Below are 57,671 nucleotides of genomic sequence, written 5' to 3'. Positions count from 1 at the left end.
TCGAGCTCGTGCTGCGCGACACCATGCCCTGGATGATCGCTTTCGGTGCGGCCGGCCTCGGTTGGCTGATCTACTACGCGACGCCGCCCTTCGTGGCGACCTATCTGGCCGTGATCAGCGAGACCCGGGCGAGCGTTTTCAGGCTGAGCCAGCGCAGGCTGGCGGAGCTCTGGGGCGAGGAGGTTGCCGAAGGCCACGAGCCGGCCGAGGACACCGAGCCCCGCCGAGGTTAGCGCCGCTCGGCCGCCACGCAGATCGCCCGGTTGTCCATCACCACCCGGCCGTCGCCGTCCCGGAACGGCAGGATCGCCGCCCTGACTGCCTCGTGGGCCTCGGCCAACCGCGCTTCCGGGACGTCGTCCAGGCGCGGGTCCGGCGCACTCAGGTCCTCGCGGAACCGGAGATACTCCTCGATCGAGGCATAGCTGTTGCGGACCGTGATCTCGGCGCTTTCGAAGCCCTCGAAGCCGGCTCCTTCCAGGATCACCTTCAAGCCCTCGAGGTCCGCCAGATCGAAAGGGGAGCGCGCGCCGACCACCGCCGGCGGCAGGTCGAGCTCCCGGGCCAGGACCCGGCCGACCAGGCTGATGCTGGGAACCTCCTCGGGCCGGCCCCAGACCGCCATCGCGAAGCGTCCGCCCGGGCCGAGCAGACCGAAGACCCGCTCGAGGGTCGCCTCCAGTTCCGGCACGAACATCAGACCCCAGCGGGACAGGACAACGTCGAAGCTGGCCGCCGGAAAATCTGGCGCGGCCGCGTCCATCTCGAGGAAGGCGATGTCCGCGACACCAGCCTCGCGGGCGCGCGTCCGGCCGATCTCCAGCATGGTCGGTGCCAGGTCGACGGCGGTGACGCTGCCCTCGGCGCCGACCCGTTCGGCCGCGCTCAAGGCCGGCTCGCCGATCCCGCAGGCCAGATCGAGCACCCGATCGCCCGGCGCGACCCGGGCGAGGTCGAGCAGGCACCGGCTGACCGGCCGGGCGCCGACCTCGATCAGCGGCCACCACTTGGCCCAGGACTTCGCCACGCGGTCCCAGTGGGCGCGCTGCTCGGCCGAAACGTCGGGGGCTGCAGTCGGGTCTTGCGGCATGGCTTCGATCCGGTTCCCGGGAGCGGTCACCCTGGGGCTTAGCGCGTTGGACGGGGCGCCGCTCGCAGGGCGCAGAAAAAGGTCTGGAGCCCTTGATCACGGTCATCCTTCGACATGCTCAGGATGAGGGTAAGTGCTGGAATCCATATCGCCCTCACCCGCGCGTAGCGCAAGTGCTCCGCACTCTTGTCGAAGGGTGATGGTGCCAGCTACGCACTCACTTAGCAGTTTGCTAAAGCGAAACGCATTCCACCGGGATCACTTGCTAATCCCGGTGGAATGCGTGTGGTGCCGGAGCGGCGGCCTCAGACCGTGGCCAGCCGCTCCTTGATCGCCGCGTTGCGGATCGCCTTCTGCAGCTTCTCGAAGGCCCGCACCTCGATCTGGCGCACGCGCTCGCGGCTGATGCCGTACTCCTGGCTCAGCTCCTCGAGCGTGGTCGGGTTCTCCTTCAGGCGGCGCTCCTGCAGGATGTGCCGCTCGCGCTCGTTCAGCGCCTTCATGGCATCGACCAGGAGCGCCCGGCGCTTGGACAGCTCCTCGCTGTCGGCGAGGCGAGTCTCCTGGTTCTCGGTCTCGTCGACCAGCCAGTCCTGCCACTCGCCGTCGCCGTCGACGCGGAGCGGCGCGTTCAGCGAGTGGTCCGGCGCGGCGAGGCGCCGGTTCATCTGGACGACGTCGTCCTCGGGCACGTTGAGCGCCTCGGCGATGTGGCTGACCTGCTCGGGCGAGAGGTCGCCCTCCTCGATCGCCTTCATCTGGCCCTTCAGCTTGCGCAGGTTGAAGAACAGCTTCTTCTGCGCCGCCGTGGTGCCCATCTTGACCAGCGACCAGGAGTGCAGGATGTACTCCTGGATCGCCGCGCGGATCCACCACATGGCGTAGGTCGCCAGGCGAAAGCCCCGCTCGGGGTCGAAGCGCTTGACCGCCTGCATCATCCCGACGTTGCCCTCGGAGATCAGCTCCGAGAGCGGTAGCCCGTAGCCGCGGTAGCCCATGGCGATCTTAGCGACCAGGCGGAGGTGGCTGGTGACCAGCTTGTGGGCAGCCTCGGTGTCTTCATGTTCGCGCCAGCTCTTGGCCAGCATGTATTCCTCGTCGACCTCCAGCATGGGAAAGGTGCGGATTTCCTGGAGGTAACGCGAGAGGTTGCCCTCCGAAACCAGGACCGGGACCTTGGGGGATGAAGGCATGTCAGTTCAGTCTCCAATCTTCGGTCGGTCCGCGCCCGGGTTGCTGCCGGGGATGAAGGCCGACGATTGCCGGAATTCCGCGAACCGGAACGTAAACAACAGCACACGCGGCACCGCAGCAGATCTCGGTGACGCCGAATAAACCACTCTCAGCGCCTCGACCCCGGGTACCGCGCAATTTGAGCTGATGCACGTGGATTGACCCAATATTAGAACGACTCTAGGGTGGAGATCAAGTTCTTTATTTGTTCGGGAAATTCCCGCTCGAATAGTAGCTGCTCGTGATTTTTCGGATGGACGAAGCCCAGCGTCCGCGCGTGCAGCGCCTGGCCCGGCAGGTCGCCGATACGCTCGCGGGTCGCTTCCGGCAGGGCGCGCGCCCGCTGAGCCGCCCGGCGTCCGTAGATCGGGTCGCCCAGCAGCGGGTGGCCCTTCTCGCTCAGGTGCACGCGGATCTGGTGGGTGCGTCCGGTCCCGAGGCGGCAGTCGAGCAGGCTGACCTGGCCCCGGGCGAAGCTCCGCCGCACCCGGTAGCGGGTCACGGCGGGCCGCCCGCCGCGCGTCACCACCGCCATTTTCTTGCGGTTCCTGGGGCTGCGCCCGATGTTGCCGGTGATCTCGCCCTCGACCGGCTGGGGTACGCCCCAGACCAGGGCGCCGTAGACCCGCCGGACGCTTCGCGCGGCGAACTGGGCGACCAGGGTTTGGTGCGCCGCGTCGTTCTTGGCCACGACCATGAGGCCGCTGGTGTCCTTGTCGAGCCGGTGCACGATCCCGGGCCGGCGCACGCCGCCGACGCCGGTCAAGCTCGGGCCGCAGTGGGCGATCAGCGCGTTGACCAGGGTTCGATCAGGATTGCCGGGCGCGGGATGGACCACCATGCCGGCGGGCTTGTCGACCACGATGATGTCGTTGTCCTCAAAAACGATATCCAGAGCAATGACTTGCCCTATCGGTACGGCGGGCTCAGCCTCGGGGATCACTATGGCGAAAGTTTGGCCGGGTTTGACCCGCCTGGAGGGCTCGCCTATCGTCTCGCCGTCCAGGCTGACGAGGCCGGCCTCGATCAGAGACTTGAGACGGGAACGCGTCAGGCCGTCCAGGCGGCCGGCGAGTACGCGGTCGAGCCGCTCGCCGGCTTCCTCGTCGGCGACGGTGATCCGCTGCTCTTGTTGGAGAGCCATGATGCGCCCTGGTGTTAGGGGAGGTTGACGGCCCGTGCAAGGCCTGAAGGTGCTGGTCGTCGTTATGGGTTTCGCGATCTTCGCGATCCTCGGCGTGATCATTTTCACCGTGGCGGGCCGCATCAGCGAGCCCGACGAGGCTGAGGCCGGGTTCGGCGAGGTCCTGCTGACGCTGCCCGAGGACTGCGTGTTCGCCGGGGCCGAGCCGGCCGGCGACGAGCGTCTGGCGCTGATCCTCGAGGGGGAGGCGGGCTGCAGCATGATCGTGGTGTTCGACCTGGAGCGGGGCGAGGAGGTCGGGCGTATCGTTCTCGACGCCCCGTGACGGCGGCGCGCCGGAGTCTGTGAAGCGAGGGGAAGAGCCATGACCAACTTCTGTTCCGACAACACGGCGGGCGCCAGCCCTGAGATCCTGGAGGCCCTGACCCGGGCCTCGGAGGGCGCGGTCATGCCCTACGGAGCCGACCCGGTGACACAGGCGGTGGAAGCCCGCTTTCAGGAGTTATTCGAGACCGACTGCGAGGTCTTCCCCGTGGCCACCGGAACGGCCGCAAATGTCCTCGGTCTGGCGGTCATGACCCCGCCCTACGGCGCGATCTACTGCCACGAGAGCGCCCACATCAACGTGGACGAGTGCGGCGCGCCTGAGCTCTATACCGGCGGCGCCAAGCTGGTGCTGCTGGAGGGCGCCCACGGCAAGTTCTCGCCCGAGGGCCTGGAACAGGCGATCGGCGGCGCCGGCAACGTCCACAGCGTCCAGCCCGCGGCGGTCAGCCTGACCCAGGGCACCGAGGCCGGCACGGTCTACCGGCCCGACGAGGTCGGTGCGATCGCCGAGGTCGCCCGGGCCCACGGCCTCGGCGTCCACATGGACGGCGCGCGCTTCGCCAACGCCGTGGCCGCGCTGGGGGTCTCGCCGGCGGAGATCACCTGGAAGGCCGGGGTCGACGCGCTCGCCTTCGGCGCGACCAAGAACGGCGCCCTGGCCGCCGAGGCGGTGGTCCTGTTCAAGCCCGAGCTGGCGGAGACCGCGGGCTTCCGGCGCAAGCGCGGCGGCCACCTCTTCTCCAAGATGCGCTTCCTCTCGGCCCAGCTCGAGGCCTATCTCACCGACGACCACTGGCTCGCGAACGCGCGCCACGCCAATGCCATGGCCCGGCGCCTCGCCGAGGGCCTGGCCGCCGTGCCCGGTGTGGAGATCCTCCACCCGGTGGAGATCAACGAGATCTTCCCGCGCTTTACCAAGGCCATGGCCGAGGGCCTCAAGGCCGAGGGCTTCCTGTTCTACACCTGGGGCGGCGACGAAGACCGGGTCGAGGCCCGCCTGGTGACCGCCTTCAACACGAGGCCGGAAGACGTCGAGGCCATGATCGCCGCCGCTGGCCGCCTCTCGGGCGGCGGAGAGGTGCGCAAGTCGGCGTGACAAGGGCAGTCGGCTTCGCCAACGCGCACTTAAAAATCTGATTCGCTTGACAAATCGTCGCTAGCGGGCCATTTCTCCGCCAGTACATTGTCTCGCGATAGCGCGAAGCGCCGTTTTCTCGCGGCGCCACGTCCCGGGAACAATCAGCCAACAATCGATCCCCGCCGGCCGCGCCCGGTCGAGGGTGAAACGCCGGGACCGGAGCGCGCCGAGAGGGCCGCCTGGCCGGCCGTGTAAGGAATTCTCAGTGAAAGTACCCAGTTTTGCGGACTTCGGCCTGGCCGATCCGATCCAGCGCGCCCTGAAGGCGCGCAAGTACCAGAGCCCGACGCCGATCCAGGTGCGGGCCATCCCCGAGCTTCTCGCCGGCCGGGACCTCTTGGGCATCGCCCAGACCGGCACCGGCAAGACGGCGGCCTTCGCGCTGCCGATCCTTCAGCGGCTCTCCGAGAACCGCCGCAACACACCCCGAAACTGCCCGCGCGCGCTGGTTCTGGCGCCGACCCGCGAGCTGGCGATCCAGATCGGCGAGGCTTTCCAGGCCTACGGCCGGGACCTGCCGCTGCGCCAGGCGGTGATCTTCGGCGGGGTCAACCAGAAGCCCCAGGTCCAGGCCCTGTCGCAGGGCGTCGATATCGTGATCGCCACCCCGGGCCGCCTGCTCGACCTCCTGGGCCAGGGCCGGCTCGGGCTGGCGGCGGTCGAGTGCTTCGTGCTCGACGAGGCCGACCGGATGCTCGACATGGGCTTCGTCCGCGACGTCCGGAAGATCGTCGCGGTGCTGCCCGAGGCGCGCCAGTCCCTGCTGTTCTCGGCCACCATGCCGGGCGAGATCGGGCGCCTCGCGGGCGAGATGCTGCGCCGGCCGGTCCGCGTCGAGGTGGCGCCCCAGGCGACGCCGATCGAGCGCATCGCCCAGAGCGTCTATCACGTCGCGGCCGGCGACAAGACGGCCCTGCTGGCCGACCTCCTGGCCGACCGGGCGCTCCGGCGGGTGATCGTCTTCGCCCGCACCAAGCACCGCGCCAACCGGGTCGCCCAGAAGCTGGAGCGGCTCGCCATCGCCGCCGAGGCGATCCACGGCAACAAGTCGCAGAACGCCCGCCAGCGAGCGCTCGAGCGGTTTCGAGCGGGCCGTGTTCGAGTCCTGGTGGCGACCGACATCGCGGCCCGGGGGATCGACGTCGAGGGCATCACCCACGTGATCAACTACGAGCTGCCGAACGAGCCCGAGAGCTACGTCCACCGCATCGGCCGGACCGCCAGGGCCGGGGCCGGCGGCGCGGCCCTCTCGTTCTGCGACCCGGCGGAGCGCGGCTATCTGCGGGACATCGAGCGTCTGATCCGCATGCGCTTGGCGGTGGTCGGCGAAGAGCCCGCCCGGGTCGCCGGCGGGCAGGGCGCGCAGGAGAGCCGAGGCCAGGGCGGCAAGCCCGGCGGCGCCGGCAGGCCGAACGGGCGTTTTCGCGGCGGCGCCGGTAAGGGACGGCCGAGGGCGAGGCCCGGCGATACGCCGAACGGCAATCCGGCCGGCAAGACGGAGGCGAAGCCGGGCAACAAGCCGAAGGTCAAGGCCAAGCGCTCCAGCGCCGGCGGGGCCACGGCCAGGGACGCGCAAGCACCGCGACGGCGCAGACGGGCCGCCTGAGCGGCCCAGAGCAGATCCGGGTTTGACGGAATCGCCAGGGGCGATCCGACAAGCCCGGCGAATCTGCTCGAACAAGCAACATCGAGCAGATCCGGGTTTGACGGAATCGCCAGGGGCGATCCGACAAGCCCGGTGAATCTGCTCGAACAAACAATAGCGAGCAGATCCGGGGTTTGCCGGAAACGGGAAGCGGTTCCGTCAGGTCATGGTCCGATCCGGCGGCGCTGCGCCCGCCCGGGACCCGCGTGCCGCTAACGCTCTCTTGATGGGTTCCATGGGAGTCTGGACGTCCATCCTTTGGCACAAGGGGGCGGCCCCGCGGTGTCTTCCGCCGAGATCTACGTCGACAAGGCCCTCGCGCAGCTGCGGCGCTTCGATCTGCTGCGCGTGCCGGGCGCGGTGCCGGCCGCCATGCGGGACCCCTCGATCGAGCCGCGGGACGTCTGGAGCGGCTGGAAGGCGGTGCCCAGCACGGTCACCGACGGCGACCTGGACCGCCTGGAACGGGAGACCGGCCTCGCCTATCCGCCGCTCTACCGCGACTTCCTCAAGTACCGCCACTTCCTCTGGCTGACCGAGGTCGGCCTGCGCTTCGAGTCGCATCCCTGCAACGATTGGCGCGAGCGCCTGCGCGCGCTCTATTTCGAGGAGTGGGACCCGGCGCGGGTCCTCGGGCGCGGTCTCCTTCCCTTCGGCCACGAGAGCCTGATGGACGCCGGCCCGGCCTGCTTCGACACGCGGCGGCGCCGCGAGGACGGCGATTGCCCGGTGGTTTTCTGGGATCACGACCTGACCGACACCGAGGAGGAGATCCGGCCGCTGTTCTCCTCCTGCGCCGGCATGTTCGCCTGCCTGGCCCTGGCGGCGGACAGCGACCTCCCCTTCATCTACCACGACGCGGCCGACGACCCGCCCGACGCGCTGCCCGAGAAGCGGGAGAAACTGCGTGCCTTCCTGGCGGCCGATCCGGCGGGCGCCGGCGCGGCCGCGCGGCCCTACTGGACCGCCTGGGGCGTCGAGGCCTGACCGCACGCGTTTCCCGGCGTCAGCCGGTTCCCTTCAGGGTCTGGTCGGTCACCTCGCTGGCCAGGATGTAGCCGACGTTGCGGATCGTCTTGATCAGAGTCGGGTTGCCCGGGTCGCTCTCCAGCTTCTTGCGCAGGCGGCTGATCGAGACGTCGATGCTGCGGTCGTGGGGCTCCCAATCCCGCGACTGGGCGGCGTTGAGCAACTGGTTGCGGCTGATCGGCTGCTGGGCGTTCTCGACCAGTTCCCTCAGCAGCTCGAACTCGGCCCCGGTCAACTCGACCTCGGCGCCCTCCGGCGAGAAGAGGCGCCGGCGCACCGGATCCAGCGCCCAGCCGGAGAACACCCGCACCCTGATCTCCTCGTGACCGGGGCCGGAGCCGGGCGCCGCCTGGGCGGCCGAGCCCAGGGTGCGCCGCAGCACGCTCCGGATCCGGGCCAGCAGCTCGCGCAACTCGAAGGGCTTCGCCAGGTAGTCGTCGGCGCCGAGCTCGAGCCCGACGATCCGGTCGACCGGCGCGGCCTTGCCGGTCAGCAGGATGACCGGTGTGTCGCGGGTGCGCCTTAACTCGCGGACCAGGTCGAAGCCGTCCTCGTCGGGCAGGCGCACGTCGAGCACGATCAGGTCGACGCTGTTCTCGGCCAGGGTGCTCCGCATCGAGGTGCCGTCGGGCGCGGCCAGCACGGCGAAGCCCTCTTGCTCCAGGTAGGTCGCGACCAGCTCTCTGATCGCCTCCTCGTCCTCGACGACCAGCACGACGGTCCTGTCGGTCATGAAAACTCCGCGCCGAAACTCGAAAAAAACGTGTCTTTGGCGGCCCAGACGCTACCTTCAGTTACATATTGTAACATTCCGTAAGCGAAGACAACTATTCTGGAAGTGCTACGCGCCAAACGCGATTGGAAACATTTCGTTCTATAGGACAGATTGGAGGTGCGCGCCAGGGTTGAGTGTGCCGCTGCGTAAGCGGCCCGCGGTCCGGCGGCGACGGCGGGGCGCGCCCCGCTTCCACCTGCACCTGCACCCTTGTATCCGCCCCTCTCTTTGGCTATTTGATAAGACTTGCCGACCAACGGCCGCTCGCGTCCCCTTCGTCTAGTGGCCTAGGACATCGCCCTCTCACGGCGAAAACAGGGGTTCGACTCCCCTAGGGGACGCCAACACTTACCTAAGTGTTTGCTGCGCCGAAACTTTCAATGAAATCTGGGGCTTAGTCTTCCAACTGGTGCCCGCGACCGGTACGCTTGGAGGACGGAAGACGTGCCGCGAGGGTATCGCGTGCTCTTCCACGCGCTGAGCAGGCTGGAGAGCGAGCAGAGCCTGGGAACCGCCGCGCGCCCGGGTTTCCTTCGTCGACGACATTGGACAGGCGCTTAACCGAGCGCGTTAAATTGTTTCCAACAGTTTGACGATAGACAGTGGCTACCTTGGCTATGTTCCTGAAAACGCTTTGTCGACGAGCCGGCCTCTGGGTCTTGGCCATGCACGTGGCGGTGTGGCTCGTCATCGTTTTCGGATCGGTGGTCACTGGATCCGGCAGCTCCAACCTGGTGCATCTGCCAAGAGCCTATTTCTTGGAGGACAGCTGGATTGAATACGGCGCCGTGACGGGCGGATTGTTCCTGCTCCTGTCCGCCGTTTTTGTCTGGTCGGTCAGATCGAATTTCAGAACGGTCTGGAGGCTCACGCCTGAAAGGGATCGTCGCCTGTTCTGGGGAGAGCTCAAGTTCAACGCCATCGGTGTCGCCATGCTTCTCACGGCCTCTCTTGCGAGTGTCTCGGCGCACCATTGGATAGTGAGTGATCTGGGCAGTCTGCCCGAAGTAAAGTTTGTGAGAGTCGTGTTTTCAGAACCCAAAGTAGAAGTATCTCCCAGGACCGTCTTGGCTTGGACTTGGATCCTGCATTCCAAAGACATAGGAGTCGGTGACTCTTCCGCAGATGAAAAACCTGCACCGGACAGAGACCTGACAACGACAATGAAACAGAAGGTGGGAGAAGTTAATCGGAAAGTGGGACAGTGGTGGCGATCCGTGAAGAGACCAATCTGGTCAAGCATGGTGTTTCATGCGGTCCTCCCGTTTCACCTGGCCTTCATGACCCTCTTGTACGTCGCGCTCTGCCGAGGCCTGACGATACGACATCGCGTCATGGCCGGTTAAGAAGTCGGCGCCATGCAAGCACGGAAGCAGGGCTCCAGGTCCTCCTGCCGATCCAGTTAGATTGGCCCTGTCTCCGGGCCTCGACGAGACGCCTTCGGCTTTTGGCAGCGCTATTCTTTCCTTGCCCGCCTTCGAGCGCCGCGCCCGCGCGCGCCCGGGGCATTTGATCCGACGTTCGCCGCGTCGCGTAAATCTGTCCTGCGCTCGCAAGACAGGAGAAGCTGATGCTGCACCACTATGGAATAAGGACCCGGCGCTTACTCGTTCACGGCGCCCTCGGGACCATCATCGGTAGCCTCGCGGTGATCGTGGTTCTGACTCTGAACGTCTTCGGACTCGGAACGATGGTCAGCCAGATGGAGCACGCGACCTTCCACCTCTCCATCATGCTGTTCAAACCTTCGATGCTCTTCGGGGTGGCCGCCGTTGGTCTGTCCATGCTGCTGCAGCTCCAGGCGTCCGCCGGCCGTCCGGAACGCCGCGTCGCCGCTGTTCACTCGCGCGGATGACCCCGAAGGACCGGGCAGTGACTCTAGCTGGATAGGCAGTGTCGCGGTGCCGGCGCACCCGTGTCGCGCCGGTCTCCGGGCCCCGCTCCACGAGATCCGGCCCGGGCAACACCCCATAGGCGCGTTGATGGCAATCGGCACGACATCCGAATTCGCTTCCGCCGAATCCGCGGCGCCGGAAACCGCCGCCAGGGTTCTTCAGAGGAGCGGCGCAGACCAGCTACACTTGCCCGGGCCAACCGGCAGGGCGTCGAGGGGTCGTGTTGGGCGGAGCGAAGGCGGGACCGGCTCGGCCCTCGCGTCAGATCCGCTCCTCCACTGGACGATGCTGATCGCTCTCGTGGTCATGTGGGGCAGCTCCTTCGCACTGACCAAGGTCGCGGTTTCGGCGATCGCTCCCGAGAGCGTCGTGGCGGGGCGGCTGGTGATCGCAGGCGGCGTGCTTTTCGGCCTGCTCCTGATCACGGGAAGGCGCGTGCCGACGGAGGGGCGTCTCTGGGTGTTCTTTGTGGCGATGGCCGTGCTTGGCAATTGCCTTCCCTACTGGCTCATCTCCTGGGGACAGCGGTCGGTGGATAGCGGCGTGGCCGGAATTCTGATGGCCGTGATGCCGCTGGTCACGATCGTCCTGGCGCATTTCTTCGTTAAGGGCGACCGCATGACGTGGCGCAAAGGCGCCGGATTTCTGGTCGGCTTCCTCGGCGTCGTCGTTCTTATGGGGCCCGATGCTCTGCTTCAGGTTCAGGGGCAAGGTTCGCAGATCGTCGCCCAGCTCGCCATCGTCGCCGGTGCGGTCTGTTACGCGGTGAACACGATCATCGCGCGGCTGTGTCCCGCGAACGACAGCATCGTCGCGGCCACAAGCACCACGATCGGCGCAAACCTGCTGTTCTTGCCGACGACCGTGGGCGACTTCATGCCGGTGGTGTGGGACCTGGATTTGTCTTCGCTGCTGGTGATCGTCGTCCTCGGCGTCGTCTCGACCGCTCTTGCTCCTCTCGTCTATTTCGATCTCGTCCGCCGGGCCGGGCCCAGCTTTCTTTCGCAAATCAACTACCTGATCCCACTGTGGGCCGTTCTCACCGGCATGATATTTCTCGGGGAGACGCCGGACTGGAGTGCGGTGGCCGGCATGGGGCTGATCTTGGCCGGCATTGCCGTGGCTCAGATCGTTCTTCCCCGCCAGCGGCGCGACCGAAAGGCAGCCGCCTAGAACGGATCATGTTTAGATGGGACCACTTGGTGGTCTCCAACTAAACATCTGAATCCGCTCTACATTCTAGGTTTAGAGCAGATTCACCGGGTTTGATGGATCGCCTCCGGCGATTAAGTAACCCGGATCTGCTCTAGGGTCATGGATCGGCGTGCCACGGCTCCGACCGATTGTCCGCGGCGACGAGGATCGGGTCATCCACTTCTCGGCGTTGCTCGTAAATCCTTCGGTACTCACAGAGGCGGCAGGGCAATGACGGATACACCCGAGCAGATCGTAATCGACGCGGACGACAGCGATGTCTGCCGCCTGGACATCATGTTCGTCGCCAGGCAGCTCGGCAGTGCGGATGATTCCGACGGGGAAGCCGCCGCCAGCGAACGGGGCTGGATCGATGCCGTCGGAGAGGTGACTCCCGCGGGGCGCGAGGTTGTGGAAGCGCTCAAGGGGCAGGCGCATACCCGCTCCGTGTTTCGCTCCTTCGGCTAACGGGCGATCGCGAACACCGCAAAGGCCGAACGAAAGGGTGCTGGCGACCCCGGCGCCTACGCAGCATCCCTGGCCGCGGGACGAACAGCGTAGGCGACGTCGCGAGGTGTCGCGTCGGCGCCATTGACCGGAAAGATGTCGTGGGGGCAGGCCGAGAGCGCGACGATGACGTCCATCTCGGCGCGCAACACGACATGATCGTCAGGGGCCGAGACCGGCGGGGCGATCTCGAGCCGTCCGGTGGGGCCAACCGGGACATTCATGAAAAGGTTGAGCGGCGCCGGTGGCAACGGCGGAGCGATGCCGAGCTTCCGCAGGCCATCGGCCATGTTGTCGGCGCAGTTGGCGTGGTCCTCGCAACCTAGTTCCTTGTAGCGGGCGGCATCGCAGCAGGGGATCAGCGTGTCGTGGACGCCGGGCGAGGTGTCTTCGGCGAGCGTGAGGATCGGCCGCCTGAGGTTGGTGACGAAACTCTCGCCGACGGCCGGCGTGAGCCTTCGGCAGGCGTTGCGTGTGTGGGGCATCGACATCCATTCGTCGAGGTCTTCGGCGTTGAATGCCCAACAATCGACCACCTGGGAGCCATAGAGGTTGACGATCCTGAGCGCCTCTCCCCTGGCGACCCGCATCGCCGTGCCGGTGCGCGCGGCGAGCCTCGTAAGCTCTGGTTCGGTCACCGGTTCATCCTCCCTGTGGAGCGGACGAGCGCTTAGCCTATTTCATACGCTCCCCATTGCGAAGCGCGGACAAAGTCCATGACCGATACCCGCTCGTCAGCGGGCGCTCTCGGGTGGCTTGCGCGCCGACCGGATTCCGGTCAGGCTCGATGGGATCGCGGGCCTTCGCCTAGAGCAGATCCGGGTTTGATTGAATCGCCGGAGGCGATCCATCAAACCCGGTCAATCTGCTCTAAACCTAGGATGTAGAGCGGCTTCACATGTTTAGTTGGCAACCACGAAGTGGTTCCATCTAAACATGATCCGCTTTAGGGCCTGTTGACACTCACGTCGCGCTCCTGGTCCGAGTGAAATCGGCCTGCTGTTAGGCGCGAGGAGGAAGGACATGCCGAGCATATTCAACGACGAGCAACGCGGCAGCGGGCCGATTTCGCCGGATCCCTTCGGGACGGGGCGCATTTGCGCCGGGGAGGCGTCGCGGAAGGCCTTGTGGGGCCCCACCCCACGGCGCCTCCCGCTCCTAGCCCCGGCGCAAATGCGCTCCCGCCAGGAGCGCGCCGTGAGTGTCAACGGGCCCTAGGGAAACGCCGGTTGAAATGACTTTGATGCCCTCGGCAGCAAGGCTGCCGCGCTCGTGACGCTCGCGACGTCCCCGGCTAACGCGATCGAATCGCTGATCGCCGTTTCCCTGCTGGCCCTGGTCCATCTCTTCGTGAAGCTGCTGGATCGTCTCGGCAGCGCCGCGCGCAACGCGCTGCTGTCCGCGGGCGCGGGGGCATCGCTCGCCTATTGCCTGATGCGCATACTGCCCAAGCTGGCGGAGAAGCAAGACAGCTTCATAGCGAGCGCCGATACCGGGCTGCGCGGATTTCTGGAGCACCACGCCTACCTCGCGGCCATGGTGGGCCTGGTCGCCTACTACGGCGTTTCGCGCGTCGCCACCTACGGCGCTCAGGGGCCAAACCTCACGTCGCCGCTACGCTATCACGCGGCCGCCGCCGCGACCGTGATCGGCTATTGCGCCTACAGCGTGCTGATCGGCTATCTGATCGTCAATCGCCTCCACCTCGGCCTCCTGTCCATGGGCCTGATCGTGTTCGGCATGGGGGCCCTGTTCCTGGTCACCGACTACGGTCTGCGCAAGCAGCGTCCGGAGGTCTACGAGCGCCGGAGCAAATGGCTCCTGGCCGTCTCCCTTCTGCTCGGCTGGGTCCTCGGCGTGCTGATCGAAGTCTCCACCAACGTCGTCGCCCTGTGGTTCGCGTTCCTGGCCGGCGTCATGCTGATCTCGACCATCGGCGAGAAGATGTCGATGGAGCAGCGCGGTTCGTTCTGGCCGTTCCTGGCCGGCGTGACCGTCTTCACCGCCCTGATCCTGTTGCTCGAGCACTTGCCGCAGGCCGACTTCTGATCGTCGGCGCCCGAACGGAGCGGGCGGCGAGCCGGCAGGTAGGCTGCCCGACTACTTCGGCGCCGCGACGCGGAAGAACAGGCTGTAGATCACCGGCACGACGCCCAGGGTGAGGACGGTACCGAGCGCGAGCCCGAAGGAGATCACGATCGCCATGCCGTAGAACAGCGGGTCCTGCCAGACGATCAGCGGCATGAGGCCCAAGAGCGTGGTGATCGTGGTCATCAGGATCGGCCGGAAGCGCGAGACCGCCGCGTTCACGATCGCGTCGTAGGGTTCGGCGCCGGCCTTGCGCTCGGCCTCGATGCTGTCGATCAGGATGATGCCATTGTTGATGATGATGCCGGCCAGGCTCAGGAGGCCGAGCAGCGTCATGAAGCCGAAGGGCGCGCCGGTCACCAGCAGCCCCACGATCGAGCCGACGACGGCCATGGGAATGGTCAGCAGGATGATGCCGGCGCGGCGCACCGAGTTGAACTGCCAGACCAGCAGGATGACGATCAGCATGCCGGCCAGGGGGAAGCTCGCGAAGAGATGTCCCTGTGCTATCTCCGCGTCCTCCAGTTCGCCGCCCATCTCCCAGCGATAACCGGGCGGCAGGTCGAGGGTCTCGATGGCCGGCATCATGGCCTCGACCAGCTGACCCGCCTTGAGATGGACGTGGTTGGCGCTCACCGTGATGGTGCGCTCCAGGTTGCGCCGGTTGACGAAGTAGGGGTCCCAGACGGTCTGGATGTCGGCGATCTGCGTGAGCGGCACGTTGGTGCCCCTGGCGCTGGAATAGACGTTCATGGCCGAGAGGCTCGACAGCTGATCGCGCTCGCCCTCGACGCCGCGCAGCATGACCGGGATCACTGCGTCGCCCTCGCGGTAGTCCGTGATCGTGCCGCCGCTGACGAAGGCGCCCAGCGTGCTGGCGATGTCCGCCGAGGTCACGCCCGCGCGTCGCGCCCGGTTCTGGTCGACCACGACCTCGACCTTGAGGACCCGGTTCTCCCAGTCCTGCTTGGCGTGGATGGTGCCGGGGATGGCGCGGAGCCCGTTCAGCAGGTGCTCCGCCCGCGACATGAGGACGGTCTCGTCGGCGCCGCTGATGCGGAACTCGACCAGGCCGGTCTCCGACGCCCCCAGCCACATGGCCTTCACCTGGCCCTGCGCCTCGGGGTAGGTGACCTCGATATGGCGGCGGGTCCGCGCCAGCATCTCGGGGACCTGGGTGTTGGACTCAGTCTCCACCAGGAGGAAGGCGACGTGGGGGTCGGGATTGATCGGCGTGAGGGAGAGGAAGAAGCGCGGCCCGCCGCTGCCAGCGTAGGCGACGGTACTTGTGACTTCGGGATTGATCGACCCGTCCTTCAGCCAGTCGCTCAGGCCCCGGACCACCCGGGTCGTCTCGTCGATATGCGCTCCCGCCTCGAGGTCGATGTAGACCAGGTACTGGTTGCGGTCGTTGGCCGGAAAGAACTCCTGAACCACGAAGCGCGACAGAAGAACCACGGCGAGCACGATGGTGGCGACCACCGCGATGCAGATCGTGCGCTGCCGCAGGAGCGTCTCGAGAAAGACCCGATAGCGCCGGTAGAAGGGGGAGTCGTAGAGATCCGTCTTCTCGGTCGCCTGCCCGGTCTGCGGCGGGGCCTTGAGGAACCAGTAGCACATGGTCGGGGTCATGAACATCGACATGAACCAAGCCCCCATGAGGACCAGGGTCACGACCTGTCCGATCGACCGCGTGTACTCGCCGACGCTGCCGACGGCGAGCGCGATCGGCATGAAGGCGAGGATCGTGGTCACCGTGGAGGTCAGGAGCGGCAGCCCCAGGTTCCGGCCCGCGTCGATCGCAGCCTGCTTGCGGTCCTCGCCCTGCTCGATCCGGTTGCGGATGTTCTCGGCGACGACGATCGCGGCATCGACCATCAGGCCCAGGGCGATGATCATGGTCGCGATCGACATGCGCTGCAGTTCGACGTCGAGCACCGACATGCCGATCAGGCCGAGCAGGATGGTCAGCGGTACGAAAGACCCGACGATGAGGCCGGTCCGCACGCCCAGGAAAAGCACGACCACGATGAGCACGATGACCAGCGTTTGGGCCAGGTTCACCAGAGCGCCGTTGACCGCCCGCTCGACCAGGACCGGCTGGAAGGTGGCGTACTCGAGGAAGTAGCCGAACGGCAGGGTCTGCTTGATCTCCTCGATCCGCTGGGTCAGGCGGTCGCCGAACTCGACCGAGTTGACGCCGTCCAGGATCGTGACGCTGAGCACGATCGCCGGACTGCCGTTGAAGAAGACCGGCCGGTCGGCGGGGTCGGCGTAGTCTCGCCTGACCTCGACGATGTCCTTGAGCGGGATCGTCTGGTCGCTGTCGGGCAGGGGAATGAGGACCTCGGCGATCTCCTCGACGCTGTCGAAGGTCCCGGTCGCCTCGATGGAGACGTTCTGGCCGTAGGCGTCTATCACGCCCCCGGGCAGCAGGATGTTCTGGTCCCGCAGCGTCTCGACGATCATGCCCGGCCGTATCCCGAGCCGCGCCAGCCGCGTGTTCGAGACCTCCAGGAACACCCTTTCCTGTTGGACACCGAAGGTCTCGACCCGTTCCACCCCGGCCAGGGCGTCGAGCCGTCGCCGGGCCTCGCGCGCCACGCGGCGCATCTCCTCGAGCGAAAAGCCGTCGCTCCACAGGGCGATGGTCGCCACCGCCGTCAGGCCGACGTCGTCGTTGACGACGGGGCCGATGGTCCCGTCCGGCAGGGTCGGCCTGAGGTCGTCCATCTTGTTGCGCAGGTCCTTCCAGACCAGGTCGATGTCCTCGCCCTGCACCCAGTCGTCCAGCTCCAGGTGGACGATGGAGGTTCCGGCCTTGGAGTAGGACCAGATGTCGTCGACCTCGCCGATCTCGCGGACCTTTTCCTCCACCTCGAAGGTGATCAGGTCCTCGATCTCGTAGACGTCCATCCCCGGGAACGAGGTCACGACGATGGCCTCGCGGATCTCGATCGAGGGGTCTTCCTGGCGCGGATAGTCGAGAAAGATCAGAAACCCGACCAGGGGGATGGCGAGCAGGAAAATGACCGTGATTCGGTTGGTCTCGATCGCGAACTCGGTGATCTTTCCGAACATGCTCCGGGCCCTAACCCGGGGCCCCGCCGCCGGCCGGCGGCGCCATGAGTTCGACAGCCTGACCGTCGACCAGGAAGTTCGCCCCAGCCGTGGCCACGATGTCCCCGGCCGCGACGCCGGTCACGGCGACCATGTTGCTTGCCAGCGTGACCGTGGGCTTGACCGGCGTACGGCGCACGGTTCCGCTCCCGGGTTCGTAGACGAAGACGAAGCCCTGCTCCGGCCCTTCGCCGGGGGTGACGGCCGAGAGCGGGACCAGGTAGCCGGTCTCACCGGCCTCGTCCGCCAGGGTCACCGTCACTTCGGCCGACATGCCGGGGCGCATCCCGGCCGGCGGCTCGATCAATGCCGCGTTGACCGGGAAGGTGTTGCCGGCGCCCGCGGCGCTGCCGACCTCGGTGACCAGGGCCTCCACCGCCTCTGCGAACTGGGGAAGCTTGACCGAGGCCGGCATGCCCAGAATGATCTGCGCGATGGTCGTTTCGGGCACCCCGAAGGCGGCGTCCAAACCGCCCTCGGCATCGATCCTGAACAGTTCCTGGCCGGCGCGGACCTCGACGAAGGCATCGACCGTTCGGAGCGAGATGAACCCGTCGAAGGGGGCGGTCAGCGTCGTGTTTCTGAGGTCTCTCTCGGCCAGGCTGAGCCTGGCGACCGCGTAGTCGACGCGGCTCAGGGTGGCGCGATAGTCGCGCTCCGCGTTGTCGAAACGGGCGCGCGCGACCCATCCCTGCTCGTAGAGGGTCTTCTGCCTCTCGTACTCCGCCTTCGCCTGCGCCAGGTTCGCCCGAGTCGTCTGGAGATCCGCCTGGGCCGCCTGCACGCTCAATTTGAAGGGCTCCTGGTCGAGCACCGCCAGGACCTGTCCCGCGGTCACCTGATCGCCCTGATTGACCGCGACCTTCTGCACGTTGCCGGTGATCTGGAAGCTCAGGCTGGAAGAGTCGCTGGCCTCGATGACGGCGGAGAACCGCCGGACCTGGCCGCTGGCCACTTCGGTAACGGTAAAGGTCCTGATCGGCCGTGCGGGCTGCTCGATCGGCGGCGGCTGCTCGTCGCAGGCCGCCGTGAAAGCCAAGAGCACCGTGCACAAGCCGAGCCGAATCGCAGTCGAGCGCATCCCATCCCCCCTCTCTCTCCCGCGTCGCTGGGCCAGCCCGCCGCGCGGCGTTGGCGGGCCGAGCCTCGTTCACCCTACACCGTGGGCGTCCCGCACAAACTTGCTCTGGGTCACAGTGGCGGCAGACGAGCCGTGACTCTAGAGCAGATCGCGATCGAATGGAATCGCCTGGGGCAATCCCTTAATTCCGTGAACCTTGTTTGTACCTCTGACCCAGAGCTGTGCCGCGCCGGCCAGCCGGGAGCCCCCGTGGCAGCCCCGATCGATAACAGCGTCTTTACGATTTTCCTTCAAAGTGGCGGGTCAACCGTGGCGGAGGGTTCGATGACGTTCAGGAAGCCGGCAATCGGCCTGTCCATCGTGTTCGCGGCGCTGCTCGCCGCGTTCCCGGCGCAGGCCTACATCGGCCCCGGCGCAGGGCTCAGCGCCATCGGCACGGCCGTTGCCGTGGTCGGCGCGTTCCTCCTCCTGATCGTCGGCTTCGTCTGGTATCCGGTGAAGCGCTTCCTCAGGAACCGGAAGGGTGCGGAGCCGAAGGTCGAGGAACAGCAGCTGGACCAGCAGCAGAGCTAAGCTCTCGTCAATCTTACCGGGACGTTAAATGCTCGTCCTTTCCATCATCGCGGCGGCGTCGATCGGCCTCTTCCTGGTCGTCTTCTGGCTCGCCGGGATCATGCAGGTCGCCAGAGAGGCGATCACGATCGCCCGCGGTGCCGCGGCGACGGTGCGCGCGCCCGATCTCGACGACCTGGCCCGCGAGCAAGCGGTCCAGGCGGCGGCGCTGAGGCTGCTGACGCTCTCGGCGATCCTGATCCTGCGCAGCCTGCTGGCGCTGGCGGCGGCCTTCGTGCCGATCGCGCTGTGCGACTGGATCGGGCTGTCGCCCATGACGGCGACCCTGGATTTCATGGAGCGTTGGGACGTGATCGCCGTCGCCACCGTGGCGATCTGCGCCGGGTACTGGGCGAGCCTCCGCTTATGGCCGCGCTGAGCGACTACTCCAGGCTCGACCGGCTGGTCCATCAGATCGCCTTCTCGTTCCCCAACGTTCAGCTCTCGGCCTCCGAGATCGAAGACAGCCTTTTCGGGAAGGATCTCGGCCGGGTCGACATGGGGCCGCCGATCTTCATCACCTCGCTGCCGCGCGCGGGCACGACCATCCTGCTCACCGCGCTCAACGCGGCGCCCGAGCTGGCGACCCATCTCTACCGCGACATGCCCTTCGTGCTCGCCCCGCTCCTGTGGTCGCGGCTCAGCGGCGGGTTCCGCAAGCAGGCGGCACCGCGCGAGCGGGCCCACAAGGACGGCATCGAGATCGGCTACGACAGCCCGGAAGCCTTCGAGGAGGTCATCTGGCGGACCTTCTGGCCCGAGAAGTACGGTCCCGAGGGGATCGCGCTCTGGTCGAGCGGCGATGCCAAGGCCGAGGGCCGGGACTTCATGCTCCGCCATTTCCGGAAGATCGTGTCGCTGCGCTGTGGCGGCGCGCGGCGGATTGGGCGCTACCTGTCGAAGAACAACGGCAACATCGCGCGGCTCGACCTCATTCCCGGCCTGTTTCCCGATTCGGATATCCTCGTTCCCCTGCGCAAGCCCCTGGCCCACGCCGCCTCCCTGCACCGGCAGCACCTCGCCTTCCTGCAGCGGCACCGAGAGGACCCCTTCGCGCGGCGCTACATGGAGGACATCGGGCACTACGAGTTCGGCGCCCTGCATCGCCCCTTCCGGTTCGAGGGCCTCGACGGCCTGACGCGGGGGCTCGAGCCGACGGATCTCGACTACTGGCTGGCCTACTGGGTCGCCGCCTTCGAGCACGTGGCGGGCCGCCTCGACCGCGTCCGCCTGCTGGGCTACGAGGACATCTGCCGGCGCGGCGAGGCCGTCGGCGGCGAGCTCTGCGAGCTGCTCGGTCTGGACCGGGCCAGCGCGCCTGAGATCGGCCGGGCCTTCCGGCCGGCGCCGGAGGTCCCGCCCGAGGTCGCGGCGCACCGCAGCAAGACCAGGGACCGGGCCGAGGCGCTCTACGCGCGGCTGGTCCCCGCGATGCTCTGAGTCACGAGTTGATCACCATCCGCTCTAGGGGCAGCGCCAGTCCTGCACCGTGAAGAAGGAGGCCGGGTAGACCCGGGCCTCGGTGACCTCGAGAACCTCGTCCTCGTCGTAGCGGTTGATGTATTCCCAGACGATCCTGCGCTCGGCGTCGACCTCGAACACGCGCCCCGCTTCGAACTCGGTGATCAGGAAGCCGCCGCCCGGCAGGGTTTCGTGCTTGCCGCGGATGACCGTCAGGAATTCCTCGCCGGGCCGCTGGCCGTAGGCCACCTCCGACACGCCGGTCGCGGGGTCGACCCTCACGATATTGCTGTCCCTGGGGACGTCCAGCCGGGCCAGGTCTTGCGGGCCCAGGGCGTTCCGATAGACGTTGTTGTTGAAAACCGTGATCGTGCCGTCCGGGTTGAACTCCGGGTCGTGCTGCCGACGCCAGGGCCCGACGCTGTTCCACTTGATCTTCCAATCGTCGGGATCGACGACGAAGACAAGGTTGAAGGCCCGAAGCGAGACCACCAGGTCGCCCGCGTCGAAGTCCGGGAAGGCGTCGGCGATCGCCTGGGGCAGCTCCCCGATCTTGTTGGCGTGGACGAGCTCCTTGCCCCACGCAAGGCCGGTGCGAAAATTGATGCCGGACGCGGTCAAGACCGTCTCGAGGCCGTTCTCGTAGAGGATCTCGGGGATCGACTTCTGCAGCAGGATCTCGCCGTCGTCCGAGACCTTCAGGATGAGGTCCTCGTCGCCGATGGTGAAGGGCGGAAACTTGGCGCTCTCCTCCGGCCCGACAAAAGCGCGCCCCGGGATCCAGTATCCGCCGTTCTCGGATCTCTCGATCGAGTGGTGCGTCGGGTGGGCGAGCGTCCAAACCACCTCGCCGCAGCGCGACAGCTTGACGGTGCCGTTGTACTCGTAATTGAAGACCACCGATCCGTCGGGGTGCAGCAAGGCGCCGTGGAGATCGGTGTTGAGATCCCTCTGGGGCGGGTACTTGAGATGCGAGGTGTCCGGGAAGTGCTCCGAGAAGCGGACCGGCCATCGGGCCACCGGCGTGCCGTCGCGTCGGATCAGCCGCAGTTCGTTGCCGCCGTCGAAGAACCCCGACATGAAAACGAGGCTGCCGTCGTCCGACATTTCGTTGACCGTGACGCCGCTTCCCGCGTCGCGGGCCGGCTGACGAAAGTGCGTCGGCACGCCTTCCGGCGCGAAGACCGCGACCTCCAAGAGCACGAGGCCCAGGTTCTCGCTCAAGGCCTTGTAAGCCTGATAGGCGAAGTTCTTCTCGGCGCCCGAGTACATGCCCGCCCCGAAGAACACGATGAACGCGAGCAGAACCGCCGAGATATGCGACGTTATCTTCTCCATGCTCTTCCGCAAGACACCCTCCGGCGGATTGGTTGTCCCTCGAGGGTTCCGGTCGGCGCTTCGATCACGCGGGCGGTGTCGAGAGAGGGGCGGTCACGAGGGGCTGAGCCCGCCGCGCCGGCCCGTTTCAGCGCCTCGGCCTGAAGGACGGAATCCTGCCCTGGAGTGAAGCGCGAGGGTGTTGAGCAAGCCTTAAACAAAGGCGAGAAAATCATTCGCGTGCCGTCGACCGACGCGGCCAGGGGCGTGATCGAGGCCCGGCAGACCGGCCTTCCGTCCCGGTGTTCCCGCCCGCATGGCCTTCCCCGGCGAAGCAATTTGGTAACGCAACTTCGGCACTATCGGCTCAGGGCATTTTCTTGCGCGACCTCCTCATCCGGGTTCTCCGGTCGATCGAATGGGCCTGACACTCTCCACCGTCGAGGCGCTGGCGCCGGATCAGCCGTCGCTGAAGGCCGCTTCGAAGCTGATGAAGCCGGCCAAGTGGCCGCTGCGCGCGCGCGAGGAGGGCGGCGCCCTGATCTGGGGCGAGTGCCAGGGCTCGGGCGCCAATCCCTATCGGGTGATGGCCGACACCTCCGACCAGGGCTACAAGTGCACCTGCCCGTCGCGCAAGTTCCCCTGCAAGCACGTTCTTGCCCTCATGTGGATGTACGCCGAGGAGGCCGGCGCCTTCAGTCCGGAGGAAATCCCCGAGTGGGTGACCGACTGGCTCGGGCGCCGCCGAAAGGGCGGCGCCAAGCCCGAGAGCAAGAAGGAATCCAAGGCGGGTCCGGCCAAGAGCCTGACCGCGGCCGCCGCGGCCGAGGCGCCGGCGGCGCCCGATCCCAAGGCCGAGGCGCGGCGCAAGGCGGCGGCGGAGAAGCGCGCGGCGGCGACCCGCCGCTCGATCCTGGCCGCGACAGAGGACATGGAGCAGTGGATCGCCGATCAGCTCCGGACCGGGCTGAACGGCTTCCTCGCGGAGTCGACCGAGCGCTGCCGCCGGATCGCCGCCCGCCTGGTCGACGCCAAGGCGGCCGCCCTGGCCAGCCGGATCGACGAGATGCCGGCCCGCCTTCTCGCCCTGCCGGCCGAACAGAGGCCCGACGCCGCGATCAGCGAGCTGGGAAAACTGGTGCTGCTCGCCCGCGCCTGGCGCGCGGCGCCGGACGACCCGGAACTGCGCCGGAGCGTGGCGACGGGCGAGACCCGCGAACAGGTTCTCGAGGACTCCGAGGCGCGCCGGGTCAGCGCGACTTGGGAGGTCCTGGGCGAAGAGGTGACCACCCTGCGCGACGGCCTGATCAGTCAGGCGACGTGGCTGCTCAACCTGGACGAGGGTCCCCAGCGATTCGCCCTGCTGCTCGACTTCTTTCCCGCGGCGACCGGGCGGCGCGGCGGCGCCTTTTCCGCTGGCGAGCAGTTCTCGGCGGAGCTCGCCTTCTATCGTGCCGCAACGCCGCTGCGCGCCATCATCGTCAGCCGCGAACCGGCGAACGGCGCGGCCAAGCCCTGGTGCAACGCGGCCGGCGCCGATCCCCTGGCGGGCTACGCCGCGGCCCTGGAATCGGCGCCCTGGAGCCTGAGCGCCCCGCTTCTCCTGCCGGCAGGCCGGATCTGTTCCGAGCCCTCGGGACAGCAGTGGTGGCGCGCCGCCGAGGGTGGCGCGACCCTGCCGCTCGCCGAAGCGGCGCCAACGGTCGCTCTCGGCGTGGACCTTTCCGGTGCGGCCGGCATCTGGACCGGAACCCGCCTCACTCTGCTCGCCGGCCAGAGCGACTGGGGCCGGCTTTCCTTCGAGGGCTGACGTGCAGGATCTCGAGAGCCATCTGTCCCGGATCAAGGCGCGCTGGCTGATCGGCGGCGCCGCCGCCGGCCAGGTCCCGCCGGAATGGCAGCCGATTGTCGGCGCCGACGGCGATGCCGAGCTGCGTCTCGTGGTTCTCGTCGGGCAGGCCTCGCAGATCGGTTTCCGCCCCGTGCCCAGTGCCGAGCTGACGCCCAGTCCGGGCTTGCCTTCCCTGTCCTTGCCCTGCCTCCCGGCGCCGGCGCGGGCCCGGTTTCGCCGTGTGCTCGGCTCGCTGAAGCCGAGCAAGGAGCAGATGTCCGCCCTTCTCGCGCTTCTGGCCGGGCGCGGCTACGTGGCGCATCCGGCGGATTGGATGCCGGACGCCAACGACGAGGGGACGCCGGCGGTCTATGGCCCCTGGATCGCCTGGCAGACGTCGCAGGAGGCCAAGAGCCCGCAGGAGGAATTGACCGAGGAGAACTGGGACCTCTGGTGGCCGGCGGAGCGGCGCGCTGCCCTGCGCGCGCTGCGCGTCAAGGATCCGTCGGCGGCAGCCGCGCTGATCGTCGCCAAGGGAGCGGAACTGAAGGCCGACCAGCGGCTGCGCGTCGTTGAGCTCTTCGCGGTCGGGCTGTCGGAGATCGACGTGCCCTACCTGGAGGGTCTGGCCGCGGACCGCTCGGGCAAGGTCAAGGAACTTGCCGCCCGCCTGCTGGCCCGACTGGGGCGGATCGAGGACGCCGACGAGAGCGTCGTGGAACTCGCGGAGTTTCTCAAGGTAGGCTCTTCCGGCCTGCTGGACCGCGGCAAGACGGTCAGTGCAAAGAAGCTCAAGACCAACGCCCAGCGGAACCGGCGACGGCAGCTCTTCGACACCCTGACACTGTCCGGGCTGGCGGCGGCGCTGGAGATGAGCGAGCTCGACCTGGTCCGGGTCTGGAGGCCGACCCGCGATACCGAGGCAACCATTGAATTCGTGTCCATGGTCGCCCAGACCGGGTCAGACGCGGTGCAGCGCCCCTGTCTCGATCACCTGCTCGGCGACTTTACCGGTTCACTGTTGATCCTCCTGCCGCTGGTCGCCCGCCTGGACGAGACCGCGCGGCGCGACGTCGCCGCGGAGTTCATTACCAGGGACGAGCTGACCTTCGAGGCTTCGGTGGCCTGCGCCGGCGAGCGGCTCGGTCTTGCGACGGCAAGGGAGATCGAGGCCGCGCCGGCCCACCGGGCCTTCCTGGACAATCTCAAGAAGGTGCTGGCCGACGATCAGGGTAAGCGCCGCCAGGAGGAGGCGCTACTGACCGAGGGCCTCGTCAATCTCGGCCTGCTGGCCGACCAGTCCGCCGCTGCCAAGCTGCTCGAGCAAGTGACGGCTGCCGGCATGATGTCCGTCGACCCCCAACTCGACCTTCTGCATCTGAACGCCGCCCTGGAACGGAGATCCGACCATGACTGAGGTTCTGCGCCTGCCCGCCGAACAGTCCTATGCCGCCGACCTGGAAGCCCTGAAGGCTGGCGACGACGCGCCCAAGCCGACCGGCTGGGCACTGTCGCCCCAGGCCGTCGTGACCTACCTGATGGGCGGCAAGGCGCCGAACGGGGCGGAGATCAGCGCAAAGTACGTCGGCGACCGGCGGCTGATCGAGACCGCGGTGGCGACCCTGGCGACCGACCGGGCGCTGCTCCTGCTCGGCGTGCCCGGCACCGCGAAGTCCTGGGTCTCGGAACACCTGGCCGCCGCGATCAGCGGCGATTCCACGCTGGTGATCCAGTGCACCGCCGGGACCGACGAGAACCAGATCCGCTACGGCTGGAACTACGCCCAGCTCCTGGCCAAGGGGCCGAGCCGCGAAGCCCTGGTGCCGACGCCGCTGTTCCGCGCCATGGAGTCCGGCAGCCTCTGCCGCATGGAGGAGCTGACCCGCATGGGCTCCGACGTGCAGGACACGCTGATCACGGTGCTGTCTGAGAAGATGCTGCCGATCCCCGAATTGAACGACTCGGTCTATGCCGCGCGCGGCTTCAACCTGATCGCTACGGCCAACAACCGGGACAAGGGCGTGAACGAGCTCTCCTCGGCGCTGAAGCGCCGCTTCAACGTGGTCGTGCTGCCGCTGCCCGACGACATGGACCAGGAGATCGCCATCGTCACCAGGCGGGTCGGAGAGATGGCCGCGACCCTGGAGCTGCCCGCGCCGAAGAACGTGGCCGAGGAGGTCGCCCGGGTGATCGCGATCTTCCGCGAGCTGCGCGGCGGCGAGACCCTGGACGGCAAGGTCGCCCTGAAGACCCCGACCGGCAACCTTTCGACCGCCGAGGCGATCGCCGTCATGGTCGGCGGCCTCAGTCAGGCCGCGTTCTTCGACGGCGGCAAGCTGAGCGCCGAGGGCATCGCGCCCAACATGCTGGGCGCGATCGTCAAGGACCCGGTGCAGGACAAGGTCGTCCTCGAGGAGTACCTGGAGACCGTGCTCAAGAAGCGGCGCGACTATAGCGACTACTACAACGTCATGACCGATCTGGTCTGAGACCTTGGCCGCCGACGTCCATATTTTCGGCATTCGCCACCACGGGCCCGGCTCGTCGCGCCAGCTGGTGCAGGCGCTCGACGCGCTCGAGCCCGCCGAGGTGCTGATCGAGGGGCCGTCGGACGTGTCCGAGCTGCTGCCGCTTCTGGCCGATCCGGCGATGGTGCCACCGGTCGCGCTCCTGACCTACCCGGCCGATGCGCCGGACCAGGCGGTGTTCTGGCCCTTCGCCCGCTTCTCGCCGGAATACCAGGCCGTCTGCTGGGCGGTCGCCCGCGGCGTACCGCTGCGCTTCATCGACCTGCCGACCTGGTGGCGTCTGCCGAAGAAACCGCCGGAAGAGGAGGGCGAGGCCGAGCCGGAGGGCGATGCCGCGACCGATCGGGCCCAGCAGATCCTGCGCGACCCGATCGGGACGCTCGCCCACGCCGCCGGCTACGAGGACGGCGAGAGCTGGTGGCGCGACGTGATCGAGGAGAATCCCGCGCCGGGCCCGGTCTTCGCGGCCGTGGCCGATGCCATGGCGGCGCTGCGCGAGGGCCGCCCGCCGGACGACGCCTTCGAGGCGGCGCGCGAGGCGCACATGCGCCTGGAGATCGCCAAGTCGGCCAAGGCCGCGAGCGGCCCCGTCGCGGTGGTCTGCGGCGCCTGGCACGTGCCGGCGCTCGAGGAGAGGCACGCGGCCAAGGACGACCAGGCCCTCCTCAAGGGCGCCGAGAAGCGCAAGGTCCTGGCGACCTGGGCGCCCTGGACCGCGCCGCGGCTGGCCTTCGACAGCGGCTACGGTGCCGGTGTTACGGCGCCGGGCTGGTGCGCGCACATCTGGGACAGCGATCAGGCGCGCATCGTTCCCGGCTGGCTCGGCAAGATCGCCGCCCTGCTGCGCGGGAACGGACACCTGGTCTCGACCGCCTCGCTGATCGAGGCGCAGCGCCTGGGGCAGAGCCTGGCGGCCCTGCGCGGCCGGCCGGCGCCCGGTTTCGAGGAGCTGTGCGACGCGGCGATCGCCTGTCTCTGCTTCGGCGAGGCCCTGGTCTGGGAAAGCATCGCGCGCGACCTCCTGGTCGGCGCCGAGGTCGGCGCGATCCCCGAGGCGGTGCCCCTGGCACCGCTGCTCGAGGACCTGCAGCGCCAGCAGAAGGCCGCCCGGCTCAAGCCCGAGGCCCTGGAGCGCGAGCTCGCGCTCGATCTGCGCAGCGAGAGCGGCCTGTTCCGCTCGGTTCTGCTGCACCGCCTTAGCCTGCTCGGCGTGCCCTGGGGCAAGCTTTCCGACGTCGGGCGCAGCCGCGGCACCTTCCGCGAGCGGTGGGTGCTGCGCTGGGAGCCGGAATTCGCGGTCCGCCTGGTCGAGAATCTGGTCTTCGGCGCGACCATAGAGCAGGCGGCGGCCGGGCGGGTCCAAGCCGACCTCGACAGGGCGGCCGACCTCGGCGCGCTCGCAGACCTGGTGCTCTCGGCACTCACCGCCCAGCTGGAGACGGCCGCCGCCAAGGGCACCGAGGCCTTGAGCCAGCGCGTGGCCCAGACCAGCGACGGCGTGGAGCTCCTGACCGCCGTGCCGCCCATGGCCGATATCCTGCGCTACGGTGAGGCTCGGGCGCGGGACACGGCGTCGCTGGGCGACCTCCTGCGGCGCATCGCGGTTCAGGGCGCCATCGCCTTGCCCTATGCCGCGCGCAATCTGGACGCCGATGCCGCGTCCAGCCTGCGCGACTGCGTGCGGGCCGCGGATGCCGCGATCCGCTTGGCCGAGCTTGAGGGCGAAGACCTGGAACAGTGGACGCGGGCGCTCAAGACGCTGCTCGGCGACGACCAAGCGGCGCGATTGGTCGCGGGGACTGCGGGCCGTTTGCTCTACGAGGCGGAGGAGATCGCGCCGGAAGAGGCGGTCGGCCTCCTGGGGCGCATGCTCTCGCCCGGCTCGGCGGTGGCCGGGGCCGCCGCCTTCTTCGATGGCTTCTTCGAGGGCGCCGGCCAGCGCCTGATCCACGACAAGGGCCTGCGCGACTGTGTCGACACCTGGCTGATGAGCCTCGACGAGGACGCCTTCATTCAGTACCTGCCGCTGTTCCGCCGGGTTTTCTCCGGCCTCGACGGGAGCGAGCGGCGGCACCTGCTGGACGCGCTCTTCGGGCGCGCGATACGCGCCTTGCCCGGCCTGGCCGCGGCGCCGGACGCCGCCGAGGTCTGGCCGCGCCACCTTGCCAAGCTCACCGAGATCCTGAACGCGGAGGCCGCCGATGGCCGATGAGGAACAGCAGCGCCGCTGGCGCCTCGCCCTGGGGGGCGAGGAAGAGGCGCTCTCAGAGCGGGACCAGCGGCTCTCCAACTGCCTGAGCGCTCTCTACGGCGCGGGCCCGGGCGACGGCAAGGGCAACGGCAAGGACAAGCGCGGCGGGCTTGGCCGCTCGGCGCCCAGCGTCGCCCGCTGGATGGGCGACGTGCGCGAGTTCTTCCCGGCGCCGGTGGTCCAGGTCGTGCAGAAGGACGCCTTCGACCGCCTCGGCCTCCGGCAGATGCTGGTCGAGCCGGAGTTCCTGGCGGCGGTCGAGGCCGACGTCAATCTGGTCGCCGATCTCGTCTCGCTGCGCGGCGTCATGCCGGAGAAGACCAAAGAGACCGCGCGGGAGGTCATCGCCAAGGTGGTCGCCGAGCTGATCGAGCGGCTGGAGCGGCGCACCGCCGAGGCGATCCGCGGTGCGATCGACCGCTCGCGGCGCACTTTCCGGCCGCGCTTCAACGACATCGACTGGCCGCGCACGATCCGCGCCAACCTGCGCCACTACCAGCCCGAGCACGAGACCATCGTCCCCGAGCGGCTGGTCGGGTTCATGCGTCAGCAGCGCCGGATCGTCGACCTGGACGAGGTGGTGCTCTGCGTCGACCAATCGGGCTCCATGGCGACCTCCGTGGTCTACGCCTCGATCTTCGCCGCCGTCATGGCCTCGCTGCCCGTGGTCCAGACCAAGCTGGTCTGCTTCGATACGGCCATCGTCGACCTGACCGAGGAACTCGCCGATCCGGTCGAGGTCCTGTTCGGCGTCCAGCTCGGCGGCGGGACCGACATCAACCAGGCGGTGGCCTACTGCGAGAACAAGATCGAGCGGCCGACCAAGTCGCACCTGGTGCTGATCACCGACCTCTACGAGGGCGGCAACGCGAGGGAGCTGGTCGCCCGGATCGCCCGCCTGATCGGCATGGGGGTCAACGTGGTGGTGCTGCTCGCCCTGACCGACACGGGTCAGCCCTCCTACGATCCCGGGTTGGCTGGCGAGATCGCCGCCCTGGGCGCGCCGGTCTTCGGCTGCACGCCCGACCAGTTTCCCGACCTTATGGCCTGCGCGCTGCGACGCGATGACATCCACGCCTGGGCGGCCAAGGAGGACATCAAGCTGATCAGAGCAGGGGACTCCGGCGGTCGGGAGTAGCCGCAGCGCCTCGGCCTGAAGGACGGAGTCCTGCCCTGAAGTGAAGCGCGAGAGTGTCGAGCCGAGGCGGGAAAAGCCCCCCAGATCATGGCTTTCGACGAGCCATGCCTGAAGAATTGGATGTTAAGCGAGCGCGGAGTCTTCCGAGTGCCGCGCATCACGGTAGGATGACGCGGTTTCCCTTCGATTCGAGGTTGTGCTATGAATACTGTCGGAACTGCCACTCCTAGAGGCAGTTCCTTGAAACCGGGATTACTCGGGCATGATCGAACGCACCTCTTCCGAGAAGAGGGGGGCGGGGGCGCGGCGGACCACCAGCCAGGACTTTCTCCGCGATTGTCCGGCGAGTGTGGCCCAACTTTTTCAGTACTGGGATTCGAGGCGCGGCGAACGCCGCATGCCGAAGCGCGCGGACATCGATCCGGGAGACTTCAAGAGGCAATTGCCCGGCATCCTGCTGGTGGATGTCGAAGGCGAGGGGAAGAGGGGGCCCGCTCGCTTCCGGTATCGCGTGGTGGGCACTGGGGAGGTCGATCTGCGCGGCCACGACCCGACCGGCAAGCAGGTCGAGGAGGGCTTCTTCGGGCCGAGCCGCGAGGACGTGATCGCCTGCTACGAAACGGTCCGGCGCGGGCGCAGCTTCCTCTACGATCCGCTCGAGTACACCACGCCCGATGGGAAATGGTCCGACGAGTGCACGATCTTCCTGCCCTTGTCGGAAGACGGCGAGACGGTCAGCCAGATCCTGGTCTACTCCGTGCGGCGCGGGAGAGACGCCTGAGCGCCGCGTTACATGATCTGCTGGAACAGCGTTTGGCGCTCGGCCACCGAGCGTAAGGGTCTCGTTGCCGGCGGCCAATCTCAAATCGAAAAACCCGATGGCGGGCACGAAGATAAATCGTGCCGGGAACATGGCGGCTTGGGCGTAACGTCGCGCTTGGGGAGAGGCCTTCTCGTCAGCGCGAGGCCCCATGCAGCACCGACTGCCCATTTTCCTAAGACGCCTCGGGTCGCCCGGGGCCGAATCCTTCGCCACCCTCTTCGCCCTCGAGTCGCTCTCCCGGGCAGTGATCGCGACGGTGATCCCGCTGGAGGCGCTCCGCCTGGTGGGCGACGCCCAGGGGGTCAGCAGCCTGTTCTTCGCCGCCAGCCTGGTCGCGCTGGTCGGCGGCCTCATGGTGCCGCTGGTGGTGCGGCGCACGGCGCGGCGCTGGGTCTATTCGGCGGGCGTGATTCTGTTGGCCGCCGGATCCGCCTTGGCTGCGGCTGGGACGCTCGAGGTTTTCATCAGCGGCGTGATGCTGCGGGCGCTCGGCACGGTCGCCGTGATGATCTGCTTCACCCTCTACATCATGGATTTCATCGCCCGGCGGGACTTCAGCCGGTCGGAGCCCCTCAGGATCCTCTATTCCGCCGGCGCCTGGAGCCTCGGGCCCTTCCTGGGCGTCTATCTGGCCGAACGCCTGCATCCCTGGTCGCCCTACGCGCTGGCCGCCGCGACGGCCCTGGCGACGCTCGGCTATTTCTGGTTCCTGCGCCTGACCGACGATCCCGCAGTGACCCAGAAGGCAGGACCGACGCCCTCGCCGCTGCGCTATCTCGGGCGCTTCTTCGCCCAGCCGCGCCTGGCGCTCGCCTGGGTGCTCTCGACGGGGCGCAACATCTGGTGGGTCATATTTTTCATTTACGTCCCGATCTACGCGGTCGAGACCGGGCTCGGCGCGGTCGCCGGCGGCGCCATCGTTTCCTGCGGCACGGCCTTTCTTTTCCTCATGCCGCTGTTCGGCCGTGTGCTGCGCGGCCTCGGCATCCGGAGGATCTTCATCCTGGGCTACGCGCTCTGTGGCGCGCTGACCCTGGCCCTGGTGCCGGCCTGGGAGTACCCCTGGCTCGGCGCGGCGCTGCTAGTCTGCGGCGCCTTCGGCATGGTGGCGGTCGACGCCGCCGGCAACGTGGTCTTCATGCTGGCGGTGCGGCCGCGCGAGCGGGCCGAGATGACCGCCGTCTACTCGACCTACCGCGACGCGGCCGACATCGCGCCGCCGGGCGCCTTCGCCCTTCTGCTGCGGTTCTTCGAGCTGCCGGTGGTCTTCGTGACGGCGGGCCTTACCGCGTTGGGGCTGGCCGCCGCCTCGGTCCGGCTGCACCCCCGGCTGGGGCGCGACCGGGCGCCGGCGGGGGCGGGCGTGGTGCCGCCGGCGGCGCTCAGAGCGGGCCGATCGGCGGCGGGCGCCGCCGCAGGCCGCTGAGCGCGTTGCCGGCCAGCGCGCCGAGCAGCAGCGCGCCGCCGGCGAGCGTCATGGCGCCCGCCTCCTCGCCGAGGAAGAGCCAGACCCAGATCGGACCGAACAGGACCTCGGTCATGGACAGAAGCGCCAGCTCCACGGCCGGCACCGAGCGGGCGCCGATCGTATAGATCGAGAGCCCCAGGCCGAGCTGGACCACGCCGAGGCCGAGCGCCAGGATCGCGTCGTGGCCCGAGACCGCGAAGCCCCGGCCCTGCGCCAGGCACATCAGCGCGGCCACCAGCGTCATGAAGAGGCCGCCGTACCAGACCGCGGCCAGCCGCTGGTCGTCACCGTCGGCGCCGCTCCGGCCGCCGCGCGGCCAGCGCAGGGTCACGGTGAAGAGGGCGAAGCCGAGCGCCGATACCAGCGCCGCCAGGTTGCCGAAGCCGTGCCCCAGGGCGAAGCCGTCGACGACCATGATCCCGACCCCCGCCAGCGCGAAGGCCAGCGCAATCCAGGTGGCCCGGCGCACGCTCTCGCCCAGGACCAGGCGGCCGAGGACGGCTGCCAGGAAGGGCGCGGAGGCGAAGAGGAACATGGCGTTGGCCACGGTCGTGTTGACCAGGGAGACGATCGAGCCGCCGAAGGCCAGGACCAGGCTGAGACCGCCGAAGACCGCGGTCGGGCCGGCGCGCCGGAAGACCGCGAGAGGCCGGCCACGGCTCTTCAGGGTGAGCGCCAGGGAAAGAAACAGCGTCAGTCCGAGCGAGCGGTAGAACAGGATCTGCCACTCGGTTGCGCCTTCCATCAGGCGCACCACGATGCCCACCGTTGACCAGAGGGTCCCGGCCAGCAGCACCAGGGCGAGCCCGCGCCGATAGGCCGGGTGGTCTCTTCCCGCGGTGGCCGTCGCCTCGCTCATGGGCCATTGCTTCGATGCATCCTGCCGATGGGAATGCGGAACCAATCGCCCTGCAAGCCTCGGCGCGACGCTTGCCGTGTCAAATTCGCAGATCTCCGGTAAGCGCCTACTCCGGCGCGCGCGCCCGTGTTAGCGTGCGGCCGCGCAAATCCATCGATCTTCAGGCGCGTCATGCCTCACGAAGGAAAGGCAGCAGCCAAGAAGGACGTCTCCGGGAGTTCGAGCGGCTTTCGGCTGCGCCTTTCGGCGACCCTGACCCTGGGCTTCCTCGTCCTGCTGGTCGCCGCGCTGTTCGGCAGTCTCTGGGTTTCCCTCTCAACCGGGCAGAAGAACACCTTCGACCTGTTGCGGGCCCAGGCGACGATCACGGTGGAACTCGTCATCGGCCTGGTCGAGGAATACCTCGACGACGCCCAGGAGCAGGCCGAGTTCCTGGCCCGCGCGATTGCCGACGGCGATGTCGATCCCTGGGATGACGCGCGCCTGTCTGACATCATGCTGGGCTCCCTGGCGGCGGGAGAGCAGATCAGCGGAATCGTCTTCGTCCGTCCCGACTTCAGCGTGCTCCGCGTCGGCCGACAAAGCGGCGACTTCGTGTTCCTGCCCGGCGACTGGAAGGAGCGCGGAGAGATCCACGACGCCATGACCGACTACGCGGCGCTCACCGGCCGGGATTGGCGGTCGATCACGCTGCCCGAGCCTTTCGGCACGCCGCATATCGTGCTCGCCGAGCCCGTGGTTCGGGACGAGACCTTGCTCGGTCTGGTCTTCTCGATCGTGTCGATCTCATCCCTGTCCCGCTTCCTGGATGAGGCCGACCGGGCCAACGGCACCCACAGCTTCATTCTCTACGGCCGCGACCGGGTCCTAGCGCATCCTTCCTTGGCCGGCGGATTCCGCGGGGTGTCCAAGGAGAAGCCCCTGCCGGCCCTGACCGAGGTCAACGACGTCATCCTATCGTCGATCTGGCAGCCCTCGGTCGACGACATGCCGGAGCTGCTGGCCGGCAGCGGGATCGAGGGCCACGTGGTCCGTGGGCGGGAGGAACACTACATCTACCTGTTCCAGACCCTGGAGCGCTTCGGCGAGCCTCCCTGGATCATCGGGACCTACTTCCGGGAGAGCGAGCTCTCGGACTATCTGGGAGATCTCGTCGTGTCGGGGATCGTCGGACTGGCGATCTTGGTCCTCGGCTGTGTCGCGTGCATTTTTCTGGCGCGCGCGATCGCGCGTCCGATCGCCCGGGTCGAACAGGCCGCGGGATCGATCCGCCGGCTGGACATGGGCGAGTCCACGCCGCTGCCCCGCAGCGTCTTCCGGGAACTCGACAACGTGGCCCAGGCCTGGAACGCCATGCTGGCCGGCCTGCGTTGGTTCGAGACCTACGTGCCGCGAACCCTGGTTCTGCGCCTGATGCAGCTTGGCGAGGACGCGCTGCGCTCGGAGCAGCGCCAGGTCACGGTGCTGTTCACCGATATCGCCGGGTTCACCGGCCTCAGCGCAAAGCAGACGCCGGTCGAGCTGGCGGGTTTCCTGAACGACCACTTCACGCGCCTGGGCGAAGTGATCGAGGCCGAAGGCGGCACGATCGACAAGTACATCGGCGATTCCGTCATGGCCTTCTGGGGCGCACCGGTGGATGAGCCGGAACATGCCCTGCGCGCCTGCCGCGCGGCGCTGGAGATCGCCGAGCGGATCGGCGCGGACAACCGAGAGAGAGCGGAAGGCGAGCCGCCCGTCAGGCTGCGGATCGGAATCCACAGCGGCCCGGCGATTGTCGGTAACATCGGCGCGCCGGGCCGCGTCAACTACACGCTGATCGGCGATACGGTGAACGTCGCCCAGCGCCTCGAGGCCCTGGGCAAGGAAGATCCGGAAGGGGCGCTTCCGCCCGAAGGCGCTGCCGTGACAATCCTGATCAGCGCCGACACGGCGGCCGAGCTTGGGGGGCGCTTCCCGCTCGTCAGCCTGGGCGTTCGGACCCTGCGCGGCCGCGACGAGCCACTCGAGGTCTTCCGCCTCCTGGAAGAGGCCTGACCTGCGCTCTAATCGACCGTCCCGATGTAGGGCAGGTGGCGGTGCTTCTCCGCGTAGTCGATGCCGTAGCCGACCACGAAGAGGTCGGGCACCGTGAAGCCGACGAAGTCCGCCTCGAAGTCGATCTCGCGCCGGCTCGGCTTGTCAGTGAGGGCGCAGGTCCAGACCTTGCCGGCCCCCTCGGCGGAAAGCAGGTCGAGCGCCTTGGCCATGGACCGGCCGGTGTCGACGATGTCGTCGACCAGGAGGACAGGCTTGCCGGCGAGATCGCCGGGCAGCGCGCCGATCAGGCGCACCGACCCGGAGCTCTTCTTCTCCATGCCGTAGCTACTCAACCGCACGAACTCGATCTTGGGCGATAAGCCCAAGGGATGAAGGGCGCGGACCAGGTCGGCGACGAACATGAAACTGCCCTTGAGCAGTCCGACGACGAGCACGTCGCGAGGCACGACCTCCGCAATCTCGCGGGCCAGCGCCGCGACCCGGTCGGCGATCTCGGCCTCGCCGTAGAGCTTGGTAATCCGGTCGCCGCCTTCGACCGCAGTTTCCTGCCCGGACTTCACCAATCTGCCTCCCTCGTTCGCCCCCGGCTGGATAGCACAGGCGGGGCGCCTGTCTGAACCGCTTTGCGCGCAGGCCGCGGCGTCCTATCTTCCGGCAATCTGAAGGACACTTAAGCGCATGCGGCAGGAACAGCATCGTCTGAGCTTTCAGACCCGGGGCCAGGGGCTCCTCGACGTCACCGCCGAGGTGGCCGCCTGGCTCGCCAGGCAGCCCGTCCGCGACGGCCTGCTGACGCTCTTCCTGCGCCATACCTCGGCCTCACTGACGATCCAGGAGAACGCGGATCCGGACGTGCTGTTCGACCTCGAGGCCTTCTTCAAGCGATTGGTGCCCGAAGACGCGCGGCTCTACCGCCACGGCACCGAGGGGCCGGACGACATGCCGGCGCACATCAAGGCGGCGCTGACCCAGACCCAGCTCGCCATTCCCGTCGCCGAGGGAAGGCTTCTGCTCGGCACCTGGCAGGGCATCTATCTCTTTGAACACCGGGCGCGGCCGCACAGCCGCGAAATCGTCCTGCACCTGATCGGGAGCTAGCTCCCGGCGGGACGGCCGGCCGCCGGGGTCAGTCTTCGTACTTGAAGGAGACCTTCAGCTTGGCGCGGTAGACCGCGACCTTGCCGCCTTCGATCTGCATGTCGAGTTCGGAAACCCGGGCGATGCGCAGGTCGCGCAGGCTCGTCCCGGCCCGTTCGACCGCGGCGGCGGCGGCCTTCTCCCAGGAGTCTGTGCTGGTGCCGACCAGCTCTACGACCTTGTAAACGCTCTCTGCCATGGCCTTTCCTCCCCAATGCTTGCGGCCGGCGAAGGGGGCCGCCGACCCGGGCCCTGAGCCAAGACTAGCATGGAATTGAAAGCGGCGCGCAGCCGGCCGGATCAGGCGCGGGTACGTACACGTGCCAGCCGCCGGCCGGGTGTACGCGCACGCAAAGCGGCCAAGTTGCCGCCGCCGTGGCAAGAATTGCTTCTTAATGACGACAACGGCCACCCGGACGAGGGTTCCCGGCCGGGGCGTCAAGATTTTGTTGGCGGTTTTTGGACACACTGCTCGGGCTTGGTTCCGGGCCGGGCGAGGCGATCTCCCGGAACGGTTGGTCAGGCCCTGGCAAGAGCACCCCCGCGTCGATGTCGTTCCTGCGAAAACTCCTCGATTTCTCTATCTACGTCGTGGCGATCCTGGCGATCCTGGTCCCGCCGATCCTCTGGCTGCCGATGACCATCGCGCTGGTCATCACCTCCTGCATCTTCGTCGTGTCCTGCTACTTCACCATCATCAGCGTGATCTCGCCCAAGACCAAGCAGTTCGTCGAGATGGCGCGCTACATCGAGGTCAAGCACACGATCTTCGAGCCGGTGGTCGTGGTGATTTCCTTCTGCAGCCTCTGCTATCTGCTCAACCAGCTGGACAGCTCGATGTTCGTCAACATGGAGCAGAGCTCGGTGCGCGACGTGATCTGGTTCTGCCTGGACAACATCTACAAGGTTCTGCTGCTGGATTTCATGGAGGTCTACGGCTTCGCCGTCACCGAGGTGACCCACAACAGCGAAAACCTCTTCATCTCGTCCCTGGTCTTCCTGTTCCGGACGGTGCTCGGCTTCAGCATTTTCCGCGCAATCTATCTCTTCATCAAGAAGAGCCCGCACCTGGCGGGCTGACCCGAAAGTACGCTATTTGGCCAGATTTAGAGCGCTAAGATTCTGAGATTATTACACTATCCGTTCGCCAGCCGGCAGCGCCGCCGGTGGCGCCGGGCGATCATGGGCCCGGTGTCGGCCAGGTAGGCCTGCATGTGGGGCGTGCCCAGGTGGGTCTCCACCGCCGCCGCGTCGGCGTAGACCTCGTGCAGCAGGACGGTGTTGTCGCTCTCCTCGGGGACCAGGATGTCGAAGCCGAGACAGCCCGGCTCCTTGGCCAGCACGGTCTCGCGGTGCTGGGCGACCCGGGAGAGAAAGCCGTCCATGGCGCCGGGGACCAGCACGAGTTCGACGGAGAGGGCGATGGCGGACATGGCGGGTTTCCTCCTTGGGGTGATGGGCTGTGCTTCTCCCGACGCTGAGCCGGAACCTAGACCCGCAGCAGCGGGCGGCGCTTCTCGACGAAGCTCTCCAGGGCGCTGACCAGGCCGTCGAAATCCGCCTGATCGAGCGGCAGCGAGAGCGCCATGAAGCCGCGGCGGTGGATGTACTGGCCGGCGGCGAGCAGGTCGAAGTGCAGCAGGTCGCGCAAGCCGGCGTGGCTGGCCGCCGCTTCGCCGGCGTCGCGCGGCGAAGCCTCGGCGAAATGGATGTTCATGATCGAGCCCAGGCCGGTCACCCGGATCGGCACGTCCTGCTGGTCGGCCAGGCTGTTCAGGCGTTCGCGCAGGGCGTCTCCCCGCCGGTTGAGGGCGGTCAGCGCCTCGGGCGTCAGGACCCGGGTCAGGCCGGCCAGCCCGGCGGCCATGCTGCAGACGTTGTTGTTGAAGGTACCGGCGTGGGGCAGGTGGCCGGGACGGCGCGGGTCGAAGTGCGCCATCAGCTCGGCGCGCCCGCCGAAAGCCCCGGAGGAGAGGCCGCCGCCCAGGTACTTGCCCAGGGTGGTCATGTCCGGGAGGATTCCCAGCTGGTCCTGCAGGCCGCCGGGCGAGAGGCGCGAGGTCATGACCTCGTCGAAGATCAGCACGATGCCGTGGCGCGCCGCCGCGTCGCGCAGGGCCTGGAGAAAGGCCGGCTCGCCGGGAATGCAGCCGGCGCTGCCCTGCATCGGCTCGACCAGGATGGCGGCCAGGTCGGCGGCCTCCCGCTCGATCACGGCGAGGGCGGCGTCGGCGTCGTTGTAGGGCGCCGAGACGAAGGGGAAAGGCGCGTTGACGGCGACCGGCGCGCCGACCGGGAAGTTCAGCACGCCGCCGTGGTAGCCGCCGTCGAACACCATGACCTTGTCGCGGCCGGTCACGCTGCGCGCGGTGCCGAGGGCCATCAGGTTGGCCTCGGTGCCCGAATTGCAGAAGCGGACCAGGTCGATCGAGGGGATCCTACGGCAGAGCTCGGCGGCGAGCAGCGCCTCGTAGCGGCTCGGGCCGCCCAGGACCGTGCCGCCCGAGAGCGCCTCCTCGATCGCGGCGCGGATCGCCGGGTCGGAGTGGCCGTAGATGCCGGCGGTCAGCTCGCCGACGAAGTCGGTGTAGCGGTTGCCGTCGACGTCCCAGAGATAGGCGCCCTCGGCCCGCTCGATCGTGATCGGGTAGGGCGCATAGTAGATCGCCGAGCGGGTCGAGCCGCCGGGCATGGAGTTGCAGGCCTCCTCGTTCTGTGCCCGGCTGCCGGGGCTGCGGGCGATGAAGGCCGCGCGCGCCTCGTCCAGAGCCATCTCCAGGGTCAGGTTTCTCATGGTCTTCTCCCCTCTGTGCCGGGGTCAGGCCAGGACCTGGCGGCAGGTCTCGGCGAACAGCGTGACGATCTCCTCCAGCTCGCCCCGGGTCGCGTTGTAGGGCGGCGAGAGAATCGCGATGTCGCCCCGTCGCCCGTCGACGTTGCCGCCGACGGGATAGCAGATCAAGCCGTTCTCCATGGCCTGGGCGCGGATCCGGGCGAAGACCTGGCGCTCGGGGTCGAAAGGCGCCTTGCTTTCGCGGTCGGCGACGAACTCGATGCCGAGGAAGTAGCCGCGGCCCCGCACGTCGCCGACGTGGGGATGCTGGCCCAGTTCCCGCTCGAGCGCGGCGCGCAGCCAGGGGCCCTCGGCGGCGACCCGCTCCACCAGCCGCTCGCGCTCGATGATCCGCTGGACCGCAACCCCGGCGGCGCAGGCGGTGGTGTGGCCGGCGAAGGTGTGGCCGGTCATGACCTCGCCGAAGGCCGCCATGATCGCGCCGTGCAGCGCGTCCCGGTAGATCGCGGCGCCCAGGGGCAGGAACCCGGCGCCCAGGCCCTTGGCCACCGCCATGATGTCGGGCTCGACGCCGTCCTCCTCGAGGGCGCGCCAGAACCCCGTGCGGCCGACGCCGCACATGACCTCGTCGGCGATCATCAGCACGCCGTGGCGGTCGCAGACCGCGCGCATGGCCGCGGCGTAGCCCGGCGGCGCCGGCACCGCGCCGCCGGCGGCGCCGACCACAGGCTCGAAGATGAACGCGCAGACCCGCTCCGGGCCCTGACGAAGGATCTCGCGCTCCAGCTCGTCTGCGCAGTAGACCGGGATCTCTTCGGGCGCGACGCCGGGCGGCGGCCGATAGGCGTTGGCGGCGGAGACGAAGGAGGCCGGGATCAGAGCCCCTTCGAAGGGCGCGCGCCGCTGGGCGAAGCCGGAGACCGAGAGGGCGCCCAGGGTGTTGCCGTGCCAGGAGCGCTGGCGGGCGATGAAGCGCTGGCGCCGCCGTTCGCCGATCGACTGCTGGTACTGCAGCGCGATCTTGAGGCTGGATTCGACCGCCTCCGAGCCGTCGCAGACGATGACCGAATGCTTCAGGTCGCCGCCGCAGCGCTCGGCCAGGATCGCCTGCAGCTCTTCCAGCGGCTCGCTGGTGAAGGTGTAGCGGTAGCCGTGGGCGATCCGGTCGAGCTGGGCCTTGATCGCCTCGTTGACCTCTTCGTTGCCGTGCCCCAGGGCGAAGACCGAGGGGCCGCAGGACCCGTCGATGTAGCGCTTGCCGCTGCGGTCGTGGACGTAGCTGCCCTTGCCCCAGGCGACCATGGGCAGGCCTTCGGTGCTAAAGAAGCTGACGGGCTCCTGCCGGTCGTGCATCGCGAGCGCCTCTTTCCCTGGCCTTGCCGGCCCTTGCCGCAAGTATCGATGAGCTTGCGCCGGCGGACCACAGAAAAAGCTTGGAAAGGCGGCACGGAAAGCGCGAGGCTGCCTAAACGGCTCCCCGAACGCGTTCACCTCCGCTCGCCATGCAGCCTCTGACCGAAGACCAGAAAGCGCGGTTCCAGGCCGACGGTTTCCTGATTGTCGAGCAGATCATCGACCATAGCCTGGTCGAGAAGCTCCGGGCGCGCTTCGAGCGGCTGTTTCACGGCGAGTTCGAGACCGGCGTCGCGCCGGACGAGGTCAACTGGCTCTACGGACGCGACGCGCCGGACCTGACGCGCCAGATCTGCAACGGCTGGAAGGCCGACCCGGCCGTCGCCGGCGTCGTGCTGGATCCCGCGATCGGCCGCGCCCTGGCCGAACTGGCGGGCTGGCCCGGGGCCCGCGTGGTCCAGGACAATGTGATCTGGAAGCCGCCCGGCGCTCGCTCGCTCGGCTACCACCGGGATAACGCCTATCTCGGCTGGCTCGCGCCCCGGGAGATGCTGAGCTGCTGGATCGCCCTGGACGACACGACGGCGTCGGGCGGCACCATGGAGGTGGTCCGCGGCTCGCACCTCTGGCCCGAGGACGCGGCGCCGAGCGGAGCGTTCCATGCGCCGGAGGACTACCGGGCGCCCCTCGAGGCGGCGGCCCGCGCTCTCGGCCGCGCGGCGGAGATCGTGGCGGTCGAGGTGCCGGCGGGCGGCGGCCTGTTCCATCACGGCTGGACCTGGCACGGGTCGGGACCGAACCGCGGCGCGGCCGAGCGGCGCTCCCTGGTGATTCACGGCGGCTCTGCTCGGGCCCGCTTCGACCTGGCCAGGCTCGCCGAGGGCAACGGCCCGATCTACGGTCGCTACCGGCGGCTGTGCGACGACGCCATGGACGAGAATTACTTCCCCGTCACCTGGTCGACGGACGGGCATCGGACATCCGGCATCGGCTGACAGAGAGGAGAGCTTCAATGCCGCTCAGCGACTATCGGACCGCCCTGGTGACCGGCGCCTCCAGCGGCATCGGCGAGGCGGTGGTCAGGGAGCTCCGCGGCCGCGGCCTGACCGTGCACGCCGCGGCCCGGCGCGAGGACCGGCTGGCCGCCCTGGCCCGCGAGACCGGCTGCCGGCCGCTGGCGCTCGACCTGCGCGACCGCGCCGCGGTCGAGGCGGCGCTCGCCGGCCTCGAGATCGACGTTCTGGTCAACAACGCCGGGGTCGGCCGCGCCTTCGATCCGATCCACCGGGTCGATCCCGAGGACCTGGAGACCACGGTCGCGACCAATGTGGCGGCGGCGCTCCGAGTGGTGCGCACCGTGGTGCCCGGCATGGCGGAGCGGAAGCGCGGCCACATCGTCAACATCGGCTCGGTGGCCGGCCTCTATCCCATCATCTCCTCGGTCTACGGCGCCACCAAGGGGGCGATCCACCTCTTCTCCCAGAACCTTCGCATCGAGCTGCGCGGCACCGGGGTCCGGATCACCGAGATCTGCCCGGGTCGGGTGGCGACCGAGTTCTTCGACGCCGCCTTCGACGAGCCGGCCCGGCGCGACAAGATCAAGGACACCGGGATCGAGGAGCTGACCTCGGAAGACGTCGCCGGCGCCATCCTCTACGCGCTGGATGCCCCCTGGCACGTCAACGTCGGCCTGATCGAGATCACGCCGACCGAGCAGTGCTACGGCGGTACGTCTCTGACCCCGGTCGAGAAAGAGTAGCGCTCAGTCCCAGCCGACCACGTCGTAGCCGCGCTCGTCGAGGCAGCGGTTGACGAAATTGACGTGGGCCTCGCTCGGCCGCTCCTCGCGGAACAGGCTCCTGAGCAGGCCGGCCGTGGCGCCGGCGGCGGCGCCGATCACCGTACCGAGGCCCGGGCTGCCGCTGATCGCTCCGCCGACCGCGCCGCTGGCCGCCCCGATTCCGCCGCCGATCGCCGTGTCCTGGGCGATCTGGCCGGCCTTCCCAGGGTCGCGGTGCGCCCCCGCGGCGTCGGCCCGCGCACGGCAGTCCTCGATGTCCTCGTCCGCCGCCTCGCGGCCGACGACCTCGAGCTGCTCGTTTGGATAGAGAATCGGCTGCGGGCCGGCGCAGGCCGGCAAGACCAGCAGCAGGGCGAGGGCCAGGAACGGCGCGGCTCGACTCATGGGCGCATTAAAGCAGCGGCGGGGTGGCCGGTGCAATCGCCGGCTAGTCGCCGTCATCGCTCGCGGAAGGCGCCATCGAGGCCCCGGTAGAGCGGGCGCAGGAGGTAGTCCAGCAGCGACTTCTCGCCGGTGACGATGTCGGCGTCAACCACCATGCCGGCGGAAAGGCGGTTCTGGCCCGGGATCGCGCCGACGTAGTTCTGGCTTAGCTCGATGGTGCCCTTGTAGTAGGGCTCCTGCCGCTCGTCCTCGAAGGTGGTCGCGGAGAGGTGTTTCAGCCGCCCGTCGATCGACCCGAGGCGCGACAGGTCGAAGGTGGTCACCTTGACCTTGGCCGGCTGGCCGACGCGCAGGTGGCCGATGTCCTTGGGCGCGATGCGCACTTCTGCGACCAGCACGTCGTCGAGCGGCACGACCTCCATCAGGGACTCGCCCGGCCCGATCACGGCGCCCACCGTGCGGGTCGTCATCCCCTTGACGATGCCGCGTGCCGGGGACACGACGACCAGGCGGGCCGCACGGTCCCTGAGCTGGTCCGCGGACTCGCGGACCTGAGCGAGCTCGGCCGTGACCTCGCCCATCTCGGAGAGCGCCTCGTTGCGCAGCTTGGAATTGAGCTCCAACAGGCTGTTCCGGGCCTCGCCGAGCGCGGCCTTTGTCTCGACCATGCGACCCAGCACGCCGGCCAGCTCGCCCTGGGCCTCGCTCAGCGCCCGTTCGGTCTCGAGGTAGATCACGCGCGAAACCAGCCCCTTCTTGAGCAGCGTGCGGCGCATCTCCGCCTGTTCGGCGATAATCGAGACCTGCTGCTTGAGCGCCTTCTCCTGCTCGCCCATGGTCTTCAACTCGGCCTGGCGTTGGGTGATGCGCGACTGGAGAACCTTCTGCTGGCTCTCCTGGGACTCGAGCTGAAGGTCGAGGATCGCCTGCTGGTCCTGGACCAGGTCGGGATAGTCGCTGCCCATGCTGAAATCGGGTTCGCGGCCCATGACGAAGGCGCGCAACCGCTCGGCGCGCAGGGCCAGGGCGGCTTCCCGGGCCCGCGCCTGGTCGAGGTCCGAGACCGCGGCGGCCCCGTCCATCCGGATCAGGGTCTGGCCCGGCTCGACGATCTGGCCGTCCTCGACCAGGATCTCCGCGACGATGCCGCCTTCTAGGTGTTGAACCGTGTTGATCGATCCGGAGGGCACAAGCTGCCCCTGAACCACCGCGGACTCGGTGATGTCGGTGAACGCGGCGAACACGATGGAACCGGCGACCAGGACGCTGACCGCGACCAGCAGCTGGGATAGGAGCTTGGGCGGACCGCTCTCCTCGAGCACCAGCGGCTGGGCCAGGAACTTGACCAGCTTGTCGTCGCCGGGCGCGCCCGGTTCCTCGGCCGGCGGGGCCGATTTCAGCTTGCTGAACCAGTTGTGCCAGAGTGCCATGGTCAGCCCCGGCTCAACTTTTCGAGGATCTCGTCCGGCGGGCCGTCGAGCGCAACGCGCCCCGACCGGATGAGCAGCAGGCGATCGGCCATGCGCATGTGACTCGGGCGTTGGGTCACCATGACGATCGTGCTCTTGCGCTTCAGGCTCTGGATCTTGCGCTGGAAAGCCTGGTCTCCGTCGCGGTCCAGGTTGTTGGCCGGTTCGTCGAGCAGGTAGATCGGCGCCTGCTTGACGTAGGCCCGGGCCAGGATCAGGCGCTGGCGAAAGCCGCTGGGCAGCTGGTGCTGGCGGCGGTCGGTGATCCGGGTGTCGAAGCCCTCGGGCAGGGACAGCACGTCGTTGAGCAGGCCGGCGTCCAGCACGGCGCGCGCCATATCCGCGTCGCTCGCCATGGGGTTGGCGAGGCGCAGGTTCTGCTCCACCGTGCCGTGGAACAGGTGCCCGTACTGGGGCACGCAGGCGATCGCGTTACGCAGCTCGGAGACGTCGAGCTGGCGGATGTCGATGCCGTCGATCAGAACTGCGCCGGCCTGGATCGGATAGAGGCCGGCGATCAGCTTGAGCAGGGTCGACTTGCCCGAGCCGTTGGCGCCGGTGACGGCGATCAGCTCGCCCGGTGCGATCTCGAAGCTGGCCTGCACCATGGCGGGCTCGGCGCCCGGCGTGTAGCGCATCGAGACGTTGGTGAAGGTGATCTCGCCCTTGAAGGTACGCTTGCGGTCGACCACCCGGCCGGGCTCACGCTCGACCCCGAGCCGCATCAGCAGGTCGAGCTGGTGGATGCCGAACTTGACCTGCTCGAGCTTGGTCAGCGAGAGGAAACCCATCTGGAGCGGCGCGAGAATCCGCCAGATCAGGGCCATGCTGGCCACCAGGGCGCCGACGCTGATGGCGCCCGCCATCACCTGCAGCGCGCCCATCGTCAAGGTGGCGATACCGGCGGCCAGCATCAGGAGCTGCGCCAGGGTCTGAACCAGGAAGGAGAGCTGGGCGTTCTCGAAGTTGGCCATGGCCGCGCGCGCGGAACGCTCACGGTAGCGCGCGCTCCAGACTGCCTCCGCGCTGCAGGTCTTGATGGTCCGGAGATGGGACAGCATCTCGATCTGGAACGCCTGGCGGCGGGCGCGTGCGTCCCCCGCCTCGGCCACCGCGCGGCGCATCGGCGGCGTGATCAGGACCCCGAGGATCGCGAAACAGGCGATCAGAACAACTGGGATCCAGGCCATGTGCCCCGCGATGACGGCGATCACCGCGATGAAGATCAGAACGAAGGGGAGCTCCAAGACCACGCTCGCCAGCGGTCCGATGAAGAACTCCCGGACCGCCTCGAATTGGCGCAGCCGGGAGATCTGCGAGCCGATGGGCGCGCGCTCCGTCATGATGATCGGCAGGTAGAGGATCTGCTCGAACGCAGAGCGGCCGAAGATCATGTCGATGCGGGCGCCGACATAGGCCAGCAGGCGCGCCCGCAGGGTGCGCAGGGCGCCGTCGAGGACGAGGGCGAAGAGAACCCCGATGAAGAGGTGGACCAGCGTGTCGACCGATCGGCCCGGGATCACCCAGTCGTAGACCGCCATGATGAAGAGGGGAACGGCGAGGGCGAGGAGGCTGGTCAGGAAGGTGATGGCGGCCATCTGCCAGACCAGGCCTCGGAAGCGCCAGGACACCTCCTCGAACCAGGGACGGCTCTGCGCCGTCGTCCGCTGCTGTTCCTCGTCCTCGGGCCGCGTGGTGACGAAGTAGGCGGTGCCGCCGACCCCGCGCCCGTCGATCAGCTCGACCTGGTTGCTGGCGCCGTTGAAGACCTTGAAGCGCTTGCCCCGGATGCCGAGAACCACCAGCGCCGGCCCGTCGTCCTGCAGAAGCAGGCAGGGCATCAGCCGGACGTCGATCTGGCCGAGGCGCACGCGCGCCGAGCGGGTCGCGTAGTTCAGGTTGGCCAGGACGCCGCGCAGGTCGACGATGTCGAGGGTATTGGCGAAGTGCGGCAGGGCCTCGGCCAGTTGGCGCGGCGGCCCGGACCAGCCGAGCGCCTCGAGCAGCGGCATGAGGCAGGCCGCAACGTCGGAGATGGCCTCGAACCCGCCAAACTTCTGGTCGTGCATGGCCCGGCCGAGCAAGGCCCCGCGGCCGCCGGTGACGGTCTGGTCCTCGAGGGTCGCCGCGGTCATCGGGCGAGCCTCCCTTCGCCGGGCGGCCCCTCGATGCCGCGCTCGGGCGCTTTGCCCGGGCCGGACAGCAGCAGCTGGGTGCCCCGGTCCGGCTCGTGGACCAGCTTGCCCTCCCGCAGGCTGTAGACCCGGTCGGCCAGGGCCAGGAGCGAGGGGCGATGGCTGATCAGCACCATGGTCGCCTGGCGCTTCAGGCGGCCGAGCGCCATCTTCAGGACGGCATCGGCCTTGGTGTCGAAGGCGCTGTTGGCCTCGTCGAACAGGATCAGCCGCGGCTTTCTGACCAGCGCCCGCGCCATCACGATCCCCTGCTTGAGGCCCGCCGGGAGGTCGTCCTGCGCCCCGTCGCCGACCTTTGTGTGATAGCCCAGGGGCAGCCGGGTGATGACCTCGTCGAGACGCAGAAGGCGGCTCGCCTCGAGCGCTTGCTCGGTCGCGTCGCGTCCCTCGAAGAGGGTCAGGTTCTCCAGGATCGTGCCCTGGAACAGCTGCGCAGTCTGGGGCAGGTAGGCGATCTGTTCGCGCAGGCTCTTGGCGTCGCAGTCGCCGATGTCGAGGCCGTCGAACAGGACCCGGCCCGAGGTCGGCTTGAGCATGCCCATGATCAGCAAGAGCAGGGTGGTCTTGCCGGAGCCGGTATCGCCGGTAACGCCGACCGCATCGCCGGGCCGCACATCCAGGTCGAGGGCGTCGAGCAGCGGCGGGCCGCCCTCGGTGAAGGCGTAGCTCACCTGCTCGAACGAGAAGCCGCCGCTGATCTTGGGCGCCTCCCGCGCGAAGGGCTTGCTTTCAGGCACCAGATCGAAATGGGCGTCGATGCGCTCCTGGGCGAGGCCGATGTTCTGGAACAGCGGCCAGAGGCTGAGGCCGCGCAGCAGCGGCTGGACCGCCCGCCCGGCCAGCAGGGTTGAGGCCGCCAGGCCGCCGATGGTCAGCTCTCCGGCGATCACGGAGCTGGCGCCGACCGCCGCGACCGCCGCCATGATCACGTTGGTGACCAGGCCCCCCAGATTCTGCGCCGTGTTGCTGAGAAAGACGCTCCGGTAGGTGTTGCTCGCCCCGTTCTCCGTCAGCCGCTCGTAGCGGCGCTGCATCAGCGCCTCCATGGCCATCAGCTTGACGGTCTGGACGCCGGACAGGACCTCGATCATGAAGCTGTAGCGGCGGTTGTCGAGCTCAGTGCGCTCGGCCAGCGTGGTCCGCAGGCGGCGCCCGATCACCATGGCGGCGAAGCCGAGCAGCCCGAGCAGGGCCAGGGGGACCAGGACCAGAGCCCCGCCGATGAACCAGATCAGGGCCAGGAACAGACCGACGAAAGGCAGATCGATCATCACCAGGCGGGCCTGGCCGGCGAGGTACTCGCGCATCTGGTCGACCGCCTGGATGCGTTCGAGGTGGGCGCCGGCGGAGATGGACTCGATCGTGCGGAGGTCACAGCCCAGAAGGCGGTCGACCATGCGGCAGGCGGTCTGGTGCTCGTAGCGGGCGGCGTTCCAGCCGGTGATGTAGGACCGGGCCGTGCGGAAGAAACCGTCGAGCAGGAGGACCATACAGAGGCTCAGGCTCAAGGCTGACAGGGTCTCGTAGGACTGGTTGGGCAGGATCCGGTCGTAGATCTGCAGGATCACGATCGGCAGGCCGAGCGAGAGCAGGTTCACGGCGACGGACGCCAGCAGCACGCTGGTCTCCAGGCGCGGCGCAGGCGGCGCCCCCGCCGCGCCCCGGGACCAGGCCGCACCTTGCGAACCCCGCGTCATGGACAACTCTTGACCCAAGGTCTTCCTCTCACCATGGGCTATCAGCATAGTAAAAAAAGACTATGTCAAAGCCCAGAAACACCTAAAATTGTGACTTCGTACGATTTCGTTTTGGTTAACGACGTGAAAAGCTAAACCTCGATAAAAACAAGTTTTTTTGGGAGATCGCCCGCGCGCAAAATTTTATCTGAAATTCTGAGGTATAAATACTTTAGTTAGTAAAGATTAAGTATTGGGGGCAGTTGTTTCTTAAGCTCTTAATGCAAAAATACGACAATCTAAGTGGTATTGGCGCGACCGAGATCAACTCATCGCCAGGCTTGTCGGGGAACTCGGGTGACGGCCGCGGTGGATAGCCCGCACCCGGACAGGAGAGCAGTGAATGGAGGACAAAGGGCCCAAGCCCGAGGATCAGCGGGCGCCCAAGGATGAAGCATCGTCGGATGCCGAGAAAGCGCAGCTGAACCACGGCGCCGATGAGCCGGATATCCTCGATGTTCCCACGACGCCCGCCGACCTAGAGGAGGAGGCCCGCGAGCCGGTCGAGGACACGCCGGTCGTCGAGGAACAGGTTGCCAACCCCAACCTGCACTACGGCAGCCAGGTCGAGGCCGAGGCCTTCAAGGACGCGGCGCAAGGGGCCGCCGCGCCGCAGGTCGATCTCCCGACCGTCGAAGTGCCTGAGGGCGAGAGTGAGCCGACTCCCGATGCGTCGGCCGAAGAGCCGCCGCAGTTCCAGAATCAGGGGTTTGGCGACATCCGGGGGGTCGATACCTCTCCCGTGTTCTCCTCCGGCTCGCCCAGGCGCACCGTTGAGGCCGAGGGACGATCCGGCCCTGAAGGCGACGCCCCCATCGCCCGGAACTTCAGGAGCGCGACTAACGGTGACGCCGAGGCTTCGGATACGGCTACCGTCGCCCCGGCCGCCGCCGGCACGGCCGGACCGTCCGCCGCCCCACAACAGTCAAGCTCGGCCGCGGCGAGCACCCTTGAGATCACGGGCGGCACGATCGGCGAGAACGCGCCCGACAGCACCCCGGTCGGCACTGTCACCGTCGCCGACCCCGTCGCGGGCGAGACCTACAGCTTCGCGTTGAGCAATGACGCTGGCGGGCGTTTCGCGATCGACCAGGTCAGCGGCGTGATCACCGTGGCCGATGGCACCTTGCTGGACTACGAGACCGTGACGGCCCATACGATCGGCGTCGTGGTCACCGACACCGGCGGGGCGACCGTCGCCCAGAGCTTCAGCGTAAGCCTGAACGACGACACCTCGGAGTTCACGGCGTCGGCGATTTCCGACAGCGACCCGGCAGCCGACACCGTTTCCGAGAGTGCAGCTGACGGGGCGTCGGTCGGCATTACCGCGCTGGCCACCGACGCGGACGCCAGCGATACGGTGAGCTACAGCCTGTCGGACGACGCTGGCGGCCGCTTCGTGATCGACGGCACCACAGGCGTGATCAGTGTCGCCGACAGCTCGTTGCTCGACTACGAGTCGGCGACGTCCCATACCGTCGAGGTCACCGCGACCTCCACCGACGGCTCCTTCTCGACGCAGAACTTCACGGTCAACCTAACCGACGACACCACCGAGGCCGCGGTCGGCCCCGTCTCAGACAGCAACGCCTCGGCGAACAGCGTCTCCGAGAGCGCGGCCAACGGCACGGTCGTCGGCGTGACTGCGCTCGCCACGGATGCCGACGCGACCGACACCATCAGCTACAGCCTGTCGGACGACGCCGGCGGGCGCTTTGCGGTCGACAGCACCACCGGCGTGGTGACGGTGGCGGATAATACGCTGCTCGACTACGAGGCGGACACGTCGCACACCGTCCAGGTTACGGCGACCTCGACCGATGGCTCGACCTCGGTCCAGACCTTCACCGTCAACCTGACCGACGACACGGCCGAGGCCACCGTCGGGCCGGTCACCGACGACAACGCCGAGGCCAACACGATCTCCGAGAGCGCCGCCAACGGCGCGGCGGTCGGCATCACGGCGCTCGCGACCGATGCGGATGCGACGGACTCGGTCACCTACAGCCTCTCTAACAACGCCGGCGGGCGCTTCGCCATCGACGGCACCACCGGCGTCATCACGGTCGCGAACAGCAGCCTGCTGGACTACGAGACGGCGACCAGCCACACCGTCGAGGTCACGGCGACCTCGACCGACGGCTCGACCAGCGTCCAGAGCTTCACCGTCAACCTGACCGACGACACGGCCGAGGCCGGCGTCGGGCCGATCACTGACAGCAATGCCTCGTCGAATACGATCTCCGAGAGCGCGGTCAACGGCACGGCCGTGGGCATCACGGCCCTGGCGGACGATGCCGACGCCAGCGACACCGTGAGCTATAGCCTCTCCGAGGACGCCGGCGGGCGCTTTGCCATCGACGGCACGACCGGCGTCATCACCGTCGCAGACAGTAGCCAGCTCGACTACGAGGCCGCGACCAGCCACACCGTCGAGGTCACGGCGACCTCGACCGACGGTTCCACCTCGGTGCAGAGCTTCACGGTCAACCTGACGGACGACACGGCGGAGGCCGCGGTCGGTCCGGTCACCGACGCCAACGCCTCGGCCAATACCATCTCCGAGAGCGCGGTGAACGGCACCGCCGTCGGCGTCACCGCGCTGGCCACCGACGCCGATGCAACGGATACGGTCTCCTACAGCCTGTCGAACGACGCCGGCGGGCGCTTCGCCATCGACGGCACGACCGGCGTCATCACTGTCGCTGACAGTAGCCAACTCGACTACGAGGCCGCCACATTCCACATCGTCGAGGTCACGGCGACCTCGACCGACGGCTCGACCTCGGTGCAGAGCTTCACGGTCAACCTGACGGACGACACGGCGGAAGCGGCGGTCGGACCGGTCTCCGACAGCAACGCGGTAGCAAACACGATCTCCGAGGACACCGCCAACGGCACCGCCGTCCACATCACGGCCCTCGCGACCGACGCGGACGCGAGCGACACGGTTAGCTATGCTCTGAGCGACGACGCGAGCGGGCGTTTCGCCATCGACAGCAGCACCGGTGTCGTCACCGTCGCCGACAATACGCTGCTCGACTACGAGACCGCCACTTCCCACACCATCGAGATCACGGCGACCTCGACCGACGGCTCGACCTCGGTGCAGAGCTTCACGATCAACCTGACCGACGACACGGCGGAGGCCGCGGTCGGGCCGGTCACCGACGCCAACGCCGAGGCCAACACGATCTCGGAGACCGTGGCCAACGGCACGGCGGTGGGGATCACAGCGTTGGCCACCGACGCCGACGCGACGGATACGGTCTCCTACAGCCTGTCGAACAACGCCGGCGGGCGCTTCGCCATCGACGGCACCACCGGCGTCATCACGGTTGCGAACAGCAGCCTGCTGGACTACGAGTCGGCGACCAGCCACACCGTCGAGGTCACGGCGACCTCGACCGACGGCTCGACCAGCGTCCAGAGCTTCACGGTCAACCTGACCGACGACACGGCGGAGGCCCAGGTCGGTCCGGTCACCGACAGCAACGCCTCGGCCAACACGGTCTCCGAAAGCGCGGTCAACGGCACGGCGGTCGGCGTCACCGCGCTCGCGGTCGACGCGGACGCGACCGACACGGTGAGCTACAGCCTCTCCGACGACGCCGGCGGGCGCTTTGCCATCGACGGCACGACCGGCGTCATTACCGTCGCTGACAGCAGCCAGCTCGACTACGAGGCCGCGACGAGCCATACGGTGGAAGTCACCGCGACCTCGACCGACGGCTCGACCTCGGTCCAGAGCTTCACGGTCAACCTGACCGACGACACGGCGGAGGCCGCGGTCGGCCCCGTTTCCGACAGCAACGCTTCCGCCAACACGATCTCCGAGAGCGCGGTGAACGGTACCGCCGTCGGCGTCACAGCCCTGGCGACCGACGCCGATGCCAGCGACACGGTGAGCTACAGCCTGTCGAACGACGCCGGCGGGCGCTTCGCCATCGACGCCAGCACCGGCGTGATCACGGTTGCCGACAGCAGCCAGCTCGACTACGAGGCGGCCACCTCGCACAGCGTCGAGGTCACGGCGACCTCGACCGACGGCTCGACCTCGGTGCAGAGCTTCACCATCAACCTGACCGACGACACGGCGGAGGCCCAGGTCGGGCCGGTCACCGACAGCAACGCGGTGGCCAACACGATCTCCGAGAGCGCCGCCAATGGCACCCAGGTCCACATCACCGCGCGCGCCACCGACGCCGACGCGACGGACTCGGTCAGCTACAGTCTCTCCGACGACGCCGGTGGGCGCTTCGCCATCGACAGCACCACCGGCGTGATCACGGTCGCTGACAGCAGCCAGCTCGACTACGAGGCGGCGACGTCGCATACCCTCGAGGTGACCGCGACCTCGACCGACGGCTCGACCTCGGTGCAGAGCTTCACCGTCAACCTGACCGACGACACGGCCGAGGCCCAGGTCGGCCCGGTCACCGACAGCAACGCGGTGGCCAACACGGTTTCCGAGAGCGCGGCCAACGGCACCGCGGTCGGGATCACCGCCCTGGCTTCCGACGCCGACGCGACCGACACGGTGAGCTACAGCCTGTCGAACGACGCCGGCGGCCGTTTCGCCATCGACGCCAGCACCGGCGTGATCACGGTCGCCGACGGCGACCTGCTCGACTACGAGACCGCGACCTCCCACACCGTGGAGGTGACGGCGACCTCGACCGACGGCTCGACCTCGGTGCAGAGCTTCACGGTCAACCTGACCGACGATCCCGCGGAGGACGGCGTCGGGCCGATCTCGGACAGCAACGCCTCTGAGAACAGCGTTTCGGAGAGCGCGGTCAACGGTACCGCGGTCGGCATCACCGCGCTCGCGAGCGATCCCGACATTGGCGACACGGTCAGCTACAGCCTGTCGAACGATGCGGGCGGACGCTTCGCCATCGACGGCACGACCGGCGTCATCACCGTCGCAGACAGTAGCCAGCTCGACTACGAGGCGGCGACCAGCCACACCGTCGAGGTGACCGCGACCTCGACCGACGGTTCGACCTCGACCCAGAGCTTCACGGTCAACCTGACCGACGATACGAGCGAGGCCCAGGTCGGTCCGGTCACCGACAGCAACGCCTCGGCCAACACGGTCTCAGAGAGCGCGGTCAACGGCACCGCGGTCGGGATCACCGCCCTGGCTTCCGACGCCGACGCGACCGACACGGTCAGCTACAGCCTGTCCGACAACGCCGGCGGCCGCTTCGCCATCGACGCCAGCAGCGGCGTCATCAGCGTCGCTGACAACTCCCTGCTCGACTACGAGACGGCGACCTCCCACACGTTGGAGGTGACCGCGACCTCGACCGACGGCTCGACCAGCGTCCAGAGCTTCACGGTCAACCTGACCGACGACACCGCCGAGGCCGGCGTCGGGCCGATCTCGGACAGCAACGCCTCGACCAACAGCGTCTCGGAGAGCGCGGCCAACGGCACGGCGGTGGGCGTCACCGCGCTCGCCACCGACGCCGACGCCACCGACACAGTCAGCTACAGCCTGTCGGACGACGCCAGCGGGCGCTTCGCCATCGACGCCAGCACCGGCGTGATCACGGTCGCCGACAGCAGCCAGCTCGACTACGAGGCGGCGACGTCGCATACCCTCGAGGTCACCGCGACCAGCACCGACGGCTCGACCAGCATCCAGAGCTTCACTGTCAACCTGACCGACGACACGAGCGAGGCCCAGGTCGGGCCGGTCACCGACAGCAACACGTCGGCCAACACGGTCGCCGAGAACGCTGCCAACGGCACGGCCGTCGGCATCACCGCGCTGGCCGCCGACGCTGACGCGACGGACTCGGTCAGCTACAGCCTCTCGAACAACGCAGGCGGGCGCTTCGCCATCGACGGCACGACCGGCATCATCACGGTCGCCGACAACTCCCTGCTCGACTACGAAGCGGCGCCGAGCCACACCGTCGAGGTGACCGCGACCTCGACCGACGGCTCGACCTCGGTCCAGAGCTTCACCGTCAACCTGACCGACGACACCTCGGAATCCGCCGTCGGCGCGATCTCCGACAGCAACGCCGCGGCGAACAGCGTTTCCGAGAGCGCGGTCAACGGCACCGCGGTCGGGATTACCGCCTTGGCTTCCGACGACGACGAGACCGACACGGTCAGCTATTCGCTCAGCAACGACGCCGGCGGGCGCTTCGACATCGACGCCAGCACCGGCGTTATCACCGTCGCGGACAACACGCTGCTCGACTATGAGACCGCCACCAGCCACACGGTGGAGGTGACCGCCACCTCGACCGACGGCTCGACTTCGGTCCAGAGCTTCACCGTCAACCTGACCGACGACACTCTGGAAGCGAGCGTCGGCGCGGTCTCCGACAGCAATGCGGCCGCCAACACCATCTCGGAGAGCGCGGTCAACGGCACCGCCGTGGGCATCACCGCGCTCGCCACCGATGCCGACCCCGGCGACACGGTGAGCTACAGCCTGTCGGACGATGCGGGCGGGCGCTTCGCCATCGACGGCACGACCGGCGTCATCACCGTCGCAGACAGTAGCCAGCTCGACTACGAGAGCGCGACCAGCCACACCGTCGAGGTGACCGCGACCTCGACCGACGGTTCGACCTCGACCCAGAGCTTCACGGTCAACCTGACCGACGACACGAGCGAGGCCCAGGTCGGGCCGGTCACCGACAGCAACGCCTCGGCCAACACGGTCTCCGAGAGCGCGGTCAACGGCACCGCCGTCGGCGTCACTGCGCTCGCCACCGACGCCGACGCGACCGACACGGTCAGCTATTCGCTCAGCGACGACGCCGGCGGGCGCTTCGCCATCGACGGCACGACCGGCGTCATCACGGTCGCCGACAGCAGCCAACTCGATTACGAGACCGCGACCAGCCACACGGTCGAAGTCACGGCGACCTCGACCGACGGCTCGACCAGCGTCCAAAGCTTCACCGTCAACCTGACCGACGACACCTCGGAGTCCGCGGTCGGCCCGGTCTCCGACAGCAGCGCCGCGGCCAACGAGATCTCCGAGCTGGCTTCCAACGGAACCGCGGTCGGCGTGACCGCCCTGGCGGCCGACGCCGATCCGACCGATACGGTCACCTACAGCCTGAGCGACAACGCCGGCGGGCGCTTCGCGATCGACGGCACGACCGGCGTGATCACGGTCGCGAACAACACCCTGCTCGACTACGAGACGGACACGTCTCACACCGTCCAGGTTACGGCGACGAGCACCGACGGCTCCACAGCGGTCCAGAACTTCACGATCAACATTCTCGATGCCGACGAATCCTCGGTCGGAGCGATCTCCGACACCGACGCGGCGGCCGAGCAGGTATCGGAGTCGGCCGTCGACGGCACGACCGTCGGCGTGACAGCCTTCGCGACCGATCCGGATGGCACCGACACGGTCAGCTACAGCCTGAGCGACGACGCCGGCGGGCGCTTCGAGATCGACAGCAACAGCGGCGTCGTGACCGTCGCCGACAGCGCGTCGCTGGACTACGAGACCGCGACCTCCCACACCATCGAGGTCACGGCGACGAGCACCGACGGCAGCACCAATGTCCGCAGCTTCACCATCAACCTGACCGACGATACCTCCGAGTACTCGGTCGGGGCCGTCTCCGACAGCGACGCGGCGGCGAACACGGTTTCCGAGAGCGCGGCGAACGGGACGGCGGTCGGCATCACCGCCCTCGCAGCCGATGCCGACGGCACCGACACGGTCACCTACAGCCTGAGCGACGACGCCGGCGGGCGCTTCGCGATCGACGGCAACACCGGCGTGATCACGGTCGCCGACAGCAGCCAGCTCGACTACGAGGCGGCGACCTCGCATACCCTCGAGGTCACCGCGACCTCGACCGACGGCTCGACCAGCGTCCAGAGCTTCACGGTCAACCTGACCGACGACACGTCCGAGGCCCAGGTCGGCGCGATCTCCGACAGCAACGCCTCGGCCAACACGGTCTCCGAAAGCGCGGTCAACGGCACGGCGGTCGGCGTCACCGCGCTCGCGGTCGACGCGGATCCGACCGACACCGTCAGCTACTCCTTGAGCGACGACGCCGGCGGGCGCTTCGCCATCGACGGAACGACCGGCGTCATCACCGTCGCTGACAGCAGCCAGCTCGATTACGAGAGCGCGACCAGCCACACCGTCGAGGTCACGGCGACCTCGACCGACGGCTCGACCTCGGTGCAGAGCTTCACGGTCAACTTGACCGACGACACGAGCGAGGCCCAGGTCGGCGCGATCTCCGACAGCAATGCGGCGGCCAACACGGTCTCCGAGAGCGCGGTCAACGGCACGGCGGTCGGCGTCACTGCGCTCGCCACCGACGCCGACGTGACCGACACGGTGAGCTATTCGCTCAGCGACGATGCCAGCGGGCGCTTCGCCATCGACGGCACGACCGGCGTCATCACGGTCGCCGACAGCAGCCAGCTCGACTACGAGACCGCGACCTCGCACACCGTCGAGGTCACCGCGACCTCGACCGACGGCTCGACCTCGGTGCAGTCCTTCACGATCAACCTGAGCGACGATGCGTCGGAGGCCTCGGTCGGCCCGGTCACCGACAGCAACGCGGCCGCGAACAGCGTTTCCGAGAGCGCCCCCAACGGCACGGCAGTCGGCGTCACCGCGCTCGCGACCGATGCCGACGGCAGCGACACCGTTTCCTACAGCTTGACCAACAACGCCGGCGGGCGCTTCGCCATCGACGCCAGCACCGGCGTGATCAACGTCGCCGACAACTCGTTGCTCGACTATGAGACCGCGACCAGCCACACGGTCGAAGTGACCGCGACCTCGACCGACGGCTCGACCTCGGTCCAGAGCTTCACCGTCAACCTGACCGACGACACGAGCGAGGCCCAGGTCGGCGCAATCTCCGACAGCAACGCCTCGGCGAACACGGTCTCGGAGAGCGCGGTCAACGGCACGGCCGTCGGCGTCACTGCGCTCGCCACCGACGCCGATGCGACCGACACGGTCAGCTATTCGCTCAGCGACGACGCCGGCGGGCGCTTCGCGATCGACGGAACGACCGGCGTCATCACCGTCGCCGACAGCAGCCAGCTCGACTACGAGAGCGCGACCAGCCACACGGTGGAGGTCACGGCGACCTCGACCGACGGCTCGACCAGCGTCCAGAGCTTCACCGTCAACCTGACCGACGATACCGCCGAGTCCGCGGTCGGAGCGGTCTCCGACGCCAATGCCGGGGCCAACACCATTTCCGAGAGCGCGGCCAACGGCGCCGCCGTCGGCATCACGGCGCTCGCCAACGACGCCGACGCGACGGACACGGTAAGCTATTCGCTCAGCGACGACGCCGGCGGGCGCTTCGACATCGACGCCGGCACCGGCGTTATCACCGTCGCGGACAACACGCTGCTCGACTACGAGACCGCCACCAGCCACACGGTGGAGGTGACCGCGACCAGCACCGACGGTTCGACCTCGGTGCAGAGCTTCACGGTCAACCTGACCGACGACACGAGCGAGGCCCAGGTCGGCGCGATCTCCGACAGCAACGCCTCGGCCAACACGGTCTCCGAGAGCGCGACCAACGGCACCGCGGTCGGCATCACCGCGCTCGCCGCCGACGCCGACGCGACCGACACGGTGAGCTATTCACTCTCCGACGACGCGGGCGGGCGCTTCGCCATCGACGGCACGACCGGCGTGATCACGGTCGCCGACGGCGACCTGCTCGACTACGAGACCGCGACCAGCCATACGGTGGAGGTCACCGCGACCTCGACCGACGGCTCGACTAGCGTGCAGAGCTTCACGGTCAACCTGACCGACGACACAGCGGAGGCCGCGGTCGGCCCGGTTTCCGACGCCAACGCCTCGGCCAACACCATTTCCGAGAGCGCAATCAACGGCACGGCGGTCGGCGTCACCGCACTGGCGACCGACGCCGATGCCAGCGACACGGTGAGCTACAGCCTGTCGGACGACGCGGGCGGGCGCTTCGCCATCGACGCCAGCACCGGCGTGGTCACGGTCGCGAACAGCAGCCTGCTCGACTACGAGACCGCGACCAGCCATACCGTCGAGGTCACCGCGACCTCGACCGATGGCTCCACCTCGGTGCAGAGCTTCACGGTCAACCTGACCGACGACACCGCCGAGTCCGCGGTCGGACCGGTCTCCGACAGCAACGCTTCGGCGAACACCATTTCCGAGAGTGCTGTCAACG

44 protein-coding genes and 1 tRNA gene (1 of these 45 running past the window's edge) are annotated in these 57,671 nt (G+C 68.1%); 27 read left to right on the top strand and 18 right to left on the bottom strand.

Features of this window, described 5'->3' with window-relative positions; translation table 11 throughout:
- Positions 1-233, top strand: partial view of a hypothetical protein gene (locus QNJ67_08210; protein MDJ0608948.1) — the 3' portion only. It extends 259 nt beyond the left edge of the window; only the last 233 of its 492 coding nucleotides appear in the window; its start codon lies beyond the left edge, outside the window; its stop codon occupies positions 231-233.
- Here the strand turns inward: QNJ67_08210 and QNJ67_08205 are convergent.
- The 3 genes from QNJ67_08205 to QNJ67_08195 form a co-directional block, all read right to left on the bottom strand.
- Positions 230-1,090, bottom strand: coding sequence for a class I SAM-dependent methyltransferase (locus QNJ67_08205; protein MDJ0608947.1), 861 nt, complete (start codon positions 1,088-1,090; stop codon positions 230-232). The genes QNJ67_08210 and QNJ67_08205 overlap by 4 nt on opposite strands.
- A 305-nt stretch (positions 1,091-1,395) precedes the next feature.
- Positions 1,396-2,283 carry an RNA polymerase sigma factor RpoH gene (gene rpoH / locus QNJ67_08200; protein MDJ0608946.1) on the bottom strand — a complete coding sequence of 296 codons (888 nt, stop codon included), beginning with the start codon at positions 2,281-2,283 and terminating at the stop codon, positions 1,396-1,398.
- 209 nt (positions 2,284-2,492) lie between these two features.
- The gene (locus QNJ67_08195; protein MDJ0608945.1) at positions 2,493-3,467 is read right to left on the bottom strand and encodes an RluA family pseudouridine synthase; all 975 of its coding nucleotides are present in this window, start codon (positions 3,465-3,467) and stop codon (positions 2,493-2,495) included.
- Between the two features lie 34 nt (positions 3,468-3,501).
- Between QNJ67_08195 and QNJ67_08190 the strand changes: the two genes are divergently transcribed.
- The 4 genes from QNJ67_08190 (at position 3,502) to QNJ67_08175 (ending at position 7,564) form a co-directional block, all read left to right on the top strand.
- A complete protein-coding gene (locus QNJ67_08190; GenBank protein MDJ0608944.1) occupies positions 3,502-3,792 on the top strand; it encodes a hypothetical protein in 291 nt (96 codons plus the stop codon).
- 39 nt (positions 3,793-3,831) lie between these two features.
- Positions 3,832-4,890 (top strand): low specificity L-threonine aldolase, encoded by a 1,059-nt coding sequence (locus tag QNJ67_08185; GenBank protein ID MDJ0608943.1) that lies wholly within the window; start codon positions 3,832-3,834, stop codon positions 4,888-4,890.
- 247 nt (positions 4,891-5,137) lie between these two features.
- Positions 5,138-6,538, top strand: a complete 1,401-nt coding sequence (locus tag QNJ67_08180; GenBank protein ID MDJ0608942.1) for a DEAD/DEAH box helicase — start codon at positions 5,138-5,140, stop codon at positions 6,536-6,538.
- Positions 6,539-6,859: 321 nt separating this feature from the next.
- Complete coding sequence (locus QNJ67_08175; GenBank protein ID MDJ0608941.1) at positions 6,860-7,564, top strand: SMI1/KNR4 family protein; 705 nt, start codon at positions 6,860-6,862, stop codon at positions 7,562-7,564.
- Between the two features lie 19 nt (positions 7,565-7,583).
- On the opposite strand, the gene QNJ67_08170 is transcribed toward QNJ67_08175, so the two are convergent.
- Positions 7,584-8,339, bottom strand: coding sequence for a response regulator transcription factor (locus QNJ67_08170; protein ID MDJ0608940.1), 756 nt, complete (start codon positions 8,337-8,339; stop codon positions 7,584-7,586).
- A 310-nt stretch (positions 8,340-8,649) separates the two neighbouring features.
- On the opposite strand from QNJ67_08170, the gene QNJ67_08165 reads away from it, so the two are divergent.
- The 5 genes from QNJ67_08165 (at position 8,650) to QNJ67_08145 (ending at position 11,938) form a co-directional block, all read left to right on the top strand.
- Positions 8,650-8,725 (top strand) — tRNA-Glu (locus QNJ67_08165).
- Between the two features lie 321 nt (positions 8,726-9,046).
- Entirely contained in the window at positions 9,047-9,727 is a 681-nt protein-coding gene (locus QNJ67_08160; protein MDJ0608939.1) for a hypothetical protein, read from the top strand.
- 224 nt (positions 9,728-9,951) lie between these two features.
- Entirely contained in the window at positions 9,952-10,236 is a 285-nt protein-coding gene (locus QNJ67_08155) for a hypothetical protein (protein MDJ0608938.1), read from the top strand.
- 325 nt (positions 10,237-10,561) lie between these two features.
- Positions 10,562-11,449 carry a DMT family transporter gene (locus QNJ67_08150; protein ID MDJ0608937.1) on the top strand — a complete coding sequence of 296 codons (888 nt, stop codon included), beginning with the start codon at positions 10,562-10,564 and terminating at the stop codon, positions 11,447-11,449.
- 252 nt (positions 11,450-11,701) lie between these two features.
- The gene (locus QNJ67_08145) at positions 11,702-11,938 is read left to right on the top strand and encodes a hypothetical protein (GenBank protein ID MDJ0608936.1); all 237 of its coding nucleotides are present in this window, start codon (positions 11,702-11,704) and stop codon (positions 11,936-11,938) included.
- A 56-nt stretch (positions 11,939-11,994) separates the two neighbouring features.
- Here QNJ67_08145 and QNJ67_08140 read toward each other — a convergent pair whose 3' ends face one another.
- Positions 11,995-12,615, bottom strand: a complete 621-nt coding sequence (locus tag QNJ67_08140) for an urea carboxylase-associated family protein (GenBank protein MDJ0608935.1) — start codon at positions 12,613-12,615, stop codon at positions 11,995-11,997.
- Between the two features lie 634 nt (positions 12,616-13,249).
- Between QNJ67_08140 and QNJ67_08135 the strand changes: the two genes are divergently transcribed.
- On the top strand, positions 13,250-14,026 hold the full coding sequence (locus QNJ67_08135; GenBank protein MDJ0608934.1) for a hypothetical protein: 777 nt from the start codon (positions 13,250-13,252) through the stop codon (positions 14,024-14,026).
- Positions 14,027-14,077: 51 nt separating this feature from the next.
- On the opposite strand, the gene QNJ67_08130 is transcribed toward QNJ67_08135, so the two are convergent.
- The gene (locus QNJ67_08130) at positions 14,078-17,146 is read right to left on the bottom strand and encodes an efflux RND transporter permease subunit (protein ID MDJ0608933.1); all 3,069 of its coding nucleotides are present in this window, start codon (positions 17,144-17,146) and stop codon (positions 14,078-14,080) included.
- 10 nt (positions 17,147-17,156) lie between these two features.
- Positions 17,157-18,266: an efflux RND transporter periplasmic adaptor subunit gene (locus tag QNJ67_08125; protein MDJ0608932.1), complete on the bottom strand. Its 1,110-nt coding sequence runs from the start codon at positions 18,264-18,266 to the stop codon at positions 17,157-17,159.
- A gap of 324 nt (positions 18,267-18,590) precedes the next feature.
- Between QNJ67_08125 and QNJ67_08120 the strand changes: the two genes are divergently transcribed.
- The 3 genes from QNJ67_08120 to QNJ67_08110 are packed head-to-tail and all read left to right on the top strand — an operon-like array spanning position 18,591 to position 20,318.
- Positions 18,591-18,839 (top strand): hypothetical protein, encoded by a 249-nt coding sequence (locus tag QNJ67_08120; protein MDJ0608931.1) that lies wholly within the window; start codon positions 18,591-18,593, stop codon positions 18,837-18,839.
- A gap of 28 nt (positions 18,840-18,867) precedes the next feature.
- Positions 18,868-19,257 carry a hypothetical protein gene (locus tag QNJ67_08115; GenBank protein ID MDJ0608930.1) on the top strand — a complete coding sequence of 130 codons (390 nt, stop codon included), beginning with the start codon at positions 18,868-18,870 and terminating at the stop codon, positions 19,255-19,257.
- On the top strand, positions 19,245-20,318 hold the full coding sequence (locus QNJ67_08110) for a sulfotransferase (GenBank protein MDJ0608929.1): 1,074 nt from the start codon (positions 19,245-19,247) through the stop codon (positions 20,316-20,318). The genes QNJ67_08115 and QNJ67_08110 overlap by 13 nt, the downstream gene beginning before the upstream one ends.
- Positions 20,319-20,342: 24 nt before the next feature.
- Here QNJ67_08110 and QNJ67_08105 read toward each other — a convergent pair whose 3' ends face one another.
- On the bottom strand, positions 20,343-21,677 hold the full coding sequence (locus tag QNJ67_08105; GenBank protein MDJ0608928.1) for an arylsulfotransferase family protein: 1,335 nt from the start codon (positions 21,675-21,677) through the stop codon (positions 20,343-20,345).
- 397 nt (positions 21,678-22,074) lie between these two features.
- Between QNJ67_08105 and QNJ67_08100 the strand changes: the two genes are divergently transcribed.
- The 7 genes from QNJ67_08100 (at position 22,075) to QNJ67_08070 (ending at position 31,653) form a co-directional block, all read left to right on the top strand.
- A complete protein-coding gene (locus QNJ67_08100; GenBank protein ID MDJ0608927.1) occupies positions 22,075-23,466 on the top strand; it encodes an SWIM zinc finger family protein in 1,392 nt (463 codons plus the stop codon).
- Between the two features lies 1 nt (position 23,467).
- Positions 23,468-24,904 carry a DUF5691 domain-containing protein gene (locus tag QNJ67_08095; protein MDJ0608926.1) on the top strand — a complete coding sequence of 479 codons (1,437 nt, stop codon included), beginning with the start codon at positions 23,468-23,470 and terminating at the stop codon, positions 24,902-24,904.
- Positions 24,897-25,976, top strand: coding sequence for an AAA family ATPase (locus tag QNJ67_08090; GenBank protein MDJ0608925.1), 1,080 nt, complete (start codon positions 24,897-24,899; stop codon positions 25,974-25,976). The genes QNJ67_08095 and QNJ67_08090 overlap by 8 nt, the downstream gene beginning before the upstream one ends.
- A gap of 4 nt (positions 25,977-25,980) precedes the next feature.
- Complete coding sequence (locus QNJ67_08085) at positions 25,981-28,227, top strand: DUF5682 family protein (GenBank protein ID MDJ0608924.1); 2,247 nt, start codon at positions 25,981-25,983, stop codon at positions 28,225-28,227.
- Entirely contained in the window at positions 28,217-29,404 is a 1,188-nt protein-coding gene (locus QNJ67_08080; protein MDJ0608923.1) for a VWA domain-containing protein, read from the top strand. The genes QNJ67_08085 and QNJ67_08080 overlap by 11 nt, the downstream gene beginning before the upstream one ends.
- Positions 29,405-29,666: 262 nt before the next feature.
- Entirely contained in the window at positions 29,667-30,185 is a 519-nt protein-coding gene (locus QNJ67_08075) for a PAS domain-containing protein (GenBank protein ID MDJ0608922.1), read from the top strand.
- A gap of 190 nt (positions 30,186-30,375) precedes the next feature.
- Positions 30,376-31,653, top strand: coding sequence for an MFS transporter (locus QNJ67_08070; GenBank protein MDJ0608921.1), 1,278 nt, complete (start codon positions 30,376-30,378; stop codon positions 31,651-31,653).
- On the opposite strand, the gene QNJ67_08065 is transcribed toward QNJ67_08070, so the two are convergent.
- Entirely contained in the window at positions 31,610-32,554 is a 945-nt protein-coding gene (locus tag QNJ67_08065) for a DMT family transporter (GenBank protein ID MDJ0608920.1), read from the bottom strand. The genes QNJ67_08070 and QNJ67_08065 overlap by 44 nt on opposite strands.
- A 171-nt stretch (positions 32,555-32,725) precedes the next feature.
- On the opposite strand from QNJ67_08065, the gene QNJ67_08060 reads away from it, so the two are divergent.
- Positions 32,726-34,591, top strand: a complete 1,866-nt coding sequence (locus QNJ67_08060; GenBank protein ID MDJ0608919.1) for an adenylate/guanylate cyclase domain-containing protein — start codon at positions 32,726-32,728, stop codon at positions 34,589-34,591.
- Between the two features lie 8 nt (positions 34,592-34,599).
- Here the strand turns inward: QNJ67_08060 and hpt are convergent, their stop codons facing one another.
- A complete protein-coding gene (gene hpt / locus QNJ67_08055) occupies positions 34,600-35,154 on the bottom strand; it encodes a hypoxanthine phosphoribosyltransferase (protein ID MDJ0608918.1) in 555 nt (184 codons plus the stop codon).
- 118 nt (positions 35,155-35,272) lie between these two features.
- Here hpt and QNJ67_08050 point away from each other — a divergent pair, with 118 nt between their 5' ends.
- On the top strand, positions 35,273-35,692 hold the full coding sequence (locus QNJ67_08050) for a secondary thiamine-phosphate synthase enzyme YjbQ (protein ID MDJ0608917.1): 420 nt from the start codon (positions 35,273-35,275) through the stop codon (positions 35,690-35,692).
- A gap of 28 nt (positions 35,693-35,720) precedes the next feature.
- Here QNJ67_08050 and QNJ67_08045 read toward each other — a convergent pair whose 3' ends face one another.
- Positions 35,721-35,930, bottom strand: coding sequence for a dodecin family protein (locus tag QNJ67_08045; protein ID MDJ0608916.1), 210 nt, complete (start codon positions 35,928-35,930; stop codon positions 35,721-35,723).
- Positions 35,931-36,280: 350 nt separating this feature from the next.
- Here QNJ67_08045 and QNJ67_08040 point away from each other — a divergent pair, with 350 nt between their 5' ends.
- The gene (locus QNJ67_08040) at positions 36,281-36,811 is read left to right on the top strand and encodes a hypothetical protein (protein MDJ0608915.1); all 531 of its coding nucleotides are present in this window, start codon (positions 36,281-36,283) and stop codon (positions 36,809-36,811) included.
- Between the two features lie 56 nt (positions 36,812-36,867).
- On the opposite strand, the gene QNJ67_08035 is transcribed toward QNJ67_08040, so the two are convergent.
- From QNJ67_08035 to QNJ67_08025, 3 genes are read right to left on the bottom strand one after another with little or no spacing between them, the layout of a single operon-like run.
- Entirely contained in the window at positions 36,868-37,164 is a 297-nt protein-coding gene (locus QNJ67_08035) for a putative quinol monooxygenase (protein ID MDJ0608914.1), read from the bottom strand.
- Between the two features lie 56 nt (positions 37,165-37,220).
- Positions 37,221-38,525 (bottom strand): aspartate aminotransferase family protein, encoded by a 1,305-nt coding sequence (locus QNJ67_08030; GenBank protein ID MDJ0608913.1) that lies wholly within the window; start codon positions 38,523-38,525, stop codon positions 37,221-37,223.
- A 24-nt stretch (positions 38,526-38,549) separates the two neighbouring features.
- On the bottom strand, positions 38,550-39,878 hold the full coding sequence (locus QNJ67_08025) for an aspartate aminotransferase family protein (protein MDJ0608912.1): 1,329 nt from the start codon (positions 39,876-39,878) through the stop codon (positions 38,550-38,552).
- 149 nt (positions 39,879-40,027) lie between these two features.
- Here QNJ67_08025 and QNJ67_08020 point away from each other — a divergent pair, with 149 nt between their 5' ends.
- Positions 40,028-40,873 carry a phytanoyl-CoA dioxygenase family protein gene (locus QNJ67_08020; protein ID MDJ0608911.1) on the top strand — a complete coding sequence of 282 codons (846 nt, stop codon included), beginning with the start codon at positions 40,028-40,030 and terminating at the stop codon, positions 40,871-40,873.
- Positions 40,874-40,890: 17 nt separating this feature from the next.
- Positions 40,891-41,637 (top strand): SDR family oxidoreductase, encoded by a 747-nt coding sequence (locus QNJ67_08015; GenBank protein ID MDJ0608910.1) that lies wholly within the window; start codon positions 40,891-40,893, stop codon positions 41,635-41,637.
- Between the two features lie 3 nt (positions 41,638-41,640).
- Here the strand turns inward: QNJ67_08015 and QNJ67_08010 are convergent, their stop codons facing one another.
- Genes QNJ67_08010 through QNJ67_07995 form a run of 4 tightly spaced genes read right to left on the bottom strand, consistent with a single transcriptional unit; the run spans position 41,641 to position 47,424 of the window.
- Positions 41,641-42,063, bottom strand: coding sequence for a glycine zipper family protein (locus QNJ67_08010; protein ID MDJ0608909.1), 423 nt, complete (start codon positions 42,061-42,063; stop codon positions 41,641-41,643).
- Between the two features lie 53 nt (positions 42,064-42,116).
- The gene (locus tag QNJ67_08005; GenBank protein ID MDJ0608908.1) at positions 42,117-43,493 is read right to left on the bottom strand and encodes an HlyD family type I secretion periplasmic adaptor subunit; all 1,377 of its coding nucleotides are present in this window, start codon (positions 43,491-43,493) and stop codon (positions 42,117-42,119) included.
- Between the two features lie 2 nt (positions 43,494-43,495).
- The gene (locus QNJ67_08000) at positions 43,496-45,667 is read right to left on the bottom strand and encodes a peptidase domain-containing ABC transporter (protein ID MDJ0608907.1); all 2,172 of its coding nucleotides are present in this window, start codon (positions 45,665-45,667) and stop codon (positions 43,496-43,498) included.
- A complete protein-coding gene (locus QNJ67_07995) occupies positions 45,664-47,424 on the bottom strand; it encodes an ABC transporter transmembrane domain-containing protein (GenBank protein ID MDJ0608906.1) in 1,761 nt (586 codons plus the stop codon). Before QNJ67_07995 ends, QNJ67_08000 begins: the two co-directional genes overlap by 4 nt.
- Before the next feature lie 382 nt (positions 47,425-47,806).
- Between QNJ67_07995 and QNJ67_07990 the strand changes: the two genes are divergently transcribed.
- Positions 47,807-57,671: cadherin repeat domain-containing protein (locus tag QNJ67_07990; protein MDJ0608905.1), on the top strand; the 9,865-nt coding region annotated here is incomplete at its 3' end.

The sequence above is a fragment of the Kiloniellales bacterium genome (genome assembly GCA_030064845.1).
Taxonomy (GTDB): domain Bacteria; phylum Pseudomonadota; class Alphaproteobacteria; order Kiloniellales; family JAKSDN01; genus JASJEC01.
This window is presented reverse-complemented; position numbering and strand designations above follow the sequence as displayed.

What these genes read in the sequence shown, in the direction of transcription:
- QNJ67_08205 (MDJ0608947.1), bottom strand. Translation starts at nt 1,090, where the DNA reads ATGCCGCAAGACCCGACTGCAGCCCCCGACGTTTCGGCCGAGCAGCGC.
- rpoH (MDJ0608946.1), bottom strand. Translation starts at nt 2,283, where the DNA reads ATGCCTTCATCCCCCAAGGTCCCGGTCCTGGTTTCGGAGGGCAACCTC.
- QNJ67_08195 (MDJ0608945.1), bottom strand. Translation starts at nt 3,467, where the DNA reads ATGGCTCTCCAACAAGAGCAGCGGATCACCGTCGCCGACGAGGAAGCC.
- QNJ67_08185 (MDJ0608943.1), top strand. Translation starts at nt 3,832, where the DNA reads ATGACCAACTTCTGTTCCGACAACACGGCGGGCGCCAGCCCTGAGATC.
- QNJ67_08170 (MDJ0608940.1), bottom strand. Translation starts at nt 8,339, where the DNA reads ATGACCGACAGGACCGTCGTGCTGGTCGTCGAGGACGAGGAGGCGATC.
- QNJ67_08160 (MDJ0608939.1), top strand. Translation starts at nt 9,047, where the DNA reads ATGCACGTGGCGGTGTGGCTCGTCATCGTTTTCGGATCGGTGGTCACT.
- QNJ67_08155 (MDJ0608938.1), top strand. Translation starts at nt 9,952, where the DNA reads ATGCTGCACCACTATGGAATAAGGACCCGGCGCTTACTCGTTCACGGC.
- QNJ67_08150 (MDJ0608937.1), top strand. Translation starts at nt 10,562, where the DNA reads ATGCTGATCGCTCTCGTGGTCATGTGGGGCAGCTCCTTCGCACTGACC.
- QNJ67_08145 (MDJ0608936.1), top strand. Translation starts at nt 11,702, where the DNA reads ATGACGGATACACCCGAGCAGATCGTAATCGACGCGGACGACAGCGAT.
- QNJ67_08130 (MDJ0608933.1), bottom strand. Translation starts at nt 17,146, where the DNA reads ATGTTCGGAAAGATCACCGAGTTCGCGATCGAGACCAACCGAATCACG.
- QNJ67_08125 (MDJ0608932.1), bottom strand. Translation starts at nt 18,266, where the DNA reads ATGCGCTCGACTGCGATTCGGCTCGGCTTGTGCACGGTGCTCTTGGCT.
- QNJ67_08120 (MDJ0608931.1), top strand. Translation starts at nt 18,591, where the DNA reads ATGACGTTCAGGAAGCCGGCAATCGGCCTGTCCATCGTGTTCGCGGCG.
- QNJ67_08115 (MDJ0608930.1), top strand. Translation starts at nt 18,868, where the DNA reads ATGCTCGTCCTTTCCATCATCGCGGCGGCGTCGATCGGCCTCTTCCTG.
- QNJ67_08110 (MDJ0608929.1), top strand. Translation starts at nt 19,245, where the DNA reads ATGGCCGCGCTGAGCGACTACTCCAGGCTCGACCGGCTGGTCCATCAG.
- QNJ67_08105 (MDJ0608928.1), bottom strand. Translation starts at nt 21,677, where the DNA reads ATGGAGAAGATAACGTCGCATATCTCGGCGGTTCTGCTCGCGTTCATC.
- QNJ67_08100 (MDJ0608927.1), top strand. Translation starts at nt 22,075, where the DNA reads ATGGGCCTGACACTCTCCACCGTCGAGGCGCTGGCGCCGGATCAGCCG.
- QNJ67_08090 (MDJ0608925.1), top strand. Translation starts at nt 24,897, where the DNA reads ATGACTGAGGTTCTGCGCCTGCCCGCCGAACAGTCCTATGCCGCCGAC.
- QNJ67_08080 (MDJ0608923.1), top strand. Translation starts at nt 28,217, where the DNA reads ATGGCCGATGAGGAACAGCAGCGCCGCTGGCGCCTCGCCCTGGGGGGC.
- QNJ67_08075 (MDJ0608922.1), top strand. Translation starts at nt 29,667, where the DNA reads ATGATCGAACGCACCTCTTCCGAGAAGAGGGGGGCGGGGGCGCGGCGG.
- QNJ67_08070 (MDJ0608921.1), top strand. Translation starts at nt 30,376, where the DNA reads ATGCAGCACCGACTGCCCATTTTCCTAAGACGCCTCGGGTCGCCCGGG.
- QNJ67_08065 (MDJ0608920.1), bottom strand. Translation starts at nt 32,554, where the DNA reads ATGAGCGAGGCGACGGCCACCGCGGGAAGAGACCACCCGGCCTATCGG.
- QNJ67_08060 (MDJ0608919.1), top strand. Translation starts at nt 32,726, where the DNA reads ATGCCTCACGAAGGAAAGGCAGCAGCCAAGAAGGACGTCTCCGGGAGT.
- QNJ67_08050 (MDJ0608917.1), top strand. Translation starts at nt 35,273, where the DNA reads ATGCGGCAGGAACAGCATCGTCTGAGCTTTCAGACCCGGGGCCAGGGG.
- QNJ67_08045 (MDJ0608916.1), bottom strand. Translation starts at nt 35,930, where the DNA reads ATGGCAGAGAGCGTTTACAAGGTCGTAGAGCTGGTCGGCACCAGCACA.
- QNJ67_08040 (MDJ0608915.1), top strand. Translation starts at nt 36,281, where the DNA reads ATGTCGTTCCTGCGAAAACTCCTCGATTTCTCTATCTACGTCGTGGCG.
- QNJ67_08035 (MDJ0608914.1), bottom strand. Translation starts at nt 37,164, where the DNA reads ATGTCCGCCATCGCCCTCTCCGTCGAACTCGTGCTGGTCCCCGGCGCC.
- QNJ67_08030 (MDJ0608913.1), bottom strand. Translation starts at nt 38,525, where the DNA reads ATGAGAAACCTGACCCTGGAGATGGCTCTGGACGAGGCGCGCGCGGCC.
- QNJ67_08025 (MDJ0608912.1), bottom strand. Translation starts at nt 39,878, where the DNA reads ATGCACGACCGGCAGGAGCCCGTCAGCTTCTTTAGCACCGAAGGCCTG.
- QNJ67_08020 (MDJ0608911.1), top strand. Translation starts at nt 40,028, where the DNA reads ATGCAGCCTCTGACCGAAGACCAGAAAGCGCGGTTCCAGGCCGACGGT.
- QNJ67_08015 (MDJ0608910.1), top strand. Translation starts at nt 40,891, where the DNA reads ATGCCGCTCAGCGACTATCGGACCGCCCTGGTGACCGGCGCCTCCAGC.
- QNJ67_08010 (MDJ0608909.1), bottom strand. Translation starts at nt 42,063, where the DNA reads ATGAGTCGAGCCGCGCCGTTCCTGGCCCTCGCCCTGCTGCTGGTCTTG.
- QNJ67_08005 (MDJ0608908.1), bottom strand. Translation starts at nt 43,493, where the DNA reads ATGGCACTCTGGCACAACTGGTTCAGCAAGCTGAAATCGGCCCCGCCG.
- QNJ67_08000 (MDJ0608907.1), bottom strand. Translation starts at nt 45,667, where the DNA reads ATGACCGCGGCGACCCTCGAGGACCAGACCGTCACCGGCGGCCGCGGG.
- QNJ67_07995 (MDJ0608906.1), bottom strand. Translation starts at nt 47,424, where the DNA reads ATGACGCGGGGTTCGCAAGGTGCGGCCTGGTCCCGGGGCGCGGCGGGG.